The organism is Devosia sp., from assembly GCF_035944845.1.
GTDB lineage: Bacteria > Pseudomonadota > Alphaproteobacteria > Rhizobiales > Devosiaceae > Devosia_A.
In genome coordinates this window covers 1-43,680 of record NZ_DASZAW010000002.1, presented here as the reverse complement: position 1 = coordinate 43,680, position 43,680 = coordinate 1, and the positions used below count along the sequence as shown (strand labels likewise).

The 43,680-nt window shown below is 64.6% G+C and carries 43 protein-coding genes and 1 other RNA gene; 14 read left to right on the top strand and 30 right to left on the bottom strand.

Annotated elements, in window-relative coordinates:
* Window positions 1-154: 154 nt before the first annotated feature.
* On the bottom strand, window positions 155-2,557 hold the full coding sequence (locus VGV07_RS00300) for a bifunctional diguanylate cyclase/phosphodiesterase (protein ID WP_326866665.1): 2,403 nt from the start codon (window positions 2,555-2,557) through the stop codon (window positions 155-157).
* A 187-nt stretch (window positions 2,558-2,744) separates the two neighbouring features.
* On the opposite strand from VGV07_RS00300, the gene VGV07_RS00295 reads away from it, so the two are divergent.
* Entirely contained in the window at window positions 2,745-3,188 is a 444-nt protein-coding gene (locus tag VGV07_RS00295; protein ID WP_326866664.1) for a hypothetical protein, read from the top strand.
* Window positions 3,189-3,206: 18 nt separating this feature from the next.
* On the opposite strand, the gene recR is transcribed toward VGV07_RS00295, so the two are convergent.
* The 4 genes from recR to ffs form a co-directional block, all read right to left on the bottom strand.
* A complete protein-coding gene (gene recR / locus VGV07_RS00290; protein ID WP_326866663.1) occupies window positions 3,207-3,800 on the bottom strand; it encodes a recombination mediator RecR in 594 nt (197 codons plus the stop codon).
* Window positions 3,801-3,909: 109 nt separating this feature from the next.
* Window positions 3,910-4,230 (bottom strand): YbaB/EbfC family nucleoid-associated protein, encoded by a 321-nt coding sequence (locus tag VGV07_RS00285; RefSeq protein WP_055877229.1) that lies wholly within the window; start codon window positions 4,228-4,230, stop codon window positions 3,910-3,912.
* Window positions 4,227-6,035 carry a DNA polymerase III subunit gamma/tau gene (locus VGV07_RS00280; protein ID WP_326866662.1) on the bottom strand — a complete coding sequence of 603 codons (1,809 nt, stop codon included), beginning with the start codon at window positions 6,033-6,035 and terminating at the stop codon, window positions 4,227-4,229. Before VGV07_RS00280 ends, VGV07_RS00285 begins: the two co-directional genes overlap by 4 nt.
* 81 nt (window positions 6,036-6,116) lie before the next feature.
* An RNA gene (gene ffs / locus VGV07_RS00275) (signal recognition particle sRNA small type) lies at window positions 6,117-6,214 on the bottom strand.
* A gap of 174 nt (window positions 6,215-6,388) precedes the next feature.
* Between ffs and VGV07_RS00270 the strand changes: the two genes are divergently transcribed.
* Together VGV07_RS00270 and VGV07_RS00265 are read left to right on the top strand one after the other, a co-directional pair.
* On the top strand, window positions 6,389-6,784 hold the full coding sequence (locus VGV07_RS00270; protein WP_326866661.1) for a hypothetical protein: 396 nt from the start codon (window positions 6,389-6,391) through the stop codon (window positions 6,782-6,784).
* 257 nt (window positions 6,785-7,041) lie between these two features.
* Window positions 7,042-7,263 (top strand): hypothetical protein, encoded by a 222-nt coding sequence (locus tag VGV07_RS00265; protein ID WP_326866660.1) that lies wholly within the window; start codon window positions 7,042-7,044, stop codon window positions 7,261-7,263.
* A 3-nt stretch (window positions 7,264-7,266) separates the two neighbouring features.
* On the opposite strand, the gene VGV07_RS00260 is transcribed toward VGV07_RS00265, so the two are convergent.
* Window positions 7,267-8,097, bottom strand: a complete 831-nt coding sequence (locus VGV07_RS00260; protein ID WP_326866659.1) for a prephenate dehydratase — start codon at window positions 8,095-8,097, stop codon at window positions 7,267-7,269.
* 399 nt (window positions 8,098-8,496) lie between these two features.
* Between VGV07_RS00260 and VGV07_RS00255 the strand changes: the two genes are divergently transcribed.
* Both VGV07_RS00255 and VGV07_RS00250 read left to right on the top strand, forming a co-directional pair.
* Window positions 8,497-9,234 (top strand): cytochrome c family protein, encoded by a 738-nt coding sequence (locus tag VGV07_RS00255; protein ID WP_326866658.1) that lies wholly within the window; start codon window positions 8,497-8,499, stop codon window positions 9,232-9,234.
* Window positions 9,235-9,307: 73 nt separating this feature from the next.
* Complete coding sequence (locus VGV07_RS00250) at window positions 9,308-10,255, top strand: glyoxylate/hydroxypyruvate reductase A (RefSeq protein ID WP_326866657.1); 948 nt, start codon at window positions 9,308-9,310, stop codon at window positions 10,253-10,255.
* Between the two features lie 154 nt (window positions 10,256-10,409).
* Here VGV07_RS00250 and VGV07_RS00245 read toward each other — a convergent pair whose 3' ends face one another.
* On the bottom strand, window positions 10,410-11,336 hold the full coding sequence (locus VGV07_RS00245) for a helix-turn-helix domain-containing GNAT family N-acetyltransferase (RefSeq protein WP_326866656.1): 927 nt from the start codon (window positions 11,334-11,336) through the stop codon (window positions 10,410-10,412).
* Window positions 11,337-11,359: 23 nt separating this feature from the next.
* Window positions 11,360-12,703, bottom strand: coding sequence for a leucyl aminopeptidase family protein (locus tag VGV07_RS00240; protein WP_326866655.1), 1,344 nt, complete (start codon window positions 12,701-12,703; stop codon window positions 11,360-11,362).
* Window positions 12,704-12,808: 105 nt separating this feature from the next.
* On the opposite strand from VGV07_RS00240, the gene VGV07_RS00235 reads away from it, so the two are divergent.
* A complete protein-coding gene (locus VGV07_RS00235; protein WP_326866654.1) occupies window positions 12,809-13,648 on the top strand; it encodes a tetratricopeptide repeat protein in 840 nt (279 codons plus the stop codon).
* Between the two features lie 85 nt (window positions 13,649-13,733).
* Here VGV07_RS00235 and VGV07_RS00230 read toward each other — a convergent pair whose 3' ends face one another.
* The 8 genes from VGV07_RS00230 to VGV07_RS00195 form a co-directional block, all read right to left on the bottom strand.
* Window positions 13,734-14,744: a type II secretion system F family protein gene (locus VGV07_RS00230; RefSeq protein WP_326866653.1), complete on the bottom strand. Its 1,011-nt coding sequence runs from the start codon at window positions 14,742-14,744 to the stop codon at window positions 13,734-13,736.
* A 9-nt stretch (window positions 14,745-14,753) separates the two neighbouring features.
* Entirely contained in the window at window positions 14,754-15,731 is a 978-nt protein-coding gene (locus VGV07_RS00225) for a type II secretion system F family protein (protein WP_326866652.1), read from the bottom strand.
* A 9-nt stretch (window positions 15,732-15,740) separates the two neighbouring features.
* A complete protein-coding gene (locus VGV07_RS00220) occupies window positions 15,741-17,222 on the bottom strand; it encodes a CpaF family protein (RefSeq protein ID WP_326866651.1) in 1,482 nt (493 codons plus the stop codon).
* 14 nt (window positions 17,223-17,236) lie between these two features.
* Window positions 17,237-18,514, bottom strand: coding sequence for an AAA family ATPase (locus tag VGV07_RS00215; protein ID WP_326866650.1), 1,278 nt, complete (start codon window positions 18,512-18,514; stop codon window positions 17,237-17,239).
* Between the two features lie 15 nt (window positions 18,515-18,529).
* Complete coding sequence (locus VGV07_RS00210; protein ID WP_326866648.1) at window positions 18,530-20,020, bottom strand: type II and III secretion system protein family protein; 1,491 nt, start codon at window positions 20,018-20,020, stop codon at window positions 18,530-18,532.
* 17 nt (window positions 20,021-20,037) lie between these two features.
* Complete coding sequence (gene cpaB, locus VGV07_RS00205) at window positions 20,038-20,889, bottom strand: Flp pilus assembly protein CpaB (RefSeq protein WP_326866647.1); 852 nt, start codon at window positions 20,887-20,889, stop codon at window positions 20,038-20,040.
* A gap of 126 nt (window positions 20,890-21,015) precedes the next feature.
* Window positions 21,016-21,528, bottom strand: a complete 513-nt coding sequence (locus VGV07_RS00200) for an A24 family peptidase (protein WP_326866646.1) — start codon at window positions 21,526-21,528, stop codon at window positions 21,016-21,018.
* A gap of 133 nt (window positions 21,529-21,661) precedes the next feature.
* Window positions 21,662-21,865: a Flp family type IVb pilin gene (locus VGV07_RS00195; RefSeq protein WP_326866645.1), complete on the bottom strand. Its 204-nt coding sequence runs from the start codon at window positions 21,863-21,865 to the stop codon at window positions 21,662-21,664.
* A 342-nt stretch (window positions 21,866-22,207) separates the two neighbouring features.
* On the opposite strand from VGV07_RS00195, the gene VGV07_RS00190 reads away from it, so the two are divergent.
* The 4 genes from VGV07_RS00190 (at window position 22,208) to VGV07_RS00175 (ending at window position 24,712) form a co-directional block, all read left to right on the top strand.
* Window positions 22,208-22,654: a pilus assembly protein N-terminal domain-containing protein gene (locus VGV07_RS00190; protein ID WP_326866644.1), complete on the top strand. Its 447-nt coding sequence runs from the start codon at window positions 22,208-22,210 to the stop codon at window positions 22,652-22,654.
* A 113-nt stretch (window positions 22,655-22,767) separates the two neighbouring features.
* A complete protein-coding gene (locus VGV07_RS00185; RefSeq protein ID WP_326866643.1) occupies window positions 22,768-23,379 on the top strand; it encodes a TadE/TadG family type IV pilus assembly protein in 612 nt (203 codons plus the stop codon).
* Window positions 23,376-23,930 (top strand): TadE/TadG family type IV pilus assembly protein, encoded by a 555-nt coding sequence (locus VGV07_RS00180; protein ID WP_326866642.1) that lies wholly within the window; start codon window positions 23,376-23,378, stop codon window positions 23,928-23,930. Before VGV07_RS00185 ends, VGV07_RS00180 begins: the two co-directional genes overlap by 4 nt.
* 161 nt (window positions 23,931-24,091) lie before the next feature.
* Window positions 24,092-24,712 carry an HAD family phosphatase gene (locus tag VGV07_RS00175; RefSeq protein ID WP_326866641.1) on the top strand — a complete coding sequence of 207 codons (621 nt, stop codon included), beginning with the start codon at window positions 24,092-24,094 and terminating at the stop codon, window positions 24,710-24,712.
* An 84-nt stretch (window positions 24,713-24,796) separates the two neighbouring features.
* Here the strand turns inward: VGV07_RS00175 and upp are convergent, their stop codons facing one another.
* The 4 genes from upp to VGV07_RS00155 form a co-directional block, all read right to left on the bottom strand.
* On the bottom strand, window positions 24,797-25,426 hold the full coding sequence (gene upp, locus VGV07_RS00170) for a uracil phosphoribosyltransferase (RefSeq protein WP_326866640.1): 630 nt from the start codon (window positions 25,424-25,426) through the stop codon (window positions 24,797-24,799).
* 14 nt (window positions 25,427-25,440) lie between these two features.
* A complete protein-coding gene (locus tag VGV07_RS00165; RefSeq protein ID WP_326866639.1) occupies window positions 25,441-26,619 on the bottom strand; it encodes a phosphopentomutase in 1,179 nt (392 codons plus the stop codon).
* A gap of 3 nt (window positions 26,620-26,622) precedes the next feature.
* Entirely contained in the window at window positions 26,623-27,936 is a 1,314-nt protein-coding gene (gene deoA, locus VGV07_RS00160) for a thymidine phosphorylase (RefSeq protein ID WP_326866667.1), read from the bottom strand.
* A gap of 140 nt (window positions 27,937-28,076) precedes the next feature.
* Window positions 28,077-28,943 (bottom strand): helix-turn-helix transcriptional regulator, encoded by an 867-nt coding sequence (locus tag VGV07_RS00155; RefSeq protein WP_326866638.1) that lies wholly within the window; start codon window positions 28,941-28,943, stop codon window positions 28,077-28,079.
* A 38-nt stretch (window positions 28,944-28,981) separates the two neighbouring features.
* On the opposite strand from VGV07_RS00155, the gene VGV07_RS00150 reads away from it, so the two are divergent.
* Window positions 28,982-29,413, top strand: coding sequence for a VOC family protein (locus tag VGV07_RS00150; protein ID WP_326866637.1), 432 nt, complete (start codon window positions 28,982-28,984; stop codon window positions 29,411-29,413).
* A gap of 174 nt (window positions 29,414-29,587) precedes the next feature.
* The gene (locus VGV07_RS00145; RefSeq protein ID WP_326866636.1) at window positions 29,588-29,941 is read left to right on the top strand and encodes a hypothetical protein; all 354 of its coding nucleotides are present in this window, start codon (window positions 29,588-29,590) and stop codon (window positions 29,939-29,941) included.
* A 198-nt stretch (window positions 29,942-30,139) separates the two neighbouring features.
* On the opposite strand, the gene VGV07_RS00140 is transcribed toward VGV07_RS00145, so the two are convergent.
* Window positions 30,140-30,619 carry a MarR family winged helix-turn-helix transcriptional regulator gene (locus tag VGV07_RS00140; protein ID WP_326866635.1) on the bottom strand — a complete coding sequence of 160 codons (480 nt, stop codon included), beginning with the start codon at window positions 30,617-30,619 and terminating at the stop codon, window positions 30,140-30,142.
* Between the two features lie 109 nt (window positions 30,620-30,728).
* Here VGV07_RS00140 and VGV07_RS00135 point away from each other — a divergent pair, with 109 nt between their 5' ends.
* Both VGV07_RS00135 and VGV07_RS00130 read left to right on the top strand, forming a co-directional pair.
* Window positions 30,729-31,988 carry an HlyD family secretion protein gene (locus VGV07_RS00135; protein ID WP_326866634.1) on the top strand — a complete coding sequence of 420 codons (1,260 nt, stop codon included), beginning with the start codon at window positions 30,729-30,731 and terminating at the stop codon, window positions 31,986-31,988.
* A gap of 10 nt (window positions 31,989-31,998) precedes the next feature.
* Window positions 31,999-33,042: an FUSC family protein gene (locus VGV07_RS00130; RefSeq protein ID WP_326866633.1), complete on the top strand. Its 1,044-nt coding sequence runs from the start codon at window positions 31,999-32,001 to the stop codon at window positions 33,040-33,042.
* Between the two features lie 27 nt (window positions 33,043-33,069).
* Here the strand turns inward: VGV07_RS00130 and VGV07_RS00125 are convergent, their stop codons facing one another.
* The 9 genes from VGV07_RS00125 to VGV07_RS00085 all read right to left on the bottom strand — a co-directional run bounded on the left by VGV07_RS00125 (window position 33,070) and on the right by VGV07_RS00085 (window position 43,387).
* A complete protein-coding gene (locus VGV07_RS00125; RefSeq protein ID WP_326866632.1) occupies window positions 33,070-33,507 on the bottom strand; it encodes an endonuclease domain-containing protein in 438 nt (145 codons plus the stop codon).
* A gap of 94 nt (window positions 33,508-33,601) precedes the next feature.
* Window positions 33,602-35,974 carry an aldehyde dehydrogenase family protein gene (locus tag VGV07_RS00120; RefSeq protein ID WP_326866631.1) on the bottom strand — a complete coding sequence of 791 codons (2,373 nt, stop codon included), beginning with the start codon at window positions 35,972-35,974 and terminating at the stop codon, window positions 33,602-33,604.
* Between the two features lie 236 nt (window positions 35,975-36,210).
* Entirely contained in the window at window positions 36,211-37,233 is a 1,023-nt protein-coding gene (deoC, locus tag VGV07_RS00115) for a deoxyribose-phosphate aldolase (protein ID WP_326866630.1), read from the bottom strand.
* A gap of 60 nt (window positions 37,234-37,293) precedes the next feature.
* A complete protein-coding gene (locus VGV07_RS00110; protein ID WP_326866629.1) occupies window positions 37,294-37,701 on the bottom strand; it encodes a cytidine deaminase in 408 nt (135 codons plus the stop codon).
* Window positions 37,702-37,843: 142 nt separating this feature from the next.
* Window positions 37,844-38,809 carry an ABC transporter permease gene (locus tag VGV07_RS00105; RefSeq protein ID WP_326866628.1) on the bottom strand — a complete coding sequence of 322 codons (966 nt, stop codon included), beginning with the start codon at window positions 38,807-38,809 and terminating at the stop codon, window positions 37,844-37,846.
* 3 nt (window positions 38,810-38,812) lie between these two features.
* Window positions 38,813-39,949: an ABC transporter permease gene (locus tag VGV07_RS00100; RefSeq protein ID WP_326866627.1), complete on the bottom strand. Its 1,137-nt coding sequence runs from the start codon at window positions 39,947-39,949 to the stop codon at window positions 38,813-38,815.
* Window positions 39,946-41,502: an ABC transporter ATP-binding protein gene (locus VGV07_RS00095; protein ID WP_326866666.1), complete on the bottom strand. Its 1,557-nt coding sequence runs from the start codon at window positions 41,500-41,502 to the stop codon at window positions 39,946-39,948. Before VGV07_RS00095 ends, VGV07_RS00100 begins: the two co-directional genes overlap by 4 nt.
* An 89-nt stretch (window positions 41,503-41,591) precedes the next feature.
* A complete protein-coding gene (locus VGV07_RS00090) occupies window positions 41,592-42,596 on the bottom strand; it encodes a BMP family ABC transporter substrate-binding protein (RefSeq protein ID WP_326866626.1) in 1,005 nt (334 codons plus the stop codon).
* 329 nt (window positions 42,597-42,925) lie between these two features.
* Entirely contained in the window at window positions 42,926-43,387 is a 462-nt protein-coding gene (locus tag VGV07_RS00085) for a CoxG family protein (RefSeq protein WP_326866625.1), read from the bottom strand.
* Between the last annotated feature and the right edge of the window lie 293 nt (window positions 43,388-43,680).

The window sequence follows — 43,680 nt, the reverse complement described above, 5'->3', positions numbered from 1 at the left end:
ATGGACCGGATACTACGGAAAACCCGGCCCCGTCGTCATGCTTCAGGGCTGGCTCGAAATCCAAACCGCCAAGCGCGCCGTCCAAACCCTCGCCGCACACCTCAATGTGTGAATCTAGTAGCCCTCAAGGGGGAGGGGAGCTAGACTTGCCGGATCAGCCTGCCAGGGCCTGCAGTGGCGTCGGCATGATGCTGTCGAGCAGCTTGGTCCTGCCCTCGGTCAGCGCCGCAAAGGCGCGGATATCTTCCGGACGGCTCAACAGGTAGCCCTGTGCGGTCTGGCAGACCTCGCTCTTGAGGAATGCCAGTTCCTCGGCCCGCTCGACGCCTTCGGCAACGACTGGAACGTTGAGGCCGCTGCCCAGCCCAAGCACCGCGCGGACGATGGCGGCCGACTGGTCGTTGTTGTCGACGGCGCGGATAAAGGACTGATCGACCTTGATCTTCGAAAACGGGAAGGCGCGCAGGTTGGCCAGAGACGAGTAGCCGGTGCCGAAATCGTCCATGGCGATGCGGACGCCGAGCGCCCGGATCTGCCGCAGCGTCGTCACCGCCCGCATCATGTCACGGATCAACGCGGTCTCGGTGATCTCGACTTCGAGCCGGGCCGGAGACAGGCCGGTGCTGATCAGCACCTCGTGCACGGTCTGCGCGAAAGCGGGTGAATGCACCTGCACCGCCGAGACGTTGACCGCCACCGAAAGCGGCGACTTCCAGCGCGCAGCCTCGCTGGCCGCAGCGCGCAGCACCCACTCGCCGATCTGCAGGATCAACCCGCTTTCTTCGGCCACCGGCACGAACACCGAGGGCGGAATCTCGCCGCGCTCCGGATGCTTCCAGCGCACCAGCGCCTCGAAGCCGGTGACTTCACCCGACTGGATATCGACCTGCGGCTGGTAGACGAGGCGCAACTGGTTGCGCGACACGGCGTGGCGCAGATCATGCTCGAGCATGCGGCGATCCCGCACTTCGGCGCCCATGGCGTTTTCGAAGAAGCGATAGATGCCGCGCCCATCCTGCTTGGCGCGATAGAGCGCCGTATCGGCATGGGTCATCAGCTGTTCGGCGGTATCGGCGTTGTCGGGGAACAGAGCGATGCCGATCGAAGCGGAGATCAGCGCGCCGCCGGCCGATTGCTCGTTGTTGCGGCGGAAGGCGTCGTGTATCTGCTCGGCGATGCGGCCGGCGCGGGCCGGCGTGCCGATATCGCCCAGCAGCACGGCAAACTCATCACCGCCCAGGCGGGCAGCATCGCCGACCCCATCGATGGCGCCGAGCAGCGCCTGGCCGACCCTCTGCAGCAGGGCATCGCCGGCGGCGTGGCCGAACAGATCATTGACCTCCTTGAAGCGATCGAGATCAAGACAGAGCACGGCAAAGGTCTGCTCGTGCCGCCGGGCGTGGCTGATCTCATCCTCGAGCTTGCGCGAGAAGCTCACCCGGTTGGGGAGGCCGGTCAGCGCATCGTGGTGGGCGAGGAAGCGGATATGCTGTTCGGCCTGCTTGCGCGCCGACAGATCGCGGATGGCGATCGCATGGTGCGGCTTGCCGGCAAAATCCACCTGACGGAGAATGACCTCGGCCGGCACCACGCCGAGGCCGGACTTGAGCTCGGTTTCAACCGCGATGTTGGGCCGCTCGACCAGCATCGAACAGACGGCCGAGCCGATAAACTCCGACAGCTGCTTGCCGCTGACTGCGGATTGCGGCAGGTCGACCATGGAGAGGAAGCTCTGGTTCGCCGTGACGATCTCGCCGTCACGTACCACCAGCAGGCCTTCCACCGCTGCATCGGCGAGGCCGCGCATGCGGTCGCTCTCCGCGAGGGTGCGGCGACGATCGAGCATGTCGAGGTAGGAACCGCCGACCGCGAAGACCAGGATCATCACCGAGACCAGAGCAACGACGATCGACAGCCATTGTGGCGTCTGATCCTCGGCGGAGACGACAGCGAAGCAGTTCTCCAGCCCCGCCGCGCCCATGGCGGTGAAATGCATGGTGCAGATGCCGAGCGTCAGCAGGATAGTGGCACGGATGCGGTGACGCAGCGTGCTACCGGTCACCGCGAAGTAGATAGAAGCGCCGGCGAAGCCGATACCCAGCACTATCGAAGCGGCGACGAGCGGTGACGTCCAGACGATGCCCCCGCCGATCAGCAGCGCAGCCATGCCGGTATAGTGCATCGAGGCGATGCCGACGCCTATGATTGCACCACCCAGCACGTAATCGGAGCGTCGGGTGCCGAGCGCGGCGAACCACAAGCCGCCACCGACGATCATGATGGCGATGGTGAGCGAAACCAGCGTCAGCGGCAGATCGTAGCCGACCGGCATGCCGGCGTTGAATGACAGCATGGCGACGAAATGCGTCGCCCAGATGCCGAAGCCGACGGAAAAGGCGGCGACAGCCAGCCAGACCCTTTGCATGACACCGGCGGTGCGGCGGGCGTGGTTGAGCAGGGTGATGCCGGCAAAAGCGGAGAGCGCACAAACCAAAGCCGCCAGGGCCACCAGGCGGAGGTCGTGCTGCTCGAACAGCGTAGTCAGTACAGTTTGCAAGATGGCGCGTCCTTCTGGGAGCCAATACCATTGCTGTCTGCCCCAACTGGTGAAAGGAGTCTTGCGGGAACAACGCTGGCTTCTACTTAGGCACGTCACGTCTCGATACGGCGTAAACGGGAGCTTAAGATAAGGGCCGAACCCGTCGTCGGGTCTGTGCGTTAGTGCTCATCGCAGGGAGGCGAAGATGATCTCGAACCACTTCCGTGGGCTGATCGCCGAAGACACTCCAGCCGGCAATGACGGCGACACGCCCGGCTTTGCCCAACCGGTGAGCCAGACCGAGATCGAGGACCTGCTCTATGGTGACGAGTGGCCGGCGGCCGAGCGGCTGGCGCGGCTGCTGTCGATCCGCGAGGAACTCATCAACCTCGAAGCGACCGACTTCGGCGACGACGATCCGCGCAGCCTGATCGGCGCCATCGATGAAGCGGTGTCACGGCTGAGCGGCCTCGCCGGTGAGGGAATGGACCCGACCTCGGTAGACCACGACCCAGCCGCGCACCGCGAGACGCTGTCACCAGATTCCGACGAACTGGAAGCGATCGAGGCGGAAGACGAGGCTTCACTCGAGGACGAGCCGGAGAGCGCCATTGACCAGAGCCAATGGCTCGATGGGCTGGATCGTTAGTCACCTCTCCCCGCGGCGCTAGAGCGCCGTGCGCGCCTTCAGGGCCTGGCTCAGCGTGCCTTCATCGAGGTAGTCGAGTTCACCGCCGACCGGCACGCCATGCGCCAGACGGGTGATCTTGACGCCGCTGGGGGCCAGGCGGTCGGTGATGTAGTGGGCGGTGGTCTGGCCTTCGACCGTGGCGTTCACCGCAAGGACGATCTCCGAGAACTCCGGGGCGCGACGCAACAGCGCATCGATCGACAGGTCGTCGGGGCCGACGCCATCGAGCGGCGACAGCACGCCGCCGAGTACATGGTACTTCACCGCCCCGACCCCGGCCCGCTCCAGCGCCCAGAGGTCGGCGACATCTTCGACGACGATCAGCAGGCCATTGTCGCGGCGCGGGTCGGCGCAGATATGGCAGGGCGAGCGGGTATCGACATTGCCGCAGGTCTGGCAGACGGTCACCGCCGCCACGGCGCGATCGAGCGCCGCCGACAGCGGGATCATCAGCTGTTCCTTCTTCTTGATGAGCTGCAGCACGGCCCGCCGGGCCGAGCGCGGCCCCAGCCCCGGCAAGCGCGCAAGGAGCAGGATCAGCTGTTCAATCTCGGGTCCGCCGTTGGCCATGGCTAACGCACGGCAATCGGCAGTCGGCAGTCGGCAGTCGTGATGCCGCGCCGTTGATTGCCGCAGGTGTCAGGCGACTGCCGATTGCCGACTGCCGATTGCCGCATCTTCAGAACGGAAACTTCATGCCCGGAGGCAACGGCAACCCTGCCGTCATTTCCTGCATCTTGGCGTTCATTTCGTACTCGGCCTTGCCCTTGGCGTCGTTATGTGCGGCAAGGATCAGGTCCTCGAGCACCGAAACATCGTCGGAGACGAGGCTGGGATCGATCTTCAGCCCCTTCATCTCGCCCTTGCCATTGAGCGTCACCACCACGAGGCCACCGCCGGAACGGCCCTCGACGGTCATCTCGGCAACCTTGTTCTGGAACTCCTCCATCCGCCCCTTCATTTCCTGGGCGGCCTTCATCATTCCCATCAGGTCTTTCATTCGTCGTCTTCCTCATCGCTGTCGCGGATGGCATCCGCGTAGGCTTCGATCGGTATCTGTTCCTGCTTGACGGTGACGCGCACCGTGGCGCCCGGGAACGTCTCGAGAATGGCCTGCACCAGCGGATCCTGGTGGGCCTCCTGGCGCACCGCTTCCTGCCGCTCCTCGCGCTGCTCGCGCATGGTCGGCACGTGCTGTGCGTCGTTCTTGAGGGTGATCATCCACTGCCGGTTGGTCCATAGCTTCAGCTTGGCGCTGAGGGTCTGGATGATACCGGGGTCGGCATTGGGGACGAGCGCCACTTCGAGCCGGCCGTCGCCGATCGACACCGGACGGAGCGAGCTTTCGAGCGCGTGCTTGACGATCAGGTCGCGCTTCTCGCCGGCGAGCGTCACAAGATCGGCGTAACTGCGCGGGTTGGCAAAACCCTGCGGCGCTGGTTGCGTGAAGGCTTGGGGCGTCGCTTGCGGGATGGGCTGCGGCGCCGGCGCGGCATCGAAGCGCGGCGCCACTTCCGGCTGATACTGCCGGGCCGCCGACGGCCCGCCACCGCTACCGCCATTGCCGCGCGCCACCGGGGCGGATTGCGGCTGAGCGGGCGGTGGCAGGTTGCCGAGTTTGGCGATCAGTTCGTCGGGGGTCGGCAGGTCAGCGGCATAGGCGAGCCGGACCAGCACCATTTCCGCAGCTTGCAGGGCGTTGCCGGCCTGCTGCACCTCGTCATAACCCTTGAACAGGATCTGCCAGGTGCGGCTGAGGGCACGCATGCCGAGCTTCTGCGCCAGCTGCGCCCCGCGGCTGCGTTCATCGGGGGTCAGCGACACATCGTCGGCGGCGGCCGGCACCACCTTGATACGGGTGACCAGGTGGGTGAAGTCGCAGAGATCGGCGATAATCGTCTGCGGGTCGGCGCCGGCGTCGTAAAGCTCGCGGAGGTTGCCCAGCGCATCGCCGATGCGGCCGGCCATCAGCGCCTCGAACAGATCGATGGTGCGCGCCCGGTCGCCGAGGCCGAGCATGGCCTTGACTGTGGCCGTGGTTACCTTGCCGTCGCCGTGGCTGATCGCCTGGTCGAGCAATGACTGGTTGTCGCGCACCGAACCTTCGCCGGCGCGCACGATCATCGCCAGCGCCTCGGGTTCGTAGCCGATATTCTCGCGCGCGAGCAGGTCGATGAGGTGGGTGGTCATCGTCTCCGGCGGCACGCGGCGCAGATCGAAACGCATGCAGCGCGACAGGATGGTAACCGGGACCTTGCGGATTTCCGTGGTGGCGAAGATGAACTTCACATAGGGCGGCGGCTCTTCGAGCGTCTTCAGCAGCCCGTTGAAGGCCGCAGTCGAAAGCATGTGCACTTCGTCGATGATGTAGACCTTGTAGGGTGCCGAAACCGGCCCGTACTTCACCGAGTCGATGATCTCGCGAATGTCGTTGATGCCGGTGTTCGAGGCGGCGTCCATCTCGATCACGTCGACGTGGCGGCCTTCGATGATGGCCCGGTCGTGGATCCCCTCCTTCGCGAAATCGAGGGTCGGATGGCGACCGGTCTCGTCCTCATAGTTGAACGCGCGCGCCAGGATCCGGGCGGTGGTGGTCTTGCCGACGCCGCGCACCCCGGTGAGGATGAAGGCGTGGTGGATGCGGCCCGACTTGAAGGCGTTCCGCAGCGTTTGCACCATCGCATCCTGGCCGATGAGCTGGGCAAAGCTCAGCGGCCGGTACTTTCTGGCGAGCACCAGGTAAGGCGACTTCGCCGCCGCGGCGGCGGGTGCAGGGGGATCGTCGGGGAACATTCCGTCAGCCATGGAGAGCATATAGCCATCGCGGGCGCGGATCGCAAAAGCTCATGCCATCAAAGCGACAGCGCCGGATCAGAAAGATGTGGGAAGTAGGAGGCTGGCAACGACCCGTGAAGGTCTCGTTGGGGCTGCTACCTTCCGGTCCTGACCCGGTTGGCGAGGAACACGTCCGCACCAACCTCCCGTCGCCTATATGGAAGAGGATCACGGCAAACGCAAGACCAGCTCGCGAGGGGCAGCTGCCGCGCCAACGACCAGGGCGAGGCCAGGACATCCCGTTCGCTCGGACCGGATAGGCGCGGATGCAACCGGGCTGCCCCCGCCACCGTTATTGCAGCGGTGCAGCTTTGGAGGCGGCAATGATCGCGAGGGGTAGCAACGACGAAGCCGAAGCCCGGCGTCATATTGCGCTGTTGCAGGGTATGATCCGGCACTGGAACGTCATTGCCGACGAGTATCGCGACGCTGCACGCGGCCGGGCTGAGTTCAGTGCGCTGATGCAGCGCGAGGCCGATCGGACACGTCGGCGCATCCTCGAGGCGCTCGAACTCTGCGATCGTCTGATCGATAACCTCGCCCCAGGTCACGACATGCGCCGTGACCTGTTTCAGATCGAATGGGCCCTGGAGGCGCTGAGCGAGAGCATTGCGATTTCGGCCGAACAGATGGGACCGCGAGTCGAAGCCAGCCGGAACATTGCCGGACTGAGGTATCTGCTGAGTGCGTTGAAGCAGGATGCAGGGCTTAAGGCCTAGGCCGAGCTTCGCCCCGGCACTTGCTGGGCGCGCCCCACCGTCGTCATCCCCGCGGAGGCGGGACCCGGTGCGATCTATCCACCTCCACGAGCGCTGCGGCATCCTACTAGGTTCCCGCCTTCGCGGGAATGACGCCGGTGGTGAGCGCGAAATCAGGTGCGAGTTGGCTCCCGTCCCAACCCTGAACGCTTCCCTCAGACCTTGTTAACAAACTGGGGCGCATTCTATCGACTTCACGAGCCTGAAGGAGGCTTGTCATGATGAAGTCAGTCCGAGTTCCCCACGAACTCATCGCCCTCAGCCAGATGCAACGCGCCTCGATCCGCGAAGTCGGAGCGCCGCTTTACCTGCCGGCCTTCGAGCACCAGATCCTCGAGGCCGAAGCCCGTCGTGAAGAAGACAAGGCCGACGATCTCGACTGGGGCGTGGCAGCCGGCGGCCTCAGCGTCAGCGCCGACGAGGACGACGACTTCTACTGATCGTCAGCTCGCCGTTGCCGCCTTGTAGACGCCCAGCACGTGGAATTGGTCGGTGAAGAACTTCAGTTCCTCGAACGCGAGTTGCACCGACCGATCCGAGGGATGGCCCTCGATATCGGCGTAGAACTGGGTGGCGGTGAACGAGCCGTCGAGCATGTAGCTTTCGAGCTTGGTCATGTTGACGCCGTTGGTGGCAAAGCCGCCCATCGCCTTGTAGAGCGCCGCGGGAACGTTGCGGACGCGGAATACGAAGGTGGTCTTCACCTTGCCCGCACCAGCCGCCGGCTCCTCGGCTTGCTTGGAAATCACCAGAAAGCGCGTGGTGTTGTGCGCCGCATCCTCGATATTCTGCGCCAGCACGCTCAGCCCATAGACCTCGGCCGCGAACAGCGAGGCAATGGCGCCCACCGATTTGTTGCCCTTTTCGGCAATCTCGCGGGCTGAACCCGCGGTGTCGACGCCGTTGATGGTCATGAGCTTGTGCTTGGCAATGAACTTGCGGCACTGGCCAAGCGCCACAGAGAGCGACTGCACCGCCTTGATGTCGGCGAGCTTGGCGCCCGGCACGCCGAGCAGGTTCATCTCGACACGCAGGAAGTGCTCCCCGGTAATGAAGAGGCCGCTCTTGGGCAGGAGATGGTAGATGTCGGTGATGCGGCCGTAGAGCGAATTCTCCACCGGCACGACACCGAACTCGGCATCGCCATTCTGCACTGCCGCGATGGTGTCCTCGAAGGTGGTGCAGGGCAGTGCCTCATCGGCGGGAAACAGCGCATGTGCCGCCGCATGGCTGAAGGCGCCGGGCTCACCCTGGAACGCGATCTTTCTCGACATGTGCTGAAACTCCGAAACCGATCCTGTCACGCGGCAACCCGGAAAAGTCTGCAACTTCTCCACGTCCCGCGCGGTGCGGCGCCTTAATGCGACCGGGCACGCGGCAAGTCAATGTTGAGCGAAACCATCCTGTTTCCAGTGAAGCAGGATGGTGTGCGGTTGCATCGGACGTCTGCTCCAAGTGCTTGTTTTGTCGTGAGGTCGAACCGGAATGGTCCGCACCCGTTCCTGATCTCGCGCTGTTGTCGCAGTGCGCTTCTGCCCCGTTGCACCACAGGTATGGACAGACTATCTTCCGCCCGCGTCGGGACAGGGCTTGAAGCGCCGGGGTTGGCCAGCTATGGCCTATCGCTGTTCCGCCGTTCATCAAACCGGCGTCAAAGGCTGAAGATACCCGCGATGGATTCGTTCGAACTCAACAAGATCATTGGCGCCGTTCTCGGTACCCTCCTGTTCGTCATGGGCGTGGGGTTCCTGGCCGAGGCCATCTACCACCCGATCGAAGGTCGCGGGCCGGGCCTGACCCTGGCTGAGGCAGAGGTTGCCGGTGAGCACGGTGGCGGCGCCGCAGAACCGGAAGCCCCGGCCGTGCCGCTCGGGGTGCTGCTGGCCAGTGCCGACGCCACCGCCGGCCAGGCCTCGGTGAAGAAGTGCTCGAGCTGCCACAACTTTGGCGAAGGTGAATCCAACAAGACCGGCCCGCTGCTATACGGTGTGGTCGATCGCCTGATCGGCAGCCACGAGGGCTTTGCCTATTCGGCCGGCATGGAAGAGCACAAGGCCAAGGGCGACCTGTGGTCGTACGAGAACCTCGATGCTTTCCTCACTTCGCCCAAGACCTTCACGCCGGGCACGAAGATGAGCTTCGCCGGCGTCAAGGATCCGGCCGAGCGCGCCAATATCCTGGCCTACCTGCAGACGCTGTCGCCGTCGCCGGTGCCGTTCCCGGCCGCTGAAGCCGCGCCGGCTGCAGTTCCCGCTGAGGGCGCTGCCGCCCCTGCAGAGGGCGTGGCTCCGGCCGAGGCCGGCGCAACCGAGGGCGCTGCCGTCGAGACGCCGAGCACCACTGCTACCGAGACCCCGGTGGAAGGCACTCCGGCTCCGGCGACCACCGAAGCGCCGGCTGCCAGCCATTGATCCTCGACTGAGGTCCGTTTGAGTTTCGAGCCGCGCCTTCTGGTGCGGCTCGTTTGTTTTGGGGAGACGACCGATGACCTTGCTGCTGCACCTCGCCGACTTCAACGAGCGGCGCTGGGCCGATGGCTTTGCCGCCGCCCTGCCCGGCCGCAAGGTGGTGACGCGCGCCGACAGCTACGATCCGGACGAGGTGGAGTATATCTTCATCTGGAAACCGAAGCCGGATGCGTTTGAAGGCCTCCATCGGCTCAAGGCGATCCTGTCGCTGGGCGCCGGCGTCGATGCCCTGCTGCGCAACCCGTCGCGCCCCAAGGACGTGCCGATTGCCCGCTTCATGGACGAGGACCTGACGCAGCGGATGAGCGACTACGTGGTCTCGCAGGTGACCATGCACCAGCGACTGATGACGCGCTTCAGGCGCGACCAGGCATCGAAGCAGTGGAGGCAGCTCTACCCGGCGCCGGCCTGGGACGCGACGGTGGGCATCATGGGCCTGGGCCAGCTTGGGCTCGACGCTGCTCGACACCTCAAGGTATTCGGCTACAAGCTCAGGGGCTGGAGCCGGACCGCCAAGGCTGTCGAGGGCGTCGACGTGTTCACCGGCCCCGAGCAGCTGGACGCGTTCCTGGCGGGCACCGACATCCTGGTGAACCTGCTGCCGCTCACTGCGGAGACACAGGGCATTCTCAACTACGACACGTTTTCGAAACTGAAGCGTGGGGGCATCGACAACGAGGGCCCGGTGGTGATCAACGCGGCGCGCGGCGGGCACCAGAAGGAAGCCGATATCGTCCGGGCGCTGAACGACGGCACGCTCAAGGCGGCGAGTCTCGATGTGTTCGAGGTGGAGCCGCTACCGCAGGATTCGCCACTGTGGGCGATGGACAATGTCTACATCACCCCGCACATCGCCGCTGCGTCGAGCGAGCGCACCGGCGTCGCGTATTTCTCCAAGGTGATCAAGGATCACGAAGCAGGCCTGCCGCTGCCCAACGTGATCGACTTCGCTCGGGGGTACTAGGGGCGACCTCACTAGTGCCGTGCCGGCTCCATCACCGGGTCATCCCCGCGAAAGCGGTGGATCTCCGTTTGCGATGGTGCAGCACGCCAGAAAACAGAGGTTCCCGCTTTCGCGGGAATGACCCGGTGGCTGACGAAGAGTGAGGCGACACCCCTTACAGCTTCAGCTCCCAGTACTCGCCGACCAGGTCCTTGCCGAAGCTGTGGTGGGGCTTGCTCTCGGTGAGGGTGAAGCCGGCAGCGGCGTAGAGCTTGCGGGCGGCGACGAGGCTGGCCTGGGTCCACAGGCGGATCTTCGCATAGCGCTTGTCGCGGGCAAAGTGGACCACCTGGTCGACGAGCAGCTTGCCCACCCCGAGGCCGCGCGCCTCGGGCTCGACATAGAGCAGCCGCAGCTGCGCCACGCCCTGCCCGGCATCGACAACGAAGACCGAGCCGATGACCTTGCCATCACGCTCGGCGATCCAGCAGTTGTCGGTCGTGGGGTCAAACTCGGCCAGGAACTTGCCGCCGATTTCGGCCGCCAGCGCCTCGTAGCTGCCGTCCCAGCCAAACTCGCCGGCGTAGATCTGCGATTGCCGGGCGACCACATGGGCGACGTCGCCGACGCGGGGGGGACGCAGGATGATCGATGCCGCCTGATCTTCGCCATCGAGAATGCGGGCGATCGTCTGCATGGCGGAGACCAACTCGTGGCGTTCGGTTTCCGACAATGGACTGATGAGATCAGCGATGGCGCGATCAGCAGCGGCCTCGACATCGGCCGCGGCCTTGTCGCCTTCTGCCGTGAGCGCCAGTTGGTTGCGACGTCGATCCGAGACGCTGGGCGACACCGCCACCAGCCCCTCGGCGACGAACTTCTGCAGCATGCGGCTCAGATAGGCCGGGTCGACACCCATCGAGCGCGCCAGATTGGCGCCATTGGTGTGGCCAGCTGCGGCGAGCTCATAGAACAGCCGGCTCTCGGCCGGGCTGTAGTCGGTCCTGGAGTAGTGCTCATCGAACAGCCCAAGCCAGCGCGCGAAGGCGCGGTTGAAGCGGCGAATCTCGGCAATATGCTGGTCATCCATGATGAATGACATTGGCGCTGATATCGTTGATACTGTCAACTATATCGTTGCTTGAGGTAGCCATAGACGGCGCGGATGCCCTGGTCGGTGCCGCCGAAGGGCCGCCCGGGCTTGGCTTCCGGAGCCCAGCCATAGATATCGAGATGCACCCAGGCCTTCGCCTGCTTGACGAACCGCTTGAGGAACAGCGCGGCAGTGATGGAACCGGCGAAGGCGCTGGCGCCGGCATTGTTCACGTCGGCGACCTTGGAGGCGATCATCGAGTCGTAGGGCGCCCAGAGCGGCATCTGCCAGAGCGGATCGTCGGAAAGTGCGCCGGCGGCCATCAGGTCGCGAGCGAGCGCGTCGTCGGTCGCGTAAAGCGGCGGCAGATCCGGCCCCAGCGCCGAACGGGCGGCGCCGGTGAGCGTTGCCATGTCGACGATCAGTTCCGGGCGTTCCTCATCGGCCAATGCCAGTGCATCGCCGAGGATCAGCCGGCCCTCGGCATCGGTGTTGCCGATCTCGACCGTCGAGCCGTTGCGGGCCCTGAGGATATCGCCGGGGCGGAAGGCCGGACCGGAGATGGCGTTCTCGACGATAGGGATGAGGACGCGCAGGCGCAACCGCAGCCCGGCATCAATGATGGCATGTGCCAGGCCGAGGATGTTCGCGGCGCCGCCCATATCCTTCTTCATCAGCAGCATGCCGGCCGACGGCTTGATGTCGAGCCCACCGGTATCGAAGGTGACACCCTTGCCGACCAGCGTCACCTTGGGGTCCTTCGCCCTGCCCCAGGTGAACTCGACCAGCCGAGGGGCCTCGGCAGCGGCCCGGCCGACGGCGTGGATCATCGGAAAGTTCTGCTTCAGCAACTCGTCACCGGCGATCACCTTCGCGTCGAGCTTGTGGCGCTTGCAAAAGGCGCGGATTTCCTTCTCGAAAGCCTCGGGGCCGAGATCGTTGGCGGGCGTGTTGATCAGGTCGCGCGCCAGGTAGGCAGCGTCGGTCAGACGATCGACCTCTGCTGTGTCAGCACCTTCGACTGCCTCCAGCACGGCAGGATCGCGCGGCTTGCGGTAGCGGTCGAAACGATAGGCGCCGAGGCGGAAGGCCAGCGCTGCGAGCGTGGGGTCGCCGTAACTGCCGGCCAGTCGATACTTGCCCGCCTCGAGCGTCGCGGCGGCCTGACCAAGCAGCAATGCCGGGCGATCATCAGCCTTGCCGAGACCGAACAGGTAGCCGCCGAGGGCACCGCTCTCCCCCGGCAGAGCCAGCAGCCGGCCACGCTGACCGGTGAAGCCATTGGCCTTGGCCCATTGCAGTTCGCTGGAGGTCAGCGTAGCGGGCAGCGCGTCCTGTTCAACGGCAATGAGAGGCAGCGACTTCGACTTGGCCATCTGGCAGGATCCGTTGCTAGGGCGGGAGGCTTTGATTACGCCGCAGCCACCGCGCTGGCAACGTTCGCCAGCGCACCTTAACCCCCCATTAGGGTTAATCAATTATTGCTGCTGCGTGGGCTCGGGAATTGCCAGTTGCATTGCCCAGAGGAAGTTTTCGTGTCGCTCCGCCTGATCCAGACCAAACTAAGGCCCGTACGCACCCTGCTGCTCGTGAGCGTGGCCGCTCTTGCGCTGTCTGCCTGTGCGTCCAACCCTATGACCACCGGCAGCATTGGCGGCGATCAGGCCAGCCAGCCGATGGACAGAAAACAGCAGGCGCTGGCGCAGCTCGCCGCTCTTTACAAGAAATCGCCGGGCGATCGGGCGGCAATCATCTATTACGCCGCGGCGCTGAGGGCCAACGGTCAGAACGACCAGGCGGTGGCTGTGCTGGAAAACGGGGTTGCCAAGTTTCGCGGCGATCCGGAAATCCTAGTCGGCTATGCCAAGGCACTGGCTGGGGCCGGACGGTTCGAGCAGGCGCTCAACGTCGTCGAGCAGGCCATCAGCCCCACCTCCCCCGACTGGAATGCGCTGATGGTGAAGGGCGCGATCCTCGACCAGAGCGGCCGCAACACGGAAGCTCGGGCAGCCTACAACCAGGCCTTGAAGATCGCCCCGGGCCAGGCGTCGCTGCACGCCAATCTTGGCCTCTCCTACTCGATGACCAATGAGCTCGACAAAGCCGAGGCCGAACTGCGCATCGCCGTGAAGCTAAGGGGCGCCAACAGCCAGATCCGCCAGAATCTGGCTCTCGTGGTGGGGTTGCAGGGACGGTTCGACGAGAGCCGCGCCTTGTTCGCGGCGGAATTGCCGGCCGATCAGGTGGAAGCCAACATGAGCTATATCCGCGCGCTGCTGACGCAGCAGAACCGCTGGGACGCGGTGAAGAACTCCGGCTGAGCGAACAGCGCCGCAAACAGGAACAGGGCGCCTCTCGGCGCCCTTGTTTTTTGCTCTGTTCGTTCCTTTTGCCGGGTCGCTTCCCTCAGCCGCCGCCGTTGATGAAGCTGTTCGAGAAGACGCGGATCATGGCCGGAGACAGAATGACGATGAACAGCACCGGCAGGAAGAACACGATCAGCGGCACGGTCAGCTTGGGCGGCAACGATGCGGCCTTCTTCTCGGCTTCCATCATGCGGGCCTCGCGCCCCTCTTCGGCCATCACACGAAGGGCCGAACCGACCGAGGTGCCGTGGCGTTCGGCCTGGATCAACGCCTGCATCACCGACTTGACGTTGTCGAGACCGGTGCGGCGGCCGAGGTTCTCATAGGCTCGGGTGCGATCTTCCAGGAAGGCCAGCTCGGCGGTGGTGAGCGTCAGCTCCTCCGAAAGCGCGATGCTCTGGGCACCGATCTCCTTGGCGACGCGCTTGAGCGCATGCTCTACCGACATGCCGGCTTCGACACAGAGCAGCACCAGGTCGAGGGCGTCCGGCCAGGAGCGCTTGATCGACTGCTGGCGCTTGACGGTCTGGTTCTTGAGCAGCAGGTTCGGTAGGTAGGCGCCGAGCAGTCCGATGCCCAGAGCGTAGACCGCGTTGAGCCAGAGCGGTTTGTCGCTAAAGATCGCGAAGCTGAAATAGGTAAAGGTGAGGACGAACAGCACGACCGGCGTGGCGAAGCGCAGGAACAGGTAGGTGGTCATCGCCGCCTGCCCGCGATAGCCGGCACGAGACAGCTTTTCGGCAGTGTTTTCGTCCATGAAGGCCTTTTCGAGCGAGAAACGCTCGACGACGTTCTTCATGTAGTCCCGCCCAGCGGCCTGCCGGATGCTTCGCGGCTGGTCGGCGCCGCCGGCGCTGCCACGCAGGCGAGCCATTTCCTCGGCCCGCATCTTTTCGCGCTCGAGCGCCACGCGCTTGATCCGCTGGCGCATCTGCGAGCCACCGGAAAAGAAGGTCGCGCCGATCGAGAACACTACCGCGGCGGCGGCCACTGCCGCCAGCACGGCAATGAGGAACTGGGTATTGGTCAGCGTTGCGACCAGGTTTTCCATCGCCGGCCCCTAGATGTCGAACTGGATCATGCGGTTCATGATGAAGCCGCCAAGGAACATCATGACGGCAGCGATACCCAGCATGAGGTTGCCGACCGGCGTCTGGATCAACGGCAGCAGGTAGGCCGGCGAAGTCAGCGACACGAGAACGGAGACGATGACCGGCAACGCGCCGATAATACCGGCCGAGGCTTTGGCTTCCGACGACATCGCCTTGACCTTGGCCTTCATCTTCTTGCGGTTGCGCAGCACACGCGACAGATTGCCCAGCGCTTCGGAGAGGTTGCCGCCGGCCTGAGCCTGTACCGTGATCACCACGATGAAGAAATTGACCTCGGGCAGCGGCACGCGGTCGTAGAGCGTCACCACCGCCTCCTGGATGGTCTTGCCGATCGATTGCTGGTCGAGGACGCGCTGGAAGTCCGACTTGATCGGCTCTTTGGCTTCCTTGGCGACCAACCGCATCGAGTCATTGAGCGGCAGACCGGACTTCACACCGCGCACGATGGCCTCAACGGCGTTGGGCAGTTCATCGAGAAAGGCGTTCTGGTACTTCTTGCGCCGACGGTTCACGTACATGCGGGGCAGCAGGTAGCCGCCGGCGATGGAGAAGACCAGGCAGTAGATCAGCTCGAGCTGCAGCACGAAGCAGACGACGAAGACGAGCACACCAAAGATCACCGAGTTGCGGATGAAGGCGGCCGTCTTGAGCTTCATGCCGGCCTGATACAGCCGGTCCTGCAGTGGAATGTGCTTCCGCTTGCGCTCCAACGCCACGGTCTGGGCGCGCAGGGTCTGCTGAATCTCCTTGCGGCGGGTGTCGCGCGTGCGCGTGGCGTCGGCATTGCGCCGGTTGGCCTGGATATCGCCCTGTAAGGCCTTCATGCGCTTGTTGGCGCGATCGCCGCCCATCAGGGCGGGGACCAACGCGAAGCCGGCGGCGCCTACCGCGACGACAGCAAGCAGGGCAAGGATCAGCGGGGTCATCGTTGGGCCTTATGCACCGAGGATCTCGCGCTGTTCGATGTTGGACTTCTCCAACGCCTCGACGAGATTGGCTTCTTCGTTGAAGTAGCGGGCGCGCTCGGTGAAGTTCGGCTTGGTGATGCCGGTCGAGCGGTGGCGCCCGACGAGGTTGCCGTTCGAATCCTCGCCGAGGATGTCGTAGAGGAACACGTCCTGGGTGACGATGACGTCGCCTTCCATGCCGAGCACTTCGGAGATGTGGGTGATGCGACGCGAGCCATCGCGCAAGCGCGCCGCCTGCACCACCACGTCGATCGAGGAGACGATCATTTCGCGAATGGTGCGGCTGGGCAGAGAGTAGCCGCCCATGGTGATCATCGATTCGAGACGCGACAGCGCCTCGCGCGGACTGTTGGAGTGGAGCGTGCCCATCGAGCCGTCGTGACCGGTGTTCATCGCCTGCAACAGATCGAATGCCTCGGGTCCGCGCACTTCGCCCACAATGATGCGTTCGGGGCGCATACGCAGGCAGTTCTTGACCAGGTCGCGCATGGTGATCTCGCCCTCGCCCTCGAGGTTGGGCGGGCGAGTCTCGAGACGCACCACGTGTGGCTGCTGCAGCTGCAGCTCGGCCGAGTCCTCGCAGGTGATGACGCGCTCGTCCTTGTCGATAAAACCGGTCAGGCAATTGAGCAGCGTCGTCTTGCCCGAACCGGTACCGCCGGAGATCAGGATGTTGGCGCGGACGCGGCCGAGGATGCGCAACACCTCGGCGCCTTCCGGCGAAATCGAACCGTATTTGACCAGCTGCTGCAGGGTCAGCTTGTCTTTCTTGAACTTGCGGATGGTGAGCGCAGCGCCATCGATGGCCAGCGGCGGGGCGATGACGTTGACGCGCGAGCCATCGGGCAGGCGAGCGTCGCAGATCGGCGAGCTCTCATCGACGCGGCGGCCGACCTGGCTGACGATGCGCTGGCAGACATTCATCAGGTGCGCGTCGTCGCGGAAACGCACATTGGTGAGCTTCACCTTGCCGCCGACCTCAATGTAGCATTTCTGGCTGCCGTTCACCATGATGTCGGCGATGTCGTCACGGGCCAGCAGCGGCTCCAGCGGACCGTAGCCGAGCACGTCGTTGCAGATGTCCTCGAGCAGGTCTTCCTGCTCGGAGATCGACATGATGATCGACTTGAGCGCGATGATCTCGGCGACGATGTCGCGAATTTCCTCGCGCGCCGCTTCCTGGTCCATGGTGGCGAGCTGGCTCAGATCGATCGAGTCGATCAGGGCATTGAAGATCGCCGACTTGGTCTGGAAGTATTCCTTGTCGCGCGCGACCGCCTCGGGGCTGCGCACATCGAGCACCGCCCCGTCGTCGCCGGGTCGTCTGTTATCAGTCGCGCGCGCCACTTCCTGACGGGGCGCGGCCGGGACAAGCGGAGCCACCGCCGGGCGTGCGGGCTGCGTGGCGCCGGGAGTATTGCCACCGAAACTGGTACGCTTGCCGAACATCTAGGACTGGCCTTTCAGGCGCGCTTCTTGATGAAGGACGGGAGCTTGAGGCCACTCGGCTTCTTGGCGACACTCCTTTCGGGAGTGCTGCGGCCGGTGACATGCATGCCGATCTGCCGAAACACCTCGTTGGCGCGGTTGTTCGCGGACACCTCGGCAATCATCTGGCCGTTATTGGCAGCGGTGCCGAAGGTCGCGGCATCGAAACCGAGCTGGCCCAGCAGCTGGCATTCGACCGAGCTGGCGAACTCGTTGGCGGCGATCTCGGGTCGACGCGGCATGCCGACCTTGTTGATCACCAGCAAGGGTTCGCTCTCGGCGGGGCGCAGGGCCTTGATGGTATCGGACAGGTTCTTGGCGTTCCTCAGGTTGGCGAGGTCAGGCTCGGCGACGATGATCACTTCGTCGATGGTCGCGATGGTGTGGCGGACCCAGGCGCTCCAGATGTGCGGGATGTCCAAGATGACGATCGGCGTCGACTTCTGGCTCAGCTCGACGATCTGCTCGAACTCCCGCTCCTCGAAATCAAAGGTGCGATCAAGCACCACGGGCGCGGTCAGCAGGTTGACGTGATTGGCGGCCTTGCTGGCCAGGCGGTCCAGCATGGTCTGGTCCACCTTGGCATTCGGCCCGACGGCGTCGGCGATCCCGTGGGGCGGATCCTGGTTGAAGTTCAGCCCGGCCGTGCCGAAGGCGAAATCGAGGTCGAGGATCAGTGTATCCTGGCGCAATGCCTGGCTGACGGCCCATGCCACGTTGTGCGCGACGGTTGAACCACCGGAGCCGCCCTTGGCGGAAATGAAGCCGATGGTCCGCCCGATCGGCGCCGCGCCCTCGGCGGCAAACAGCTCGCTGATCGCCGAGACGATCGACTGGGCCGAGGCCGGCAGCACGATGTATTCGGAAACGCCGGAGCGAATGAGCTCGCGATAGAGCAGCACGTCGTTGACGTGGCCCAGGACGATCAGGCGCGTGGTGGCGTCACAAACCTCGGCGAGACGTTCGAGGGCTGCCGGAATCTCCTCCGGTTGCAGCGACGTCTCGACGATGATGAGGTTCGGCGTCGGGTTGGAACGATAGGTCTCTATGGCGCCGTCGAGACCGCCGGCATGCGTGGTCAGCGCCACCTTCGACATACGCCGGTCGTGCACGGCGGATTCGACCAGTTGCGCCGTCTGGGAGTGCTCGCAGAAGGCCTGGATGGTGATGCGCGGGATCAGCCGGGCCCCGGCTGCGATCTCGAGTGCGGGCTCGTCGACTGCTTTGGCGTTGTCGCGGGAGAGGAAACTCATGACTACTAAACTCCATCAATCCAGCAAGAAGCCGACGGCCCCGTCATAGCTGCCACGCGTGCCCGCCGGGCCCACGCCGTACATCGTCTCGATGTGGCCCAGGAAGATTGCCTCGGCGTCGTTAGCAAACTGCATACGATCTGTTGGCAATTCGGGTTTCTTGCTGGTCGGCTGGGCGAGATAGGGGGTGACGAGGATCACCAGTTCGCTTTGCGAGCGGATGAAGTCGCGCGAACGGAACAGCGCGCCCAGGATCGGGATGTCGCCAAGCCCCGGCAGGCGATGGATCTGCGTGCGGGTCTTTTCCTCGATCAGCCCGCCAATGGCGAGGGTCTGGCCGGTGCCGATCTCGACCGAGGTCTTGGCGGTGCGCCGCTTGACGCCGAGCAGGGTCGAGCCGCCAACGGTGATGCTGCCTTCGGTGCTGAGTTCGCTGCTGGTGGTATCGACGACGAGGCCGACATTGCCATTGGACTTGATGGTCGGGGTGAAGGCGAGTTTGACGCCAAACTCCTTGTACTCAACGCCCACCTCGCCATCCTTGACGCTGGAGGGCACCGGAAACTCGCCACCGGCGAAGAAGTCGGCGCTCTGCCCCGACATGGCGGTCAGGATCGGCTCGGCCAGGGTGCGGGCGGCGCCGCGCTGTTCCATGGCGCGGATCTGGGCGTCGATACTGAGACCGGCGATATCGACACCCAGCTTCAGACCGTTGTTGCTGAACAGGTTGGAGGCGCCGCCGATTGGCTGCGAACTGATGAGCTGGGTGGTGAGCCCGCCATTGGAATAACTGCCGTTCAGGTCGATGCCGAACTGCTTGGCAAGGCTGCGGTTCACCTCGGCGACGGTGACCTTCAGCATCACCTGTTGCGGGCCGGATACCGCGATCACGCTGGTGACGTTGTCGGCGCCCCCGGCGAACTGCCCGGCGATCGCCAGCGCCTTGTCGGCATCGTCGGTACTGCCGGCATTGCCCGACAGCACGACGCGGTTGACAACGGCGCCGTCCGGGTTGGTCAGCGTGACCGCCTCGACCTGGATGTCCGAGTTCGGCATGATCTTGCTGTAGGTTTCACGCAGGACCGCGGCAACGTTGGAGCCGCCGGTGTTCATGGCACCGGTGGTGCTGACGTCGACCACCACGATGGTGCGACCCGCCCCGTCGAGAAAGAAGATATTGGTATCGCCCGAACTCACCGCCTGGATGACGGCGCGGCGCTTGTTGCGAAGAATGGCGTTGGCAACGCCGGGCTGCGACACGATGACCTCCTGCGCGTCGACCGGCAGGTCGATGATCATCGACTTGTTGATGCCGATGCTGACCGGCTGAGTGGAGCCGAAAGCGCTGGAGCCGATGCGCAGGTGATTGGAGTCGGCGCCCTGTGCCTGCCCGAAACCGAGCGGGGCGAGGCCGAGCGCGGCGCCGAGCACGGCCGCCGCAGCCATCAGGCGCAACGTGCTAGCCACGAGACGGCGCGGGGAATGGGTGGGGAGAGCCGGAGACATCACGTAATCCTCACGCATCATTGCACCTGCTCTTCTGAACTGGTGTCGTCGAAGGACGCCTGGGCAACATTCGGGTTGGAGCCGGGCATCACGTCGCTGCCGACGCCGTAGCGGATCATCCGGACGGCGCGGCTGCCTTGCAGATCATCGCCGGGGGAGGGCTTGAAGTCGGCGATCGAACGGAGCGCCACCGAGAGGACGCCGATCTTGGAGGCGTTGATGATCACCTCACCCTGGGCGGGGGTCAGCTCAAGCGTCGCGATGGTACCGCCCTGAAAGACGTCGGCCTTGGGGTCTTCGGGATTTGCTTTCTCACCGGTGGTGCCGGCTTCGCCGAGACGGGTGCCGATGGCCAGCACCTTGACGTTGGAGAGGATGGTCTGGCTGATGCCGCCGCGGCTGAGCACGATGTCGACGCGGTCGTTGGGGAGCACGAAGCCACCGGCCGCGGCGTCGGCGCTCACCGGCACGGAGACGCCGCGCATGCCCTTGGTCAGAACGGCCGAGAGATAGCCCTGATCGGAATGCACCAGCTTCTTGTCGATGATCGGCTCGCCCGGGAAGAACTCGAAACGCGCGACGGCGTCGAGCATCTTGGTCGGCGCATCGGGCAGCACGGCCTCGCTGATATATTCAGGCCGAACGGCAAACTCGGGCCAGGCCTGCCACTCGATGGTATCAGCGGTGATCCGCTGGCCGACGCCGATCGGCGTCTTGGCCACCAATACCTTGGCCTTCTTTTCCTCGATGACCTGGGTCGGCCCTTCAACCACGACCTGCTGCGGCGCGCTGCCACGCGTGGCGAGGAAGGCTGCCAGCCCGCCTGCCACAAGCGCAACGACCAGCAGGATGATACGCGAGACTCCCATCGCCCCCAAACTCCACAACAGGGCCCGACGAGCCCGGCTACTCTTGAGTCCGACTATCGCGGCAAAGGGTCAAAGTTTGGTTAATCGTTGCTTGCCGAAGACGGTTAACGAATAGTTTCGAAGTCTTCAGCTCACGAGGCGCTGGAAGATCAGGGTGGTGGGATAGACGAGCAGGCCGGCGGCGGCGAGCGCAATACCATAGGGAACGCCGGTTTTGCTGTCGTGCAGCCGATCGATCCACACCACCTGCTTGAGCTGCAGCGGCAGCGGCCAGCGACGCACGGCCAGCAGCGAAAGGGTCAGCGCGCCACCCAGCAGCGAAGCGAAGACCAAGTACATCAGCATGTCCTCAAAGCCGAACCACAGCGCCGTCGCGGCGATCAGCTTGGCGTCGCCGCCGCCGATCCAGCGCAGGGCGAAGAAGCTGAACGACACGGCCAGCACCAGCGCGGCCGCGGCAACATGCGTGCCCAACAGTTCGAGGGAGAAGCCGGCGAGCAGGGCAATGGCGAAGAATGAGCCGATCACCAGCAGCACCAGCTTGTTGGAGATCCGCATGGTCAAGAGATCCGAGGAGGCCGCAAAGGCCATCAGCAGCGGAAACACCAGCATTGCAGGGAGGGTAATGAATGAGGGCATCGACTGTCGAGGGTTACCGCAGGCCGGATGTTCGGCGCGCAGCACAGTTTCGGGGTAGCGTGGTTAAGAAAGCCCAAATGCAAAGGGGACCCCGACGGGATCCCCTTCTTTCGCCCAAACCCAGCGAGCAGTATTACGGGGTGGCCGGAGCACCGACACCACCGGCGGTGGCGGCGGTATCGAGCTTGCCCGAGATACCACTGAACATGTTGGACAGGCTGGTTCCAAGCAGGCCAGCGGCGACGATGATGGCAACGGCGATGAGCGCGGCAATCAGGCCGTACTCGATCGCGGTAGCGCCGGACTCGTCATTCACGAAACGAGTGACAGTGTTCATTTATTGGCTCCTTGCACACGTCATTCTGTGACTGCATCAGGTGATGCGTCAGCACCGTTCGATACGTCACACATCGAACATGGGCTCACGCTAGGCGGCCCGAATTGAAATTGCGTTAATTGTCGGGGCCTGAGCGCCCCGGTTTGCAAGGCTTTCCGGCATGCTGAGCAGATCGTTAAAGCAACCCGCGCAATTGTTCGAACCCTAGCTAAAGTAATACGCGGGCGGCGTGTCTCGCACCCGCTCCAGCCGATCGGTCTCAGCGGGCCCTGGTCATTTGCGAATTTTTCACCATTCCGCGCAACACTCCGTTTGCCATAACGTACCTCGCCAGGGCCAGTCATGCCGTTTCGCCCCATTCTCGCCGCCCTTGCCATCGCCACTGTGCTTGCAACCCCAGCGGCTGCGTTGGCGGAAAGCGCCCCGGTTACGGTAAAGGTGAACATGGCGCGCATCCTCAGGATCAACGCGCCCGCCTCGACGGTGATCATCGGCAACCCCGGCATTGCGGACGCCGCCATCCAGGATCCGCAGACGCTGGTGCTGACCGGCAAGAGCTATGGCAAGACCAACCTGATCGTGCTCGATGCGCAGGGCAACCCGATCGCCGACACGCTTGTCGAAGTGGTGCAGGAGCAGGCCGGCCTCGTGACCGTGTATCTGGGCGAGAGGCGAACCAGCCTGGCGTGTGAGCCGACCTGCCAGCCGATCATCATGCTGGGCGACGACAAGCCCTACACCGTTGACACCATCGAGGCGCGGGACGCGGTGACGAGGGCGGCCAACTAACTGCCGGTTAACCAAGCCGCTGCATCGCACGCAAATGCAGCCCTGCCACTAACCAATCACTAGGTAGGAATTGCTAGATTTCCGCTCGCGAACGTAAACGCGGGCGTCTCTCTTTGTCTCCACTTTGTTCAGGACTGAAATGGCTGCTGTCGCCGGCGCTCCGCCGGGTACGGGCCTTTGGCGGCGACGAGCGCGGCGTGACGGCCGTCGAGTTTGGCATCCTGGCGCTGCCGTTCTTCACCATTGTCCTTGCTCTGCTCGAGACGGCCCTGGTGTTTCTCGCCGGCCAAATCCTCGATAGCGCCGTAAACGACTCGTCGCGGTTGATCCGCACCGGGCAAGCGCAGACGGGTCTCCCCGCCCTTACGGCCGAAACCTATCGTGAGGCGATCTGCGATGGGCTCTACAACCTGTTCGACTGCGACGCCGCCGACGGCAAGCTCAGGGTCAGCGTTACCGTGATCAGCGACTTCGGCGCGGCCTCGTTCGGATACCCGCTCAAAACCGGCGAGGACTGCACCGAGGAAGAGTGCGATTGGACGCTGGCTGACGACTACAAGCCAGGCAAAGGTGGCGACGTGGTGCTGGTGCAGGCCTACTACAAGTGGCCGGTCGTGGTGAACCTGCCGGGGTTCAATTTTCAGACGCTGCCCGACGGGACGCGTCTGCTTGGCGCCTCGCGGGTGTTCCGCAATGAGCCATTCGTCTGCGCGAGCTGCACATGATTGCCCGCCTGCGCCAGTTCCGCGACGACACCGGCGCCGTGGCAGCGGTGGAATTCGCCCTGGTTTTGCCGCTGCTGCTGACGCTCTATCTGGGCACCATCGAAGCGGCGACGCTCTACTCGACCGATCACAAGGTAGCGACGGTCGCCAGCACCATGGCGGATCTTGTGTCGCGCGAGAAGGGCGCGATCACGACGGCGACGCTCGACAAGTATTTCGAAGCGGCCGAAACCATCATGCGCCCCTACACCACCAGCGGATTGGTGCAGGTCGTCTCGCTCCTCAGCATCGACACCGATGGCGTCGCCACGGTCGAGTGGAGCGCGGCGCACGGGGAGGACGCGGAGGAGCGCGACGCCGATAGCGAGTATCCGCTGGACGCGGACGCCAAAATCAACCTCCTGGCGCGTGGGGCGGACGGCTGGCTGGTCGCTTCGGAGATCACCTATCCGCATCAGCCGCTGTTCAACCTGATCTTCCCGAGCACCATCACCCTGAAGCACACGCAGTATTTTCTGCCGCGCTACCAGGGCGAGATCGAGCTCGACTGACCGGCAGCCGCTTGCCGCGGCACGCCCGGCATGCCATAGCCCGGACCGGCGCTCGCCTGAGCGCTTCACCGCCTCAATGAAGCGTCAGAGGGCCAGAGATCATCGATCCTGCCGCAGCTTCGAGGCGGCCCTTTCGTGAGAGCGCTCTGCGAGGCCAGCCGATGCAAGATACCCTGATCCCCGTCTTCGACCTCGGCGGCGTGTTCGTCGACTGGAACCCGATGTATCTGTTCCGCAAGCTGTTCGACAGCGAGGAAGAGGCGCAGTGGTTCTGGGACAACATCTGCACCAAGGACTGGAACCTCGAGTTCGATGCGGGCGACATCTTCGCCGAAGGGGTGGCCAAGCTGACTGCCCGCTACCCACGCTACTGGCGCGAGATCCAGGCGTTCGACCTTCGGTGGAAGGAAACCGTCGGAGACTTCATCACCGGCACGGCCAATATCCATGACGAGCTGATCGCCCAGGACATCCCGACCTTCGCCATCACCAACTTCTCTTGGGAAAAGTGGGTGAGCTGCCTGCCGGAATGGCCGTTCCTCGAGAAGTTCGACGGCGTAGTGGTGTCCGGCCTTGAAGGGCTGGTGAAGCCCGATCCGCGGCTCTATCGGGTGTTCTGCGAGCGCTATGGCCTCGCGCCGGAGACCTGCGTGTTCATCGACGACAGCGAGCCGAACGTGATCTCGGCCCGCAAGTTCGGCATGCACGCCATCCACTTCACCGACCCCAAATCCCTCCGCAAGGAGTTGATCGGGCTGGGGTTGCCGCTGAAGAAGAGCTGAAGTCGGCAGTGAACAAGTAGAACAGCCGAGCTGCTGCGTAACCCTTTCTACTGCCTACTCACGACTGCCGACTGCCGACTTCCCTCACTTCGTTCCGTACATGCGGTCGCCGGCATCGCCCAGACCCGGGATGATGTAGCCCTTCTCGTTGAGATGGCTGTCGATGGCGGCGGTGAAGATCGGCACGTCGGGGTGGGCGGTCGAGAACTTCTCGATGCCCTCGGGCGCGGCGAGCAGGCAGAGGAAGCGGATGTTGTTGGCGCCGCGTTCCTTCAGTTTGTCGATGGCGGCGATCGAGGAATTGGCGGTGGCCAGCATCGGATCGACGACGATGATCAGCCGGTTGTCGAGCTCGGACGGAGCCTTGAAGTAGTATTCGACCGGCTGCAGCGTCTCGTGGTCGCGATAGATGCCGATATGGGCGACGCGGGCGGCGGGGACGAGATCGAGCATGCCATCGAGCAGGCCGTTACCAGCGCGCAGGATCGAAGCGAAAACCAGTTTCTTGCCCTTGATGGTGGGGGCATCCATTTTGGTCATCGGCGTCTCGATCTCGATCATCTCGAGCTCGAGATCGCGTGTCACCTCGTAACACATCAGGTGCGCAATCTCGCGCAACAGGCGCCGGAACCCTGCGATCGAGGTGTCCTTGTCGCGCATGATGGTGAGCTTGTGCTGAACCATCGGGTGGTCGATCACCGTTACGCCGCGCATGGAGACCTCGAGGGCTAGAGGAAGGATTTGCCGTGGGGGCCGGGCGCGAGGCCGAGCCAGCGGGCGATACTCTCTCCTATATCCGCAAAGCTCGGCCGGATGCCAATGGTTCCGGGCGTGAGGGCTGGGGAAAAGGCCATGATCGGGGTCTGTTCGCGGGTGTGATCGGAGCCGCGCCAGGTCGGGTCATTGCCATGATCGGCGGTGAGGACGACCAGATCGTCGTGCCGCAGCGCCGCGATCAACTCCGGCAGGCGCGCATCGAAGGCTTCGAGCGCCTGAGCGTAACCCTGGATATCGCGGCGATGGCCGAAATCCTGATCGAAATCGACGAAGTTGACCATGATGAAGGCGCCGTCGGCGGCCATCTGCATCGCTTCGAGGGTGCGATCGAACAGCGCCATGTTGCCGGTGGCCTTGATCTTGTGGGTCACGCCGTGACCCGCGTAGATGTCGGAGATCTTGCCGATGGCGTAGACCTGCCGGCCGGCATCCTTGGCGCGATCGAGCAGAGTTGGCTCGGGCGGGGCGATGGCGAAGTCGCGGCGGTTGCCGGTACGCTTGAACGTATCGGCAGTCTCGCCGACGAACGGCCGGGCGATGACCCGACCGATATTGAGGGGCGCGGTGAGCTCGAACGCGGTTTCGCAGAGCCTGTAAAGCCGTTCGAGCCCGAAATGGGTTTCGTGCGCGGCGATCTGGAAGACGCTGTCGATCGAGGTGTAGCAGATCGGTTTGCCGGTCCGGATCGACTCCTCGCCCAGTTCGGCGATGATCGCGGTGCCCGACGCGTGCTTGTTGCCGAGAATACCGGGAATGCCGGATTTCTCGATCAGATGGGTGATGAGTTCGGGCGGGAATGTCGGCTCCTCCAGCGGGAAATAGCCCCAGTCGAACGGCACCGGCACGCCGGCAATCTCCCAATGTCCGGAGGGAGTGTCCTTGCCTTTCGAAACCTCTCGTCCAACGCCCCAGCGGCCGCCGCGCGGCTGGTCGGTGAGGCCGCGCGGAAGCTGGCCGGTGGAGAGCTTGGCGGCGGCGCCCAGCCCGAGCGCGTCCAGGTTCGGCAACGAGATCCGGTAGTTGGCGGCGATGTGGCCGAGCGTGTCGGCGCCGGTGTCGCCGTAGTCGGCAGCATCAGGGGCGCCGCCGATACCGAAGCTATCGAGGATGCAGAGGATGGCGCGGGGCATCGTTCAGGCCTCCGTGGGCGGGACGTAATCGGCGATCAGCGGATGATCTGGCGCCGGTCCGTCGGTGATGGTGTAGGCGGCCAGCAACCGCTGCGTCCCATCGGCTGCCATCTCTTCAGTGCGCGCATGGATGCGGCACAGCACCGTCCGCGCGTCGGTTTTTGCTCCAAGGCCGAGGATCTGGTCGAAGCCGACAGCAAAATCGATGCTGTCGGTGGGGAGGCGACGGCCGCCGCCGAGGGCGACGACACCCATGCCGACACCACGCGTGTCGATGGCGGTGACGGTACCGGCAACAGGGGCCAGGATGTCGCGAACGATGGGCGCGGGGGATAGATGAACGTCCATCCGATCGACGAAATCGGCGGGACCGCCAAGCAGGGCGACCATCCTCGAAAAGTGCTCGGTCGCCTTGCCGCTGGTGAGCGCGGCCTCGACCGCAGCCGCAGCGTCGCCGGCATAGCCGGTGAGTTGCAGGGCGGCGGCGCAGAGATCGAGCGTGACTTCGCGGAGGCGCGCGTCCTGATGGCGACCGGTAAGGAAATCGACGGCGTTGCGAACCTCGAGAGCGTTGCCGGCGGCCGAGGCCAGCGGCTCGTTCATGTCGGTGATCAGCGCGGCCGTGCGAAGCCCGGCGCCGTTGGCGACCGAGACTAGGCTCTCGGCCAAGGCCCGGGACTTCTCCAGCGTCGGCATGAAGGCGCCGGAGCCGGTCTTCACGTCGAGGATCAGCGCGCCGAGACCTGCGGCGAGTTTCTTACTGAGGATCGAGGCGGTGATCAGCGGGATCGATTCGACCGTGCCGGTGACATCGCGGATGGCGTAGAGCACCTTGTCGGCCGGAGCGAGATCGGCGGTCTGGCCGATGATGGCGCAGCCGGCCTCGCGCACTACCTTGCGAAACAGCGTGTTATCCGGGCTGGTGCTGTAGCCGGGGATGGCGTCGAACTTGTCGAGCGTGCCGCCGGTATGGCCGAGGCCGCGGCCGGAGATCATCGGCACGTAGACGCCGCAGGCGGCAAGGATCGGCGCCAGCATCAGCGAGGTGTTGTCCCCTACCCCGCCGGTCGAGTGCTTGTCGGCCACCGGGCCATCGAGATCGGACCAATCGAGAACGGTGCCCGAGTCCCGCATCGCCTCGGTGAGGGCAACGCGCTCGGGGGTCGACATATCGCGAAAGTAGATCGCCATGGCGAAGGCGGCGGCCTGCGCGTGACTGACGGAGCCATCGGTCAAGCCGGCGATGAAACTGCCGATCTCGTCGGCGGCGAGGGCGAGACCATCGCGCTTGCGGATGATGATTTCTTGCGGAAGCAGGGTCATGGCGATGTTGTGCGCTGACAGCCGGGCGAAGGCAAGGTGGGGTGGCGACACGGTGCAAACGGCCCAAGGCGGGGCGGCTACGCCTTCATCCGGGCCGACGTCCGCCCGTGTGCCGCGAAGCGACGTGACAGCGGCTAGCGGGTGAGGCCCTTGTGGTACTGCACCGGCGTTGCGCCCAACACGGTGCGGAAATCGGTGATGAAGTGCTGCTGACTGCTGTAGCCGAGATCGTAGGCGATTCCGGCCCAGTCAGGCTCTTCGCTCAAGCGGATTTCGGCGGCGGCAGCGAGCAGGCGCTTGCGCTGCAACAGCCATTTGAGCCCGATGCCAAGATAATCGCGAAACGCCAGCTGCAGCCAGCGCTCGCTGCGACCGAACGCCTCGCCGACCGCGCTGACGGTGGTCAGTGCCGCTTCGGTTTCGACGGCGGCGATGATGGCGTTGATTTCTTCGAGCGTGCCGTCGGCCACCGGTGAGGCTCCACGCAGGTGCTCGAGCAGGGTGGCAATCACCCCGTCGTCGTCGTGCCCGAGAATGGCAGCGAGCCCCTTGGCGTCGGCCCAGGGAAAGACCGATGTCAGCGGCACGACCTTGTCCTGCAGGTCGGCCATTTCGCCGGCCCAGAAAGCGTGGAAGGCGCCGGGACGAAAGCGCACGCCGACGATCCGGCCGCTGCCGGCCGCCGAGTAGGTCCGCTTGCCGCGGAAGGTCCCCTGGATGCCGGACTCATGAGCCGAGAGGAAGATATCGACATAGGGCCGGTGCATCACCTCGTGGGAGTCGTAGGGACCCAATGCGCTGTCCCAACGGATGACCCAGAAGTGCTCGATGAAACGGGCGAGATCGACCGGCGAGGGCACTGTACGGAACTTGATGTGGCGCGCGAAGCCGGCCGGATCGAGCCGGCCGCGCGGCTCATAGGTCACGCCCAATACACCCGCCTCGCTCGGCTCGCCGGGCGTTGCGGGTTTCTGAAATACGGGCCTCGGCGCATCGGTCATTGTCTTGGCATCAGCTTAGCGATGAAAGGAAATTCCAGATGAGCAACAAGCACTTCCTGCGTGGCATGGCCACCGTCAACTTCTTCGCCGACGACATGATCGAGGCGCGCGACTGGTACACAGCGCTGTTCGGGGTCGAGGCCTATTTCCAGATGCCCAGCCGCGAAGAGCCTTCCTATATCGAGTTCCGCATCGGCGACAGCGAAGACGAGTTCGGCATCATCGATCGCCGCTATGCGCCCGAGGGGATGCGGCCCGGCCCGGGCGGAGCGATCCTGCTGTGGCATGTCGACGATATCGAGGCGGCCTTCGCACGATTGAAGGCGATGGGGGCGCGGGAATACGACCCTATCACCAAGCGTGGCGAAACCGGCTTCGTCACCGCCTCGGTGGTCGACCCGTTCGGCAACGTGCTGGGGATCATGTACAATCCGCACTATGTGGCAACGGTGGCCGGTCGCGCGGCCTGATCCCTGCTCTCGCATGTCACGGCCGCCCGCCGCTCCGGCGCGGGCGGCCTGTGCTTGTCGGGTGTCAACGCGTCGTTCACATGGCCAGGGTTATGGTGCGTCCCGCCTCGCAGGCAGCACACGGTAGAGGCCATGCTCGAGCCCCATTCGATCGAAACCTACATCGAGAGGCCGATGAGCGAGGTCTACCGATTCCTCGCCTCGCCGTGGAACTATCCGCGCTGGGCGGCGGTCAATGCCGCCACCTTCCGGCAGATCGGGCTGCACGAGTGGGCCGGCGATACCGAGTTCGGGCCGCGCATCGTCAAGTTCAGCCCGCCCAATGGCGAGGGCATCCTCGATCATGCGGTGTACAAGGCGGGCGATGAGCCGCTGATGATGCCGATGCGGGTCAGCGCCGACGGCAACCGGACGCTGGTAACCTTCGTGTTCTACCGCCGACCTGAGATGGACGACGAGCAGCTGGAATCGGCGCTCGAATGGATCCGCCCCGACTTCATGGCACTGAAATCGTTGCTGGAAGCGTAAGGCCAGCGAGCCCGGGCCAGGATTTGCTATTGCCCACGGAGTCATCCCCGCGAATGCGGGGATCTCCGTTTTCGGCGCTTGCCGCGAACTCCGCAAACGGAAGTTCCCGCCTTCGCGGGAGTGGCCCGGTGGGTGGGGCGGGTGCGGAGCAGAAGCTCACCGCGAAGCGCTCCCTCTGTCGTTTGGCTCGTTTCCGCCCTAATCACCCGTCGTTGCAGGCGTCCCCTTGTCGAGCCGGCTTTGGCGCAGAGTATCGCGGGTGTTGGCCAGCATGTCGCCGATGAAACGGCGGACGATCGCCAGTTCGGCCTCGGAATAGGACGCGATCACCGGCTGGTTCATCCGCAGCACGTAATCCCGCAGCTGCAGGAGGCCCGATTCCTCGGTGGCAGGGCCGAGCATGATCAGCACTCCACGCCGGTCCGTCGGATGCGGATGGCGCTCGATGAAGCGGGCGGCCTCGAGCCGGTTGAGCATGATGGCGGTAGCGCCGGTGGTGAGCCCGAGGTGCTGGGAGATGGCCTTGGGGGTCGCCTGGCCGCCGGACGAGCGCACGAAGAACAGGCACATCAGATCGGTGTGGTTGATGCCGGCCCGCTCAGCCAGCCAGCGGTAGACGTGCGTTACCTCGGCAGTCAGTTCCCGCAGCAGCTCGTCCATCTCGGGCTTTCGTTCCAAGCTCACATTCCTCACGCGCAATATAGCTATGCAACATAGTATCTTTGTTGCAAAGTGAAATAGGCCGCCTTAGATGGAGATCAAACGAACGCAGCCAATGGAGCGGACTATGGCACAGGCACAAGCGACGATGGACCACAAAGACGCGATGAGCGCGGACAAGGCCGAGCTTCTGGCGATCGGACGGGCCGCGAACCACGCCAAGCTGGTAAGCATTCCGTTGGAGCGGGGGACGGAGCCCGCACCGGCTCCCCTGCCCGCCGCTCTGACGGCGGACGCGACGACCGCGCCGACCGAGGCGCCGAACAAGAGCCGCAGGAAGGCGAAATTGTTCGGCATGGGCCTGCTGCTGGCGCTGGGCGGCGTGGTCGCGTGGTACCCGCTGGCCGACCATTATGCGCCATTCGCCTCAGGCGCCTCGATCACCGCTCAGGTGACGCAGTTGGCGCCGCGCGTCGCAGGACCGGTGAAGCATGTGCTGATCGCCGACAATGCCGAGGTGAAGGCAGGACAACCGCTGTTCGAGATCGACGACACGACGTTCCGTCTGGACGTGGCGCAGGCCCGGGGCCAGCTCGACCAGGCGATGAACAGCGTGACCTCAGGCGTGGCGGCAGTACCGGCAGCCGAAGCCAAACTGGCGCAGACCGAGGTCGCCCTGACCATCGCGCAGCAGGAACTGGAGCGCGCGACGCAGCTATTCGACAAGGGGCTGCTGTCGCAGGCGAAATTCAATACGGCAGACGCCAATGCCAGGACAGCGGCGCTCAACGTCGAGGCGGCGAAAGCCGACCTCAAGCGGGTCCAGGCGTCGGCCAGCACGGCGGACGCCAACAACCCCAATGTGCGCGCGGCACAGGCGGCCGTCGACAAGGCTGAGTTCGCCCTCGCCAACACCGCAGTGGTGGCCCCAGCCGACGGCTATGTGTCCAACCTGTCGCTGGCGGAAGGGCAGTTCGTGGCCGCCGGCACACCGGCGCTGACCTTCATCAACCCCAAGACGCAGATGGTGATTGCCGATTTCCGCGAGAACCAACTGGTCAACGTACAGCCCGGCGACAAGGCCGTGGTGATGTTCGAGGCCGCGCCAGGCAAGCAGTTCGAGGCGAGCGTCGAGAGCATCGCCTGGGGCATCAACAGCGGCCGCACCACGGCCAATGGCCTCGCCCAGTCGTCGAACGATACCCGCTGGTTTCCGCCGGCCCGCAAGATCCCGGTCCGCGTCACCATCGACGACATGAGTGCGCTCCCCGGCAATGTGCGGCTCGGCTCGGAAGCAAGCGTGCTGATCGTGCCGGATGACGGCATCGTGCCGGCCATCGCCCGCGGGCTGATGGGCTTCAGCGGCCTGCTGTCGGGCCTCAACTGAGGAGGTTGAGATGGAAGAGCTGACGCGCGTCGACCCCAATGAAGATCCGTACCTGGCGCTGCGCACGGCGCTGGCCGTGGCCATCTGCGTCATCCTCGCCGATCCGCTCGGCGTCACCCAGCCGATGATGCCGGTGGTGCTGGGGATGAGCCTGCTGTCGAACCAGCGCGGCGTCCTCAACGTGCGCTCGTTCATGGGCCCGATCATGCTGCCGGTCATGGCCTTCGTGTTCAGCTGGCTGGCGGCAGCGACGGTGAGCGAGCCGATGCTGTTCGTCATCGTCAACGTCGCCCTGGCCGCGGCGGGAATCGGGCTGATGCTGTTCAAAGGCTCGCGCCTCGGCGTCATGCTGACGGTGTTCCCCGCCATGATGTCGATGTCGGTGCTCTATAGCGACCAGGCGCTGGTGGCGATCCGCGACTCGATGGCGACGGGCGGGCTGATCGTCGGGGTCACCACAGTGGTGCTCAACCTGCTGTTCCCGCCGCAGACGGCCCGTGTCCACGCCGAACAGCCCAGGCCGTTCGAGACGGAAAACCCCATCGCCGAACTGCTGATCCGGCTGGCGGTCTATGTGCCGATCATGATCGCCACCTATGCGGCCGGCGACATGAACCTGCTCATCGTGCCGATCATGCTGGCCTTCATCTGCGCCGGGCCGGATCGCGGCGGGCGGCTGCAGCAGCTGGTCGACCGCGGCGGCGGCACCATTGTCGGCGCAGTCGTGGCGGTGGGCGCCATGGCCGTCTACTACCTGGTGCCGCAGTTTCCGGTGCTGGTGGCACTGATCGCGCTGATCACTTTCGTGCTGATCGACAAGATGACAACCGGCGAAGGCCGGCCGCTCTACTACCAGTACATCTGCTCGGTGGCGCTGGTGATGCTGCTGTCGGCGACCTTCGGCGCGCGTGACGCCTTTGAAGTGGTGGTGCAGCGCGTGGTGCTGACATCAGGCGCGATGGTCGGGGCGATCGCGCTGTTGTCGCTGCTGGAGGCGGTGTTCATACCGCGGAAGGGGATTGCAGCCACTCCTTCGGCCGCCGGTGCAGCCTGACCCCCTGTCATCACTCATGCAAGCTTACTAGCTGGTGCGGTCGGACAGGTCCTTGAGCCCGGTGCGCTGCCTTCGCAGTCGGGGCCTCCCTCCCCCTTCTGAGGGGGAGGGGTCGGGGGTGGGGGTCAGTGAGGGCACATGGGCTAGTGCTTGAGCAATGACCTCGTACACCCCCTCTGCGTTGTCCATGATCTCATTGTTCCACAGGCGCAGGACCCGGAAGCCTCGGGAGCGGAGGAAGGCATCGCGCTCACGATCGTACTCCACCTGATGCGCGTGCGTTTCGCCATCGGCTTCGATGATTAGCTTGCCGTGGATGCAGGCGAAATCGGCGTAGTACGAACCGATCGGGTATTGGCGCCGGAAATGGTAACCACGTTCCCGGAAGCTGTGCAGGATCGCCCAGAGCCGACGCTCGGGCGTGGTGGGATCACGGCGGAGCTGGCGCGCGCGTATTGTGCTCATGCTCTGGCTCCGGCGCTGGCCGACCCCCACCCCTGTCCCCTCCCCCTAAGAATGGGGAGGGAGACGCCCACACAACTGCCGGTGCGCCACACAATTAAGCCCCGTACGGGATCCAGACGTTCTTCACTTGCGTCGCACGCTTCAGGAAATACTCGCCCTCGAACTTCGCCTTGTCGCTCAGATCGTAGTAGAGGCCGCGGCTGGTCCAGGTTTGCTTGACGTTGCCGGCCGAGGCCTTTTCGACCATGGCGGAGGTTTCGGCGTCGCCGGCGAACCAGATGGCGTCGATGCCGTCGTGCTCGGCGAGCGTCCTGGCCAGCACCTTGCTCTCCCCAGTGACGATGTTGAGGACGCCCGCGGGTACGTCGGAGGTTTCGAGCACCTGGTAGAAGTCGGTCATCGACAGCGGCGACTTTTCGCTGGGGACCAGCACCACGGTGTTGCCCATGGCGAGGGCCGGGGCGACCAGCGCGATGGAGCCGAGCAGCGGCCGCGACGGCGGCGCGAGAATGGCCATGGCGCCGAGCGCCTCGACCATGGCGGTCGCCACCATGCGCTGCGGCGGGTTGTGCACGGCGCCATCATATTTGTCGGCCCAGCCGGCGAAGGCGAAAAGACGCTCGACGCTCGCAGCGACTTCGGCGGCGCCGTCCTCGCCGGTCTGCGCCTTGATGCGGGCGGCGAATTCGTCGGCCCGGTATTCGAGGTTCTCGGCGAGGAAATAGAGGATCTGCGCCCGGTTGTGGGCGGAGGTGGTGGCCCAGCCGAGCGCGGCGCGTGCCGCCTCCACCGCGTTGCGGATATCCTTGCGATTGCCGTCGCCGACTTCGCCGACCAGCGCACCGGAGGGGCCGTGGACGGGGCGAGAGTAGCCGCTGTCGGGCCGCGCCTGCTTGCCGGCGATGTACATCTTGGCGGTCTGGTCTATCCCCGCCTCGTCATCGAGCGGGTTGGCCGACTTGCCGGCCTTGGACGCCGCGGCGACGAACGGCTTCAGCTCCTTCTCCCACTTTGCCTTCAGATAGGAGACCATGCCTTCCCTGCCGCCTTCGCGGCCAAAGCCGCTCTCCTTGTAACCGCCGAAGCCGACTGCGGCGTCAAAATTGTTGGTCGAGTTGATCCACACCACGCCGGCCTTGAGCTTGGGCGCGATATCGAGAGCGAGGTTGACGTTCTCGGTCCAGATGGTCGCGGCAAGGCCGTAGCGAGTGTTATTGGCGAGTGCCACCGCTTCCTCGGGAGTGCGGAAGCTCATCTCGACCAGCACCGGCCCGAAAATTTCCTCGTTGGCGACGGTGTTGGCGGTCGACACGTTGGTGATCAGGGTCGGCTTGATGAAGCAGCCGCCGCCCGGCACATCGATATCGGGCTCGTAGAGCTGGCCGCCCTCGGCGACACCTCTCTTGACCAGGTCGCGGACCCGCTCGACCTGCACCGGGGCGACGAGTGCGCCGATGTCGACGGCCTTGTCGAGCGGATCGCCGACCCGCAACGTCGACATGCGCTTCTTCAGCTTTTCGAGGAAGCGCTCCTCGATCGATTCCTGCACGAGGAGGCGCGAACCGGCGCAACACACCTGGCCCTGGTTGAACCAGATGGCGTCGACCAGGCCCTCGATGGCCGAGTCGATATCGGCATCGTCGAAGACGATGTAGGGCGACTTGCCGCCGAGTTCGAGGCTGAGCCCCTTGCCGGTGCCGGCGGTGGCGCGGCGAATGATCTTGCCCACCTCGGTCGAGCCGGTGAAGGCGATCTTGTCGATATCGGGGTGACCGGTAATGGCGGCGCCGGTGTCGCCCTCGCCGGTGACGATGTTGACGACGCCCTTGGGCAGCTTCGCCTTGTCGCAGATCTCGGCGAACAGCAGCGCGGTGAGCGAGGTGAACTCGGCGGGCTTCAGCACCACGGTGTTGCCGGCGGCGAGTGCCGGGGCGATCTTCCAAGCCAGCATCAGCAGCGGAAAATTCCACGGAATGATCTGGCCGCAGACGCCATAGGGCACGTGATCGGGGAATTCGCGCTCAAGGTGCTGGGCCCAGCCGGCGTGGTGGTAGAAATGCCGCGCGACGAGCGGGATATCGACGTCGCGGCTTTCACGGATCGGCTTGCCGTTGTCCATGGTTTCGAGCACGGCGAAGAGGCGGGAATGCTTCTGGATCAGCCGGGCGATGGCATAGAGGTATTTGCCGCGCTGGTAGCCGGAAAGCGCCGACCACGGCTTGAACGCAGCACGGGCAGCTTTCACCGCGGCGTTGACGTCGTCGGCCGTACCGTCGGTGACCTGCGCGAGGATCTTGCCGTTGGCCGGGTTTTCGCTCGCAAAGATCTTGCCGGGCTTGGTCCATTTGCCATCGATGAAGTGGCCGAACTTGTTGTCGTGCGCGGCAAGCCAGGCCAGCGCGACATCGGCGGACTCGGGGGCCGGGCCGTAATCGAGGGAGGTGAAGATGTCGGCGATTTTGTTCATTTCATTCTCCCGAGGGACGTTGCCCTGCTAGTGTCCGTCGCTATGGCTCCGGACGCTCGGCTCTGCCAAGCGACCCCTCAACCGCCCCGCAGAGACGGCCTTTGGCCGTCTGCTGCTTGCGGGCGCCTTCTCCCACAGGGGGGGAAGGCAATAGAATCGAGGCCCCTCAGTCGGGCCTTCTCCCCTTGTGGGAGAAGGTGGCCAACGGCCGGATGAGGGGTCGGGGAGCCACAGGCCTAGACCATCGGCATCCGGTAGTCGGCGGCGTAGTGCCCGGTCAGCGTATGCTCGAGCTGGCGCTCGATGTCGGTGAGCAGGCTCGAGGCGCCGAAGCGGAACAGGTGCGGCTGCAGCCAGTGGGTGCCGAGCTCTTCCTTGATCAGCGCCATGTAGTCGAGCGACAGTTTGGCCGTGGCAATGCCGCCGGCCGGCTTGTAACCGATCTCGATGCCGGTTTCCTCATGGAACCAGCGGATCATCCGCACCATCGACAGCGAGGTCTGGAGGTTGGCGTTGACCTTTTCCTTGCCGGTCGAGGTTTTTATGAAATCGGCGCCGGCCAGCATGCAGACCAGCGAGGCCTTGGCGACATTGGTCTGCGTCGCCAGCTCGCCGGTGCCGAGGATGGTCTTGATATGCGCGTCGCCACAGGCTTTCCGCATGGCTTTGACTTCGTCGTAGAGCGCCTGCCAGTCGCCACGCAGCACCATGCCGCGCTCGATGACGATATCGATCTCGTTGGCGCCGTCGGCCACCGACGCTTCGATCTCGGCGAGGCGGGTCGAGAGCGGCGCGAGGCCGTGCGGGAACGCGGTGCTCACCGCCGCGACATTGATGCCGGTGCCCTTGAGCGCATCGACCGCAGTCTTGACGAAGGAGTGGTAGACACAGACGGCGGCAGGTTTCACGTCGAGGTCGGCGACGCCGAGGCCGTCGATGATATCCTGCCGGACCGGATGGCGGGCCTTGGCGCATAGCCGCTCGACGCGCCCGGGGGTATCGTCGGAGTTCAGCGTCGTCAGGTCCATCAGGGTGATGGCTTTGAGCAGCCAGGCGGCCTGGAAATCCTTCTTCACCGTACGGCGTGCCGGCAGCGTCGCGGCGCGGCGCTCGAGCGCCGAGCGGTTCATGCGCACGCGTTCGACCCAATCGAGATCGAGCGGGAAGCCGGGATTGCGCCGATGCGAGGCTGCGGCCTCGACGGGCTTCTTCTTTGCAAGCTTGGGCTCGGCCGGTTGATCGACGACGCGAAGTTCCATGGTGGCCTCCTTGCCTGAAACGGTCTTACGCCGGTTTTGCGGCAGATTTCATGCGGGGCATTATCGGCCCAAAAACTCGGGTCCGAAAGAGTGCGGCAGCAGTTGTGCGATGGTCTGCTCCAGCGGGATGCCGTCGATGCCGTGCGAGACGACGACCACGTCCTGGTCGGCGAACTCGCGGATGCGCTGGCGGCAGCCGCCGCAGGGGGTGACGGGCGTCGTGCCCGGCCCTGTGGTGTAGACGCGTTTTATGCGCTTGGCCCCGCCGGCGAGCATGGCGGCGATGGCCGAGGGCTCGGCGCAATTGCCGACCGGATAGGCGGCGTTCTCGACATTACAGCCAACATAGATCTTGCCGTCATCGGCGAGAATGGCGGTGCCCACGTGGAAGTTCGAATAGGGGGCATAGGCCTTGGCCCGCACGGCTTCGGCGGCAGCGAGGAGTTGCGGGTCAAGCGGATGGGGCATGGCTCAAATCTCTCGGCTCCCCTCCCCCTTGAGGGGAGGGGCGGGGGGTGGGGGTGGCGAGGGACGCTGGTGCTGACTGCACCACCCCCTCCCTCAATCCCTCCCCTCAAGGGGGAGGGATGCGATGACTTCGAGGTCATCGCTAACGTTCTTTCGTGTAAGCCACGCCACCGGCCCTGGGGCCCACGGCCTTGCCGATGAAGCCGGCGAGCAGGATTACCGTCAGCAGGTAGGGCAGCGCCTGGATGGCCTGCACCGGCACGCCGATGCCGAAGATCTCGGCGCCCTGCAGGCGGATCTGCAACGCATCGAGGAAGCCGAACAACAGGCAGGTGAACATTGCCGGCACCGGCTTCCACTTGGCAAAGATCAGTGCTGCGAGCGCGATGAAGCCCTTGCCCGCAGTCATATTGTTGCCGAAGCCGGAGCCCTGGGCGATCGAGAAGAACGCCCCGGCAAGGCCGCACAGCAGCCCGGTGATCAGCACCGCCTGGTAGCGCAGCTTGGTGACCGAGATGCCGGCGGTGTCTACCGCCTTGGGGTTCTCGCCGACGGCGCGGAGGCGCAGCCCGAAGCGGGTGCGATAGAGCACCCACCAGGTGATCGGCACGGCGAGGAAGGCGGCATAGACCAGAATGTTGTGGCCCGAGATCAGCTCGGAATAGATCTGGCCGATGATCGGCACGCCGGCCAGCTCACCGGCGAAGGGCAGGTCGATATTCTGGAAGCGCCCGCTCACCGGCAGCTGCGGGGTGCGACCGCCCTGCCCGAACCACTGGATGCCGAGGAAGGTGGTGAGGCCGGCCGCCAGCATGTTGATGGCGACACCAGCGATCAGTTGGTTGCCGCGCAAGGTGATGGCGGCGGCGCCCTGGAGGCCCGCTGTCGTAACGGAAACCGCAATGCCGGCGAGCAGCCCAAGCCAGACATTGGCGGTGACAGCAGCCACCGCAGCGGCGGCGAAGGCCGAGGCCAGCATCTTGCCCTCGAGGCCGATGTCGAACACCCCGGCCCGCTCGGAATAGAGCCCGGCGAGGCAGGCGAGCAGCAGCGGCGTCGACAGGCGGAGCGTGGCATCGAGGGTGGAGAGAATGAGGCCGAGATCCATGGCTCAGCTCCCCGACTTGACGCTGTTGGCTTCGATGGCGGCGGCCTTCTGCCTGGGCGAGAGCGTCATGAACACACGCTGCAGGCCGGGGCGGAACAGCCCCTCCATGGCGCCGGTGAACAGGATGACCAGCGCCTGTATGACGACGACCATTTCCTTGCTCAACCCCGGGATGACGTATTGCAGCTCGTTGCCGCCCTGGTAGAGCGCCCCGAACAGCAGCGCGGCCAGGAGGATGCCGATCGGGTGGTTGCGCCCCATCAGCGCCACAGCGATGCCGACGAAGCCGGCATCGGCAACGTAATCGAGCACCAGCCGGTATTGCACGCCGACCACCTGATTGACTGCCACCATGCCAGCGAGCGCCCCCGACATGGTCATGACGATCATGATGATGCGGCTGTTAGACATGCCGGCATAGCGGGTGGCGGTCGGATTCTGGCCCAGCGCCCGCATCGCGAAGCCGAAGCGCGTATGCCAGATCAGGATGTAGGCCCCGACGAGGCAGATCAGCGCCAGCAGCAGCGTGAAGTTGACGTCGGTGTTCTTGAACCACGGGATGAAGGCGCCGAGTTTCGGCATGCGGCCTTCGGGGGCGATCATGGCGGATTCCGGCGCGAGGATGCCCGCCGGCTTCAACACGTTCACCACCATGTAGACCATGATCGCGGCAGCGATGAAGTTGAACATGATGGTGGTGATGACGACGTGCGAACCGCGCTTGGCCTGCAGCCAGCCCGGGATGAAACCCCATAACCCACCCACCGCCGCACCGGCGACGATGGCGATCGGGAAAGTGATCCACCACGGCAGGAACTGCAGCGGCAGCGCCACCGCGATGACGCCGAGGCCAGCGATATAGGCCTGGCCATTGCCGCCGATATTGAACAGCCCGGCATGCGCGGCCACCGCCACGGCGAGGCCGGTGAAGATGAAGTTGGTCGAGTAGTAGAGCGTGTAGCCGAAATTGTAGCCGTTGCCGAAGGCGCCGGTGACGATGGCGTTGAGCGCCGCCAGCGGATCCTGCCCGATGGCGAGGACGACGAGGCCGGACACGATGAAGGCCAGCGCCAGGTTGAGGATCGGCAGGAGGACCACGTCGGCCCAGCGCGGCAGCGGTTTGAGGATGGCGCTGCTCATGAGCCTTGTCCTTCGGCCGCGACGCGCGCCGGGGTTGCTTTCCTGTCGGTAACGCCGGCCATCATCAGGCCGAGCTCGCCTTCTGTCGCTGTGGCCGGATCGGCCTCACCGACGATGTGGCCGTCGAACATCACGAGGATGCGGTCGGCGAGCGAGCGGATCTCGTCGAGCTCTACCGAGACGACGAGGATCGCCTTGCCGGCGTCGCGCATCTTGATGATCTGGTTGTGAATGAACTCGATGGCGCCGATATCGACGCCGCGGGTCGGCTGACCGACAATCAGCACCTCCGGATTGCGCTCCATCTCGCGCGCCAGCACGATCTTCTGCTGGTTGCCGCCGGAGAAATTGGCGGTCTTCAGCCGCTCGTTGGCGGGGCGGATGTCGAACTTCTTGATGCGCTCGCGCGCCTGGGCCTGCGCTGCGGCGATATCGAGGATTACGCCCTTGCCATAGGCCGGGTCATCCTCGTAGCCGAGCATGGCGTTCTCCCACTCCTCGAAGGCAGTGATCAGCCCCATGCGCTGGCGATCTTCGGGCACGTGGGCAAGACCAGCCTTGCGGGCGCGATGAGCGCCATCGTCGCCCTGGAGCGACAGTGGCGTGCCCTTCAAACGAACGATGCCGCTCGCCTGGTCGCGCATGCCGGAAATGGATTCGAGCAGCTCGGACTGCCCGTTGCCGGCGACGCCGGCAATGCCGACGATCTCGCCGGCCCGCACGGTGAAGCTCACATCCTTAACGCGCGTGACGCCAAGATCGTCCTTGACCACGAGGTTCTCGACCGAGAGGTAGATGTCGCTCGGCTTGGCAGCGGTCTTTTCAACGCGCAACAAGACGTGGCGACCGACCATCAACTCGGCCAACTGCTCGGGGTTGGTCTCCGAGGTCTTGAGTGTATCCACCATGGCGCCCTGACGCATCACCGACACGTAGTCGGTGATGGCCATGATCTCGCGCAGCTTATGGGTGATGAGGATAATGGTCTTGCCCTGGTCGCGCAGGGTGCGGAGCACGCGGAACAGGTCGTCGGCCTCGGCCGGGGTGAGAACGCCGGTCGGCTCGTCGAGGATCAGCACGTCGGCGCCGCGATACAGGGCCTTCAGGATTTCAACGCGCTGCTGGGTGCCGACCGAAACGTCTTCGATGATGGCATCGGGATTGACGTCGAGGCGGTATTCCTTGGCCAGGCGCGTCAGTTCCTTGCGCGCGCGGTCGAGGCTGGGGCCCAGCATGGCGCTGTTCTCGGCGCCGAGCACGACGTTCTCGAGAATGGAGAAATTGTCGACCAGCATGAAGTGCTGGTGCACCATGCCGATCCCGAGCGCCAGCGCGTGGCGGCTGTCGGTGATGGCCTGCGGAGTACCGTTGACGCGGATTTCGCCGCTGTCGGCGGTGTAGAAGCCATAGAGGATGGACATCAGCGTCGACTTACCGGCGCCGTTTTCGCCGACGATGCCGTGTACTGTGCCGCGACGGACCTTGAGGTCGATATCCTTGTTGGCATGCACGGCGCCGAAGCGCTTGTTGATGCCGATCAGCTCGATGGCCAGATCGGAGCCTGCGGGCTCAAATGCAGCGGCCCCTTGGGACCGCTGCTGAGTGTCGCCGTTCTGCACGGGTTCGGTCACGCGAGGGGACCTTACGGGCAGGTGTTGTCGGCGGTGTAGTCGTGGACGGTGATCGCACCCGACTGGATGTCAGCCGAGAACTTGTCGACGGCGGTCTTGATGTCGTCGGTGATCAGCGCCTTGTTGTTGTCGTCGAGGGCATAGCCCACGCCCGATTCCTTGAGGCCGAGCACGGTGATGCCGGGCTTGAAGGTGGCGTCGTCGCCAGCTTCCTTCATCGCGGTGGTGACGGCGACATCGACGCGCTTCAGCATCGAGGTCAGCACCGAGCCGGGATGCAGGTAGTTCTGGTTGCTGTCGACGCCGATCGAGAACTTGCCCGCATCGGCGGCAGCCTGCAGCACGCCGAGGCCCGAGCCGCCGGCGGCAGCGAACACCACATCGGCGCCGGCATCGAACTGCGCCTTGGTCAGTTCACCCGCGGTGACCGGATCGTTCCAGGCGGCCGGGGTGGTGCCGGTGTAGTTCTCGATGACCTTGATGTCGGCCTTGGCGGCTTTGGCGCCCTGCTGGTAGCCGCAGTAGAACTTGTGGATGATCGGCACGTCCATGCCGCCCACGAAGCCCACGGTGCCGGTGGTCGACTTCAGCGCCGCAATGGCGCCGACGAGGAACGAGCCGGTATGTTCGTCGAAGATGATCGACTGCACGTTCGGCGCATCGACGACCGCATCGATGACCACGAAGTTGGTGTCCGGGAACTCGGCGGCGACGGTGGTGAGCGCGGTGCCCCACGAGAAGCCGGCCATCACGATCGGGTTGGCTCCCTGGGAAGCGAAGCGGCGGAGGGCCTGCTCGCGCTGGGCGTCGTTCTGCAGTTCAAGGTCGATGTAGCTGCCGCCCGATTCCTTCTTCCAGGCCTCGGCGCCGTTATAGGCCGCCTCGTTGAAGGATTTGTCGAACTTGCCGCCCAGGTCATAGATGACGGCCGGGTCGGCGAGAGCAGCACCAGCGGCGAGCACCGACAGCGCCACGCCGGTCGCAAGCGCAGTGATGCGCTTCGAAAAATAGTTCATGGATCAGTCTCCCTGTATCGCGTCCGGCAACGGCACATGCCGCCCTGACAGCCCGGCGCGTTGGGAGGAATACAATCCTGCAAACCGGCGCTCTGCAAGAGGGAGCTGCGCAAATTTTGACCAAGTGGGCAAAATTCGTGCGGAGAAGGTTTATGGCGGGCGGAGATTAGGAGTTCCCTAGTTGCGCGGCGGCGCACCGACACGCGATGTCATTCCCGCGAAGCGGGAACCCAGTGGGATGCCCCGGCACTGCTGACGATGAGAGATAGCACTGGCTCCCGGCCAGCGCGGGTGACGGCGGAGGTTGTGGCCAGCGCCGAAAACCGCCCCTACCCAGCGATCGGCTTCACCTCGACACCCATGGCTTCACCGAACTTCTCGAAGAAGCCGTCGATGAGTTTCTGGGCGGAATTGCCGATCAGCGACTTGCCGAGCTTCATGATGCCGCCATCGGCGCCGCCATTAGCGGTGAACACCAACCGGGTGTGCTCTCCGGCATCGGAGAGCACGATGTCGGCGGCGGCCTCGGCTTTCCCGAGGAGCCCACCACGACCCTTGCCGGCGAGGGTATAGCTCGCGGCGGGGATGATGTTTCGCAGTTCGAGGTCGCCGGTGAACACCGGTTGCATCAGGCCAAGGTTGACTTCGATCTCCAGTTCGAGCGTCGTCTCGCCGGTCCAGTCGATACGGCGGCAGCCGGGAATGATGGCCTTGAGCACCTGGGTGTCGTTGAGCGCCCGCCAGACCGCTTGCCGGGGCGCCGAAACGAGGTACTTGCCGCCGAATTCCATGCTGTCATTTCTCCGCCATTGTGCCGTTCCAGATGAAACTAGTGTCCGTCAGGCAGATGGACAACCGCAGCGGCGCTGCAACGGTTGCCGCAAACTTCTCGGCATGCCCTTTTCGTGAGGCTTTTAAGCACCATATCGCGCAAAACAGGCGCGGCCGATATAAGCAAGATTGGCAACTGACGCCGAGAACGTGAATCATGTCACCCCAAGGTGACCGATAGAGGGAAACGCATCCAAATGGCCACTGAAGTGATGGAAAAGCCCCTGCAGTATCTCGACAAGGCGATGGGGGC

Bases quoted from the DNA above. Each gene is read 5' to 3' on its own strand.
- VGV07_RS00295 (WP_326866664.1), top strand. From the start codon at position 2,745: ATGATCTCGAACCACTTCCGTGGGCTGATCGCCGAAGACACTCCAGCC.
- recR (WP_326866663.1), bottom strand. From the start codon at position 3,800: ATGGCCAACGGCGGACCCGAGATTGAACAGCTGATCCTGCTCCTTGCG.
- VGV07_RS00285 (WP_055877229.1), bottom strand. From the start codon at position 4,230: ATGAAAGACCTGATGGGAATGATGAAGGCCGCCCAGGAAATGAAGGGG.
- VGV07_RS00280 (WP_326866662.1), bottom strand. From the start codon at position 6,035: ATGGCTGACGGAATGTTCCCCGACGATCCCCCTGCACCCGCCGCCGCG.
- VGV07_RS00270 (WP_326866661.1), top strand. From the start codon at position 6,389: ATGATCGCGAGGGGTAGCAACGACGAAGCCGAAGCCCGGCGTCATATT.
- VGV07_RS00265 (WP_326866660.1), top strand. From the start codon at position 7,042: ATGATGAAGTCAGTCCGAGTTCCCCACGAACTCATCGCCCTCAGCCAG.
- VGV07_RS00260 (WP_326866659.1), bottom strand. From the start codon at position 8,097: ATGTCGAGAAAGATCGCGTTCCAGGGTGAGCCCGGCGCCTTCAGCCAT.
- VGV07_RS00255 (WP_326866658.1), top strand. From the start codon at position 8,497: ATGGATTCGTTCGAACTCAACAAGATCATTGGCGCCGTTCTCGGTACC.
- VGV07_RS00250 (WP_326866657.1), top strand. From the start codon at position 9,308: ATGACCTTGCTGCTGCACCTCGCCGACTTCAACGAGCGGCGCTGGGCC.
- VGV07_RS00245 (WP_326866656.1), bottom strand. From the start codon at position 11,336: ATGTCATTCATCATGGATGACCAGCATATTGCCGAGATTCGCCGCTTC.
- VGV07_RS00240 (WP_326866655.1), bottom strand. From the start codon at position 12,703: ATGGCCAAGTCGAAGTCGCTGCCTCTCATTGCCGTTGAACAGGACGCG.
- VGV07_RS00230 (WP_326866653.1), bottom strand. From the start codon at position 14,744: ATGGAAAACCTGGTCGCAACGCTGACCAATACCCAGTTCCTCATTGCC.
- VGV07_RS00225 (WP_326866652.1), bottom strand. From the start codon at position 15,731: ATGACCCCGCTGATCCTTGCCCTGCTTGCTGTCGTCGCGGTAGGCGCC.
- VGV07_RS00220 (WP_326866651.1), bottom strand. From the start codon at position 17,222: ATGTTCGGCAAGCGTACCAGTTTCGGTGGCAATACTCCCGGCGCCACG.
- VGV07_RS00215 (WP_326866650.1), bottom strand. From the start codon at position 18,514: ATGAGTTTCCTCTCCCGCGACAACGCCAAAGCAGTCGACGAGCCCGCA.
- VGV07_RS00210 (WP_326866648.1), bottom strand. From the start codon at position 20,020: ATGTCTCCGGCTCTCCCCACCCATTCCCCGCGCCGTCTCGTGGCTAGC.
- cpaB (WP_326866647.1), bottom strand. From the start codon at position 20,889: ATGGGAGTCTCGCGTATCATCCTGCTGGTCGTTGCGCTTGTGGCAGGC.
- VGV07_RS00200 (WP_326866646.1), bottom strand. From the start codon at position 21,528: ATGCCCTCATTCATTACCCTCCCTGCAATGCTGGTGTTTCCGCTGCTG.
- VGV07_RS00195 (WP_326866645.1), bottom strand. From the start codon at position 21,865: ATGAACACTGTCACTCGTTTCGTGAATGACGAGTCCGGCGCTACCGCG.
- VGV07_RS00190 (WP_326866644.1), top strand. From the start codon at position 22,208: ATGCCGTTTCGCCCCATTCTCGCCGCCCTTGCCATCGCCACTGTGCTT.
- VGV07_RS00180 (WP_326866642.1), top strand. From the start codon at position 23,376: ATGATTGCCCGCCTGCGCCAGTTCCGCGACGACACCGGCGCCGTGGCA.
- VGV07_RS00175 (WP_326866641.1), top strand. From the start codon at position 24,092: ATGCAAGATACCCTGATCCCCGTCTTCGACCTCGGCGGCGTGTTCGTC.
- upp (WP_326866640.1), bottom strand. From the start codon at position 25,426: ATGCGCGGCGTAACGGTGATCGACCACCCGATGGTTCAGCACAAGCTC.
- VGV07_RS00165 (WP_326866639.1), bottom strand. From the start codon at position 26,619: ATGCCCCGCGCCATCCTCTGCATCCTCGATAGCTTCGGTATCGGCGGC.
- VGV07_RS00155 (WP_326866638.1), bottom strand. From the start codon at position 28,943: ATGACCGATGCGCCGAGGCCCGTATTTCAGAAACCCGCAACGCCCGGC.
- VGV07_RS00150 (WP_326866637.1), top strand. From the start codon at position 28,982: ATGAGCAACAAGCACTTCCTGCGTGGCATGGCCACCGTCAACTTCTTC.
- VGV07_RS00145 (WP_326866636.1), top strand. From the start codon at position 29,588: ATGAGCGAGGTCTACCGATTCCTCGCCTCGCCGTGGAACTATCCGCGC.
- VGV07_RS00135 (WP_326866634.1), top strand. From the start codon at position 30,729: ATGGCACAGGCACAAGCGACGATGGACCACAAAGACGCGATGAGCGCG.
- VGV07_RS00130 (WP_326866633.1), top strand. From the start codon at position 31,999: ATGGAAGAGCTGACGCGCGTCGACCCCAATGAAGATCCGTACCTGGCG.
- VGV07_RS00125 (WP_326866632.1), bottom strand. From the start codon at position 33,507: ATGAGCACAATACGCGCGCGCCAGCTCCGCCGTGATCCCACCACGCCC.
- VGV07_RS00120 (WP_326866631.1), bottom strand. From the start codon at position 35,974: ATGAACAAAATCGCCGACATCTTCACCTCCCTCGATTACGGCCCGGCC.
- deoC (WP_326866630.1), bottom strand. From the start codon at position 37,233: ATGGAACTTCGCGTCGTCGATCAACCGGCCGAGCCCAAGCTTGCAAAG.
- VGV07_RS00110 (WP_326866629.1), bottom strand. From the start codon at position 37,701: ATGCCCCATCCGCTTGACCCGCAACTCCTCGCTGCCGCCGAAGCCGTG.
- VGV07_RS00105 (WP_326866628.1), bottom strand. From the start codon at position 38,809: ATGGATCTCGGCCTCATTCTCTCCACCCTCGATGCCACGCTCCGCCTG.
- VGV07_RS00100 (WP_326866627.1), bottom strand. From the start codon at position 39,949: ATGAGCAGCGCCATCCTCAAACCGCTGCCGCGCTGGGCCGACGTGGTC.
- VGV07_RS00090 (WP_326866626.1), bottom strand. From the start codon at position 42,596: ATGAACTATTTTTCGAAGCGCATCACTGCGCTTGCGACCGGCGTGGCG.
- VGV07_RS00085 (WP_326866625.1), bottom strand. From the start codon at position 43,387: ATGGAATTCGGCGGCAAGTACCTCGTTTCGGCGCCCCGGCAAGCGGTC.